This is a genomic window from Microbacterium schleiferi, assembly GCF_015565955.1.
Taxonomy (GTDB): domain Bacteria; phylum Actinomycetota; class Actinomycetes; order Actinomycetales; family Microbacteriaceae; genus Microbacterium; species Microbacterium schleiferi_A.
In genome coordinates this window covers 1,609,129-1,666,799 of record NZ_CP064760.1, presented here as the reverse complement: position 1 = coordinate 1,666,799, position 57,671 = coordinate 1,609,129, and the positions used below count along the sequence as shown (strand labels likewise).

Annotated in this window: 40 protein-coding genes, 4 tRNA genes and 5 pseudogenes (2 of these 49 only partly in view); 29 read left to right on the top strand and 20 right to left on the bottom strand. The window is 66.6% G+C overall.

Going from position 1 to position 57,671, the window contains the following annotated elements; translation table 11 throughout:
- Both brxD and IT882_RS07965 read left to right on the top strand, forming a co-directional pair.
- On the top strand, positions 1-297 hold the end of the coding sequence (gene brxD / locus IT882_RS07970) for a BREX system ATP-binding protein BrxD (RefSeq protein WP_195691468.1). It extends 1,014 nt beyond the left edge of the window; the window shows 297 of its 1,311 coding nt (coding positions 1,015-1,311); its start codon lies beyond the left edge, outside the window; its stop codon occupies positions 295-297.
- Positions 290-2,374, top strand: coding sequence for a DEAD/DEAH box helicase (locus IT882_RS07965; protein WP_195691467.1), 2,085 nt, complete (start codon positions 290-292; stop codon positions 2,372-2,374). The genes brxD and IT882_RS07965 overlap by 8 nt, the downstream gene beginning before the upstream one ends.
- Positions 2,375-2,379: 5 nt before the next feature.
- Here the strand turns inward: IT882_RS07965 and IT882_RS07960 are convergent, their stop codons facing one another.
- Positions 2,380-3,459, bottom strand: a complete 1,080-nt coding sequence (locus tag IT882_RS07960) for an SIR2 family protein (RefSeq protein WP_195691466.1) — start codon at positions 3,457-3,459, stop codon at positions 2,380-2,382.
- Between the two features lie 131 nt (positions 3,460-3,590).
- Between IT882_RS07960 and mobF the strand changes: the two genes are divergently transcribed.
- From mobF to IT882_RS07945, 3 genes are all read left to right on the top strand, one after another.
- Positions 3,591-7,136 (top strand): MobF family relaxase, encoded by a 3,546-nt coding sequence (gene mobF / locus IT882_RS07955; protein ID WP_229381990.1) that lies wholly within the window; start codon positions 3,591-3,593, stop codon positions 7,134-7,136.
- 150 nt (positions 7,137-7,286) lie between these two features.
- Complete coding sequence (locus IT882_RS07950) at positions 7,287-7,670, top strand: sulfate permease (protein ID WP_195691465.1); 384 nt, start codon at positions 7,287-7,289, stop codon at positions 7,668-7,670.
- 114 nt (positions 7,671-7,784) lie between these two features.
- Entirely contained in the window at positions 7,785-9,710 is a 1,926-nt protein-coding gene (locus tag IT882_RS07945; protein ID WP_195691464.1) for an AAA family ATPase, read from the top strand.
- Between the two features lie 424 nt (positions 9,711-10,134).
- On the opposite strand, the pseudogene glnA reads toward IT882_RS07945, so the two are convergent.
- Positions 10,135-11,558: pseudogene (gene glnA, locus IT882_RS07940) on the bottom strand (type I glutamate--ammonia ligase).
- A 141-nt stretch (positions 11,559-11,699) separates the two neighbouring features.
- Here glnA and IT882_RS07935 point away from each other — a divergent pair.
- A complete protein-coding gene (locus IT882_RS07935) occupies positions 11,700-12,095 on the top strand; it encodes an RDD family protein (RefSeq protein ID WP_195691463.1) in 396 nt (131 codons plus the stop codon).
- A 47-nt stretch (positions 12,096-12,142) separates the two neighbouring features.
- On the opposite strand, the gene IT882_RS07930 is transcribed toward IT882_RS07935, so the two are convergent.
- Positions 12,143-12,853 carry a DUF4191 domain-containing protein gene (locus IT882_RS07930; RefSeq protein WP_195691462.1) on the bottom strand — a complete coding sequence of 237 codons (711 nt, stop codon included), beginning with the start codon at positions 12,851-12,853 and terminating at the stop codon, positions 12,143-12,145.
- 761 nt (positions 12,854-13,614) lie between these two features.
- Here IT882_RS07930 and IT882_RS07925 point away from each other — a divergent pair.
- Entirely contained in the window at positions 13,615-14,352 is a 738-nt protein-coding gene (locus IT882_RS07925) for a hypothetical protein (protein ID WP_195691461.1), read from the top strand.
- 30 nt (positions 14,353-14,382) lie between these two features.
- On the opposite strand, the gene sucB is transcribed toward IT882_RS07925, so the two are convergent.
- The 3 genes from sucB to IT882_RS07910 all read right to left on the bottom strand — a co-directional run bounded on the left by sucB (position 14,383) and on the right by IT882_RS07910 (position 19,039).
- Entirely contained in the window at positions 14,383-16,119 is a 1,737-nt protein-coding gene (gene sucB, locus IT882_RS07920; protein WP_195691460.1) for a 2-oxoglutarate dehydrogenase, E2 component, dihydrolipoamide succinyltransferase, read from the bottom strand.
- 62 nt (positions 16,120-16,181) lie between these two features.
- Entirely contained in the window at positions 16,182-17,555 is a 1,374-nt protein-coding gene (gene lpdA / locus IT882_RS07915) for a dihydrolipoyl dehydrogenase (RefSeq protein ID WP_195691459.1), read from the bottom strand.
- Positions 17,552-19,039 (bottom strand): leucyl aminopeptidase, encoded by a 1,488-nt coding sequence (locus IT882_RS07910; RefSeq protein ID WP_324253939.1) that lies wholly within the window; start codon positions 19,037-19,039, stop codon positions 17,552-17,554. Before IT882_RS07910 ends, lpdA begins: the two co-directional genes overlap by 4 nt.
- 79 nt (positions 19,040-19,118) lie before the next feature.
- Here IT882_RS07910 and IT882_RS07905 point away from each other — a divergent pair, with 79 nt between their 5' ends.
- The 3 genes and pseudogenes from IT882_RS07905 (at position 19,119) to IT882_RS07895 (ending at position 22,441) form a co-directional block, all read left to right on the top strand.
- The gene (locus IT882_RS07905; protein WP_195693934.1) at positions 19,119-20,036 is read left to right on the top strand and encodes a proteasome assembly chaperone family protein; all 918 of its coding nucleotides are present in this window, start codon (positions 19,119-19,121) and stop codon (positions 20,034-20,036) included.
- A gap of 343 nt (positions 20,037-20,379) precedes the next feature.
- Positions 20,380-21,747: an RNA polymerase sigma factor gene (locus tag IT882_RS07900; protein ID WP_229382374.1), complete on the top strand. Its 1,368-nt coding sequence runs from the start codon at positions 20,380-20,382 to the stop codon at positions 21,745-21,747.
- Positions 21,744-22,441 (top strand): annotated as a pseudogene (locus IT882_RS07895) (coenzyme F420-0:L-glutamate ligase). The gene IT882_RS07900 and the pseudogene IT882_RS07895 overlap by 4 nt, the downstream one beginning before the upstream one ends.
- Before the next feature lie 7 nt (positions 22,442-22,448).
- Here the strand turns inward: IT882_RS07895 and IT882_RS07890 are convergent.
- Complete coding sequence (locus tag IT882_RS07890) at positions 22,449-23,465, bottom strand: sugar-transfer associated ATP-grasp domain-containing protein (RefSeq protein WP_195693932.1); 1,017 nt, start codon at positions 23,463-23,465, stop codon at positions 22,449-22,451.
- Between the two features lie 32 nt (positions 23,466-23,497).
- Positions 23,498-23,713 (bottom strand): DUF7455 domain-containing protein, encoded by a 216-nt coding sequence (locus IT882_RS07885; RefSeq protein ID WP_418887780.1) that lies wholly within the window; start codon positions 23,711-23,713, stop codon positions 23,498-23,500.
- A 166-nt stretch (positions 23,714-23,879) separates the two neighbouring features.
- On the opposite strand from IT882_RS07885, the pseudogene IT882_RS07880 reads away from it, so the two are divergent.
- Positions 23,880-25,951, top strand: a pseudogene (locus IT882_RS07880) (DNA gyrase/topoisomerase IV subunit B).
- A gap of 58 nt (positions 25,952-26,009) precedes the next feature.
- On the opposite strand, the gene IT882_RS07875 reads toward IT882_RS07880, so the two are convergent.
- Positions 26,010-28,469, bottom strand: coding sequence for a DNA gyrase/topoisomerase IV subunit A (locus IT882_RS07875; RefSeq protein WP_195693928.1), 2,460 nt, complete (start codon positions 28,467-28,469; stop codon positions 26,010-26,012).
- Between the two features lie 71 nt (positions 28,470-28,540).
- Between IT882_RS07875 and IT882_RS07870 the strand changes: the two genes are divergently transcribed.
- Complete coding sequence (locus IT882_RS07870) at positions 28,541-29,662, top strand: alkaline phosphatase family protein (RefSeq protein WP_195693926.1); 1,122 nt, start codon at positions 28,541-28,543, stop codon at positions 29,660-29,662.
- Between the two features lie 27 nt (positions 29,663-29,689).
- On the opposite strand, the gene sepH is transcribed toward IT882_RS07870, so the two are convergent.
- A complete protein-coding gene (sepH, locus tag IT882_RS07865; protein WP_195693924.1) occupies positions 29,690-30,736 on the bottom strand; it encodes a septation protein SepH in 1,047 nt (348 codons plus the stop codon).
- 210 nt (positions 30,737-30,946) lie between these two features.
- Here sepH and IT882_RS07860 point away from each other — a divergent pair, with 210 nt between their 5' ends.
- The gene (locus tag IT882_RS07860) at positions 30,947-31,240 is read left to right on the top strand and encodes a DUF4193 domain-containing protein (protein WP_195693922.1); all 294 of its coding nucleotides are present in this window, start codon (positions 30,947-30,949) and stop codon (positions 31,238-31,240) included.
- A gap of 28 nt (positions 31,241-31,268) precedes the next feature.
- Here IT882_RS07860 and IT882_RS07855 read toward each other — a convergent pair whose 3' ends face one another.
- Positions 31,269-31,739 (bottom strand): DUF3093 family protein, encoded by a 471-nt coding sequence (locus IT882_RS07855; protein WP_195693920.1) that lies wholly within the window; start codon positions 31,737-31,739, stop codon positions 31,269-31,271.
- A gap of 24 nt (positions 31,740-31,763) precedes the next feature.
- Between IT882_RS07855 and dut the strand changes: the two genes are divergently transcribed.
- From dut to dxs, 5 genes and pseudogenes are all read left to right on the top strand, one after another.
- On the top strand, positions 31,764-32,237 hold the full coding sequence (gene dut, locus IT882_RS07850; protein WP_195693918.1) for a dUTP diphosphatase: 474 nt from the start codon (positions 31,764-31,766) through the stop codon (positions 32,235-32,237).
- On the top strand, positions 32,234-32,863 hold the full coding sequence (locus tag IT882_RS07845) for a DUF3710 domain-containing protein (protein WP_195693916.1): 630 nt from the start codon (positions 32,234-32,236) through the stop codon (positions 32,861-32,863). The genes dut and IT882_RS07845 overlap by 4 nt, the downstream gene beginning before the upstream one ends.
- Positions 32,860-33,621 (top strand): DUF3159 domain-containing protein, encoded by a 762-nt coding sequence (locus tag IT882_RS07840; RefSeq protein ID WP_195693914.1) that lies wholly within the window; start codon positions 32,860-32,862, stop codon positions 33,619-33,621. The genes IT882_RS07845 and IT882_RS07840 overlap by 4 nt, the downstream gene beginning before the upstream one ends.
- Positions 33,622-33,753: 132 nt before the next feature.
- Positions 33,754-36,588 (top strand): aconitate hydratase, encoded by a 2,835-nt coding sequence (locus IT882_RS07835; protein ID WP_195693912.1) that lies wholly within the window; start codon positions 33,754-33,756, stop codon positions 36,586-36,588.
- Positions 36,589-36,723: 135 nt separating this feature from the next.
- Positions 36,724-38,669: pseudogene (dxs, locus tag IT882_RS07830) on the top strand (1-deoxy-D-xylulose-5-phosphate synthase).
- Positions 38,670-38,736: 67 nt separating this feature from the next.
- Here dxs and IT882_RS07825 read toward each other — a convergent pair.
- The 4 genes from IT882_RS07825 to IT882_RS07810 all read right to left on the bottom strand — a co-directional run bounded on the left by IT882_RS07825 (position 38,737) and on the right by IT882_RS07810 (position 43,956).
- Positions 38,737-40,884, bottom strand: a complete 2,148-nt coding sequence (locus IT882_RS07825) for a 3-hydroxyacyl-CoA dehydrogenase NAD-binding domain-containing protein (protein WP_195693910.1) — start codon at positions 40,882-40,884, stop codon at positions 38,737-38,739.
- A 12-nt stretch (positions 40,885-40,896) separates the two neighbouring features.
- Positions 40,897-42,102 carry a thiolase family protein gene (locus IT882_RS07820; protein WP_195693908.1) on the bottom strand — a complete coding sequence of 402 codons (1,206 nt, stop codon included), beginning with the start codon at positions 42,100-42,102 and terminating at the stop codon, positions 40,897-40,899.
- A 74-nt stretch (positions 42,103-42,176) separates the two neighbouring features.
- Positions 42,177-43,379: an HRDC domain-containing protein gene (locus IT882_RS07815; RefSeq protein ID WP_195693906.1), complete on the bottom strand. Its 1,203-nt coding sequence runs from the start codon at positions 43,377-43,379 to the stop codon at positions 42,177-42,179.
- Positions 43,372-43,956 carry a DUF3000 family protein gene (locus IT882_RS07810; RefSeq protein WP_195693904.1) on the bottom strand — a complete coding sequence of 195 codons (585 nt, stop codon included), beginning with the start codon at positions 43,954-43,956 and terminating at the stop codon, positions 43,372-43,374. Before IT882_RS07810 ends, IT882_RS07815 begins: the two co-directional genes overlap by 8 nt.
- 25 nt (positions 43,957-43,981) lie before the next feature.
- Here IT882_RS07810 and IT882_RS07805 point away from each other — a divergent pair, with 25 nt between their 5' ends.
- Positions 43,982-45,190 (top strand): alpha/beta hydrolase family protein, encoded by a 1,209-nt coding sequence (locus tag IT882_RS07805; protein ID WP_195693902.1) that lies wholly within the window; start codon positions 43,982-43,984, stop codon positions 45,188-45,190.
- On the opposite strand, the gene IT882_RS07800 is transcribed toward IT882_RS07805, so the two are convergent.
- Positions 45,162-45,869: a dihydrofolate reductase family protein gene (locus IT882_RS07800; RefSeq protein ID WP_195693900.1), complete on the bottom strand. Its 708-nt coding sequence runs from the start codon at positions 45,867-45,869 to the stop codon at positions 45,162-45,164. The genes IT882_RS07805 and IT882_RS07800 overlap by 29 nt on opposite strands.
- Positions 45,870-46,049: 180 nt before the next feature.
- On the opposite strand from IT882_RS07800, the gene zapE reads away from it, so the two are divergent.
- The 3 genes from zapE to IT882_RS07785 all read left to right on the top strand — a co-directional run bounded on the left by zapE (position 46,050) and on the right by IT882_RS07785 (position 49,142).
- The gene (zapE, locus tag IT882_RS07795; RefSeq protein ID WP_195693898.1) at positions 46,050-47,081 is read left to right on the top strand and encodes a cell division protein ZapE; all 1,032 of its coding nucleotides are present in this window, start codon (positions 46,050-46,052) and stop codon (positions 47,079-47,081) included.
- 181 nt (positions 47,082-47,262) lie between these two features.
- Positions 47,263-48,522, top strand: a complete 1,260-nt coding sequence (locus tag IT882_RS07790; protein ID WP_195693896.1) for an ammonium transporter — start codon at positions 47,263-47,265, stop codon at positions 48,520-48,522.
- A 107-nt stretch (positions 48,523-48,629) separates the two neighbouring features.
- A complete protein-coding gene (locus IT882_RS07785) occupies positions 48,630-49,142 on the top strand; it encodes a type II toxin-antitoxin system PemK/MazF family toxin (protein ID WP_229382382.1) in 513 nt (170 codons plus the stop codon).
- Positions 49,143-49,152: 10 nt separating this feature from the next.
- Here IT882_RS07785 and IT882_RS07780 read toward each other — a convergent pair.
- A tRNA-Val gene (locus tag IT882_RS07780) sits at positions 49,153-49,228 on the bottom strand.
- A 144-nt stretch (positions 49,229-49,372) separates the two neighbouring features.
- On the opposite strand from IT882_RS07780, the gene IT882_RS07775 reads away from it, so the two are divergent.
- The 4 genes from IT882_RS07775 to IT882_RS07760 all read left to right on the top strand — a co-directional run bounded on the left by IT882_RS07775 (position 49,373) and on the right by IT882_RS07760 (position 49,996).
- Positions 49,373-49,445 (top strand) — tRNA-Gly (locus IT882_RS07775).
- 49 nt (positions 49,446-49,494) lie between these two features.
- Positions 49,495-49,565, top strand: a tRNA-Cys gene (locus IT882_RS07770).
- A 28-nt stretch (positions 49,566-49,593) separates the two neighbouring features.
- Positions 49,594-49,668, top strand: a tRNA-Val gene (locus IT882_RS07765).
- A 94-nt stretch (positions 49,669-49,762) separates the two neighbouring features.
- Positions 49,763-49,996: a hypothetical protein gene (locus IT882_RS07760; RefSeq protein ID WP_195693894.1), complete on the top strand. Its 234-nt coding sequence runs from the start codon at positions 49,763-49,765 to the stop codon at positions 49,994-49,996.
- 51 nt (positions 49,997-50,047) lie between these two features.
- Here IT882_RS07760 and IT882_RS07755 read toward each other — a convergent pair whose 3' ends face one another.
- Entirely contained in the window at positions 50,048-50,821 is a 774-nt protein-coding gene (locus IT882_RS07755; protein WP_195693892.1) for a hypothetical protein, read from the bottom strand.
- Between the two features lie 148 nt (positions 50,822-50,969).
- On the opposite strand from IT882_RS07755, the gene IT882_RS07750 reads away from it, so the two are divergent.
- The 3 genes from IT882_RS07750 to IT882_RS07740 all read left to right on the top strand — a co-directional run bounded on the left by IT882_RS07750 (position 50,970) and on the right by IT882_RS07740 (position 55,615).
- The gene (locus tag IT882_RS07750) at positions 50,970-52,991 is read left to right on the top strand and encodes a DUF262 domain-containing protein (RefSeq protein WP_195693890.1); all 2,022 of its coding nucleotides are present in this window, start codon (positions 50,970-50,972) and stop codon (positions 52,989-52,991) included.
- Positions 52,992-53,057: 66 nt separating this feature from the next.
- Positions 53,058-55,064, top strand: coding sequence for a threonine--tRNA ligase (gene thrS / locus IT882_RS07745; protein ID WP_195693889.1), 2,007 nt, complete (start codon positions 53,058-53,060; stop codon positions 55,062-55,064).
- On the top strand, positions 55,061-55,615 hold the full coding sequence (locus IT882_RS07740; protein WP_195693887.1) for an HIT family protein: 555 nt from the start codon (positions 55,061-55,063) through the stop codon (positions 55,613-55,615). Before thrS ends, IT882_RS07740 begins: the two co-directional genes overlap by 4 nt.
- A 43-nt stretch (positions 55,616-55,658) precedes the next feature.
- On the opposite strand, the gene pdxY is transcribed toward IT882_RS07740, so the two are convergent.
- A complete protein-coding gene (gene pdxY / locus IT882_RS07735; protein ID WP_195693885.1) occupies positions 55,659-56,510 on the bottom strand; it encodes a pyridoxal kinase PdxY in 852 nt (283 codons plus the stop codon).
- Between the two features lie 7 nt (positions 56,511-56,517).
- Positions 56,518-57,671, bottom strand: a pseudogene (locus tag IT882_RS07730) (aminotransferase class I/II-fold pyridoxal phosphate-dependent enzyme) (it continues 183 nt past the right edge of the window).

Sequence of the window (57,671 nt, the reverse complement as noted above, 5' to 3'; positions counted from 1 at the left end):
CAGCGTGTTCGCGACATCTACGCCGCCGGGAGCCCGCAGGCAGACCGTATTGCCGCACTCGTCACCGACGGGTATCTCGGAGGACTCGCCGACACAGTCGCAGGCAGACTCGGCGGGAAGGTCGGCATCGCACCACGCCTGTATCTCCGGAAGCTCGTCGACATCCTCGACAAGATCGAGCAGTTCCCCGAGTACATGCCCGCCGAGACATCCGCCATCGTGGTCGCAGAGGCAGAACTCAACGCCGACGAGCGCGCGGCGATCGGCGGTCTCGACGCGATCCAGATAGATGTCTAGCAGCACCGAGCTTGCTGGCGCGCTCGAATATCACGTCGCGAACTCCCTCGGCTGGCAGGATCTGCGCCCGCTTCAGCGCGCCTCGATCGAACCGGTGCGCTCTGGCGCTGACTGCCTCCTCATCGCCCCGACCGCAGGAGGGAAGACCGAAGCGGCATCGTTCCCGGTGCTGTCTCGCATGATCGACGAAGGCTGGCATGGCCTGAGCGTCATCTACGTTGCTCCGCTGAAGGCACTCCTGAACAACCTGCTGCCGCGCCTTGACCAGTACACCGCCTGGCTTGGCCGTCGAGTCGCGCTCTGGCACGGCGACATCGGAGACAGTGCACGGCGTGCGATCCTGAGTGAACCGCCGGACATTCTGCTCACCACGCCGGAGTCGCTCGAAGCGGTGCTCGTGTCCCGTCGAGTCGACCACCGCCTGCTCTTCAGAGACCTGCACGTCGTCATCGCCGACGAGATCCACTCCTTCGCTGCGGGGGATCGCGGCTGGCACCTCGTCGCCGTACTCGAACGCATCCAGCGACTCGCCGAGCACCGTATCCAGCGCATCGGGCTGTCGGCGACTCTCGGCAACCCCGAGGATGTGCTCACCTGGTACCAGGGATCAAACGTTGCGGCGGGGGTGGGAGGGCGTGTCATCTCAGCAGGCGATCCGCCTGCTGCTCCCGACCTCGCGCTCGACTATGTCGGTTCGGTGGAGAATGCTGCCGTCGTCATTGCAGCCTTGCACGCGGGAGAGAAGCGGCTCGTGTTCTGCGAGTCCCGTGCGCAGGCGGAGCAACTCACCTTCGGGCTGCGCGATCAAGGCGTCACAACGTTCATCTCGCACTCGTCACTATCACTGGACGAACGGCGGCAGAGCGAGACGGCGTTCGCCGAAGCTCGCGACTGCGTCATCGTGTCGACCTCGACCCTCGAACTTGGCATCGACATCGGCGACCTCGATCGCATGATTCAACTCGACTCGCCGCGCTCGGTCGGGTCGTTCCTGCAGCGACTCGGCCGCACAGGGCGGCGGGCAGGGGCCTCCAGGAATGCTCTCTTCTTGGCGACGGAGCATGAGACGTTCCTTCGTGCCGCAGGATTGCTTCACCTCTGGGGGCAGGGCTTCGTCGAGCCTGTCACGCCGCCGCCAGCGCCCAGGCACATCGCCGCTCAACAGTTCCTCGCGCTCGCTCTTCAGGAAGGGCGATTCGCGCGGGCACGCTGGCAGGAATGGTGGGCTGGAAGCCCCGTCATGGCAGACGGGGCCGAGGTGCTGGAATACCTGGCCTCCTCTGGGTACCTCGCTGAGGACGGGGGATGGCTCTTCATCGGCCCTTCCGCCGAGCGCGATTTCGGTGGACGGAACTTCCTGGAGTTGCTGAGTACCTTCATTGCTGACTTGGAGTTGACCGTGCTCCACGGCAGAAAGGAGATTGGCGGCGTTTCACCCATCTCGCTCAACGCCGCTGTCATCCGTGGCGAGAAGCCGCTGCTGCTCGCCGGCCACGCCTGGAAGGTTGTCGCCGTCGACTGGCAACGGCACCGCGTCGACGTCGAGCCCGAGGCTGATCGGGGCAAGGTGCGGTGGTCATCCGAGCCCCTGCCGGAGTCGTTCGAGATGGTGCGCGCGCGACGAGAAGTGCTTCTCGGTGAAGATCCGCCGGCGTCGATGTCGCAGCGCGCGGTCGATGCGCTCGGCACCATTCGCGGGGTCTGGAGCGAGCGCGTCGATCCGGCGGGTCTTGTGCTTGCTCGCGGCGAAAAGGATGTCGTGCTGTGGAGCATGGCGGGCTTGCGTGCGCACGAGACCCTTGCAGCCGCGCTGCCCAATGAGTTCGAGGCGAGGTCGACGAACGAGTCGATGCGCTTCGCTCCAGCCTTTGATCTTGCGGAATTTCGGGGATCCGCGCTAGGTGAGGCCCTGCCGTTCATCGCACCGGACGCGGTGTCGGGGCTGAAATTCTCGGCGGCTCTCCCGGCCGACCTCGCCCGAGCGACTCTCGCGGAACGGTTCGTTGACAGGGCCAACGCGTCGGAGGTAGTTGGTGGGCCGATAGCTTTCGCCAACGTCCCGGACTCAGCTTCATGAGCTGGTCAATCCCCAAATACCTGGGGGAGGCCGCTCGTGACGCCTTCGCGAACTAGTGCCATGCGGCGACCGTCGCGCCCCCGAAGCAGGCCTTCCGTTCCGTCCGCTGCGACGTAGTCGGGATCGAGCGCGTAGCGGAAGCTTCCGAAGCTTGACTGCATCGGTGCGCTGTCATTCGGATAAGGATCGATGACGATGAGCTTTCGCTCGCCGCCGCCTGCGACCCACCGTCGCATCGCTAGGTCGACATGGGGGTCGCGGAACGAATAGCCCACGACGACGAGAACGTCAGCTGCGGCGAGGATGTCTTCGAATGCTGCGAATAGAGCCGGCCAGGGTCCATCCGGGCGCAACTTGTTGCCACCGCCGAACACGAGATTCGCGTCGATCCGTCCGTTCGGTGCGGCGGCTGCGGGATCGTCAACCTCATAGAGGCCGACGCGCGGAATCTGCCAGGTAGGCGTAACGACGCGGGACGCTCGCCAATTGACTGAACCGTGGAGCTTGAGCAGCGGGAGGTGGCCTGCGGGGAACGACCACCGCGATCCCGCATCCCATTGTTCGGCACCTGTGCTGAGCGGGATGCCGTGCACCCGAGCGGAAGTTTCGAGGATGGTGTCGTAGTTGAGCGTGACGATCCCGGCCACCCCCGCACGTAGAAGGGAGGAGAAGTGATCGGTGCTGGCAGACGCGGATCGCTCCCGGATAATGCCGTACGCAGCCGACGCGATCGTGCTCGTGATGAATCGAGCGTCTCGTGCAAACTCTCTTCGGCCAACTTCGGATTCGTCATACGGGCCGAGACGGCGGAACCCTTCGATCCAGTGTCGGGTTGGGTCGCTCTCCTGGTAGCCCAGGGTCTCGACTGCTTGGTACAGATACTCAATGTCATCGCCGAGTAACCTCGCCTCGGGGCTGATCGCGCGCCAGAGTTGATGCGAGGGTAGGTCGGCGGTGTAGGTCTCGTCGAGGTACTCGATGACAAGGGGTGTCAGGGCTCTCGACATGGGAACGAATGGCTGGGATGCGCCAGCGCCCAGCAGGACAACGGTTCGCCCTGTCGAGCCCTCGATCCATTCATGCACGTCGTCCTGTCTAGCAGAGGCGATCAGTACGAATTGCTCACTCGGCCGTGTACACGTCTTGCACATCCAGGCCGACCCCGCGCGGGAGCGGGGTCAGTGGCCCACCTCTCTGAGGAGAGAGGCGGTGCCGGATGTCGGTTTCGATGCGGGTCATGGGCGCGGGGGATGGCTACAAGTACCTGCTGCGCACCGTGGCGTCCGCCGACGGCGAGCGGTCGCTGTCGACGTCGCTAACCCGCTACTACGCCGAGCAGGGCACCCCGCCCGGTCGCTGGATAGGCAGCGGTCTGACGGCGATCGGGAACGGCGAGATCCACGAGGGCGCGCAGGTTTCCGAGGCGCAGCTTCAGCTCTTGCTCGGCTTGGGCCTCGACCCAGTGACGGGCGATCCGCTGGGTAAGTCATACCCGGTGTTCCCGAGCGTCGAGGATCGGATCGCAGCGCGGCTCGCCCGGCTCGACCCGACGCTGGGCGCGGCAAAGCGCGCCGAGGCGGTCATCGTGATCGAAGCGGAGGAAGCGGCCCGCACATCGCGGCGGGCGGTCGCGGGATATGACTTCACGTTCTCGCTGCCGAAGTCCGCTTCCGTGCTGTGGGGTGTTGCGGACGCGGCGACCCAAGCGCGCATCGCCGAGGCGCACCACGCTGCGGTTGCAGAGGTGGTTGCGTTCATGGAGTGGGAGCTTGCGGCCACGCGCTCGGGCGCAACCTCGCGCGACGGCGCGGTTGCACAGGCCGAGGTGATGGGGCTGATCGCAACCGCGTTCGATCATTTCGACTCGCGGGCGGGGGATCCGCAGTTGCACACGCATGTCGTGGTGAGCAACAAGGTGCGCACCCTGTTCGACGGCAAGTGGCGGTCGCTGGATGGCCGGCCACTGCACGCGGCGACCGTGGCGCTGAGCGAGCTGCACAACGCGGTCTTCGCCGACCATCTCACCCGTGCGCTCGGCGTCGGCTGGGAGAGGCGGGACCGCGGGGCCGATCGCAACCCGGTGTGGTCGGTCGTCACGGTGCCGGAGGGACTGGTCGCAGAGTTCTCGTCCCGGTCGCGGCACATCGACGTTGAGAAGGACAGCCTGATCGCCGAGTACGAGGCCACGCACGGGCACGCGCCCTCGCGGGAGACGATCATCCGGCTGCGGCAGCAGGCGACGCTGGCGACCCGGCCCGACAAGGAAGTCCGCCCGCTCGCCGACCTCACCCAGGAGTGGCGCACTCGCGCGAGCCGCGTGCTCGGCCGGGACGCGACCGAATGGGCACGGGGAGCCGTGGCAGTCGAGCCCGTGGAGCTGCTGCGGGCGGAGGACGTGCCGGTGGAGCGGATTGCTCGGCTCGGCGCGGCGGTGGTCGCAGCGGTCGCGGAGAAGCGCACGACGTGGAGCCACTGGAACCTCTACGCCGAAGCCGCGCGGCAGACGATGGGCTGGCGGTTCGCCGCCACGGAGGATCGCGAGGCGATCACTGGCATGATCGTCGATGCCGCGGAGCAGGCGTCCATCCGGCTCACCCCGCCCGAGCTGGCCTCCAGTCCCGTTGCGTTCCAGCGCACGGACGGGACGAGCGTGTTCCGCCCGCGCAACGCCGCCCGCTACAGCGGTGCCGCGGTGCTCGCTGCCGAGGACCGGCTACTTGCACGCTCCCGCGAGCAGGTTGCGCCGTTCCTGGCGGATGCAACCATCGCGCACGCGCTGCAACCCCAGCGGGGCCGCGCGCTCGGCGACGACCAGCGCGCCGCACTCGCAGCGATTGCGTCGTCAGGCCGGATGCTCGACCTGCTCGTCGGCCCCGCGGGGGCGGGCAAGACCACCGCGCTGCGCGCGTTGCGTCGCGCATGGGAGGCCGAGCACGGGCACGGCTCGGTCGTCGGCCTGGCACCGTCCGCGGTCGCGGCCGAGGTGCTGGCCGGTGACCTGGGCATCCCGACGGAGAACACCGCGAAGTGGTGGCAGACCTACCGCGACCACGGCATGGGATTCGCCGCCGGGCAGCTCGTGATCGTGGACGAGGCATCGCTCGGCGGGACGCTTGCCCTCGACCGGCTCGTGCGCGTCGCGGCCGACGCCGGGGCGAAGGTGCTGCTCGTGGGCGACCCCGCCCAGCTCCAGTCCGTCGATGCCGGGGGAGCGTTCGGGATGCTCGTCGCTGACCGTGAGGACGTGCCCGAGCTGACCGACGTGCGCCGCATCGCCGCGGCATGGGAGAAGGATGCCACGCTCGACCTGCGCAACGGTCGTGTCGAGGCCATCGACACCTACCAAGCGCACGGCCGCATCCGCGCGGGCGAAGCCGAGCGCATGGCCGACGCCGCCTACGCCGCATGGCAGCGCGACCGGGGAGCAGGGCTGGCGAGCATCCTCATCGCCGAGTCGAGCACGATGGTCACCACCCTGAACCAGCGCGCCCGCGCCGACCTCATACTGGCCAAGGTGGTCGACGCACGCGCCGAGGTACGGCTGCACGACGGCACCGAGGCATCCATTGGGGACGCGATCATCACCCGCCGCAACGACCGCGCGCTGCGCGCCGGGCGCGGATGGGTGCGCAACGGCAGCCGGTGGACGGTCACCGCCATCGGCGGCGACGGGTCGCTGCGGGTGCGGCCCGCCAGGCGGCGCTGGGGCGCGACGCTGCGACTCCCCGCGGGGTACGTCGCCGAGCATGTCGAACTCGGCTACGCCGTCACCGCGTACCGGGCGCAAGGGGTCACCGTCGACACCGGGCACACGCTCATCGAGCCCGGCGCAACGCGCGAGAACTTCTACGTAGCCATGACCCGCGGAAGGCTCGGGAACACCGCCTACGTCTCGATCAACCGTCCCGACGACGACCACATCCATCCGCCGACCCAGGACACCAAGGCGGTCGCGGCCCGCAAGGTGCTCGCTGGGGTGCTCCAGCACGTTGGAGCGGAACTCTCCGCCCGCCAGATGATCGCCGCCGAGCAGGACGCCTGGTGCTCGGTCGGCCAGCTCGCCGCCGAGTACGAGACCATTGCCGCCGCCGCACAGCAACCACGTTGGGAAGCCCTCGTGCGCGCGACCCGACTCACCGAGGCCGAAGCCGACGCCGCCATTGGATCGACCGCGTTCGGTGTGCTCGGTGCCGAGCTGCGTCGCGCCGAGGCGGACGGGTACGACACGGAGCGCCTGCTGCGCGCGCTCGTCGCTTCGCGCCCGCTCGACGACGCGGGCGACGTGGCCGCGGTGCTCCACGAACGGGTGATCCGTGCCCTCGGCCGAGCGGACGGTGCCGGGCGCGTGCGCCAGGCCGCCGTACCTATCGCCGGACTCATCACCCCGGCTCTCGGCACGATGGACGACGACATGCGCGCCGCGCTCCGCGAACGCGCCGTACTCATCGAGCAGCGCGCCGCTGCACTTGTCTCCGAAGCGGTTGGGGCGTCCGACGCATGGGCCGCGGAACTCGGCCCAGAGCCCGCCGATCCGCAGCTTGCCGCGATCTGGCGACGCGAGGCGCGCACCGTCGCGGCCTACCGAGACACCTACGGCATCACCGAGACCAGCGCGGTCGGAGTCATCGGCGACGACGTGCGGCAGCGCACAGACGCCGCGCGAGCATGCGCCGCGATCCTACGCGCACAACAGCTCGCGGCACGCGCAGCAGAACCGGCGTCCACGGTCAGCGCAGTCGCGGTATCCGCGCCGCGCCTGTAGCTGCTCTTCCGTGTGTCCGAGGTCAGGCGTACCCTGGTTGACGGGGTAGTAGCCACGATTTCTAGGTCGCTTGCGACGGTCCCCTCGGGACGCTCACCACATGATCTACCTCCTCGGCGGAGCTACGCACCCTCTCAGGAGGCGGACATCATGCTCCGACTGCTCTGGAATCTCAGCATCCGGGTTCGGCTGTTCCTGCGGACGTACATGCCGACGAACATCCTGCTCAACGCGCTGCGGACGCGGCGCGGATTGAAGTGGGGCGTGCCCGCCATGCTCATCGCCGCGCCGTACCTGCTCGGCGCGTGGCTCCTGACCGTCTGGATCGCCGACGGCGGGCCGGGCTGGCTGAACCTGCTCGTGCTGCTCTTCATCTGGAACGCACTGAAGTTCCTCGTCAACGGGCCGATCACGATGATCGTCCTGATCCGGGCGCGCGTCGCCGAGCGGCGTGACCGTCGACTCGCCGAGCGTGAGTCGACGGGTTACGCAATCAGCGAGGACGCCCCGCTGCTCATCTCGTCGCGCGCCTGACACGCTCGCGGTACCGGAACCAGCGCAGCATCTTTGCGTGCCGTTCGACGTCGCATGCGGCTGGCTGTGTCTGAGGTGCCCGCTAGTCTTCAGACACGCAGAAAGGCGGGTGCGATGAAGCTGAAGTCATTCCACGTCAGGTTGTTCCGCAACATCATCGACTCGGGGGAGATCCCGGTGGATTCGGTGACAGCCCTGGTCGGCAAGAACGAGTCGGGTAAGTCTGCGATCCTTCAGGCGCTCCATCACCTCAACCCCGCCAAGCCGTCGTTCGCGCTCGATCTGCTCGACGAGTACCCGCGGTGGCTGAAGAAGGAGCACGAGATCACCGGCGAGATCAACAGCGCCGTCCCGGTCACGGCCACATTCGAGCTTTCCCACGACGAGGTCGCTGAACTCGAAGCCGGCTTCGGCGCCGGGGTGCTGTCCGACCGCCACGTGACCGTGTCGCGTAGCTACGCCAAGCCAAAGACCCTCACCATCGAAGCCCACATCGAGCAGGCCGCATTCGTCGCCCCGTTCATCGCCGGGCTCTCCGAACGGCTGGGAAAGGCCATTGGCAGCCCGACCACCACGACCGAAGTCTCCACGGCGCTCGACAAGGTTGCCGCCGGCACCAATACAGACGGCGAGCCGACCGCCGTAGCGAAGGACGCGGCCGCGGCGAAAGAGACGCTGTCCGAAAAGCTGGGCGGAGCGGCGAATCTGACGACCGCAGTCCAGGCCTTTGTCCGCGAGCGCATTCCCCGCACTTTCTACTTCAGCTCCTACTCGTCGCTGCGGGGCCGCTACAACCTCGATGAGGTCTTCAGCGCACTGAATGATCCCGACGCCGAAGAGGAACTGGCCGCCGCGGCCGACTTCCTCCGGCTGGCGCGTGCAGTGCCAGAGACCTTGCAGGATTGGGACTTCGAGAAGTCGAACGCCGAGTTGGAGGCCGCGTCCAGTCTGCTGACCCGCCGTGTCAAGGAGCACTGGAAGCAGAACGATCACCTTAAACTTGCGGTCCGCATCGAGGATCAGGTCGAAACCGACCCACGGACGGCAGCGCCGGTCATTAAGCGGTATCTCCAGTTTCGAGTCGAGGACTCGCGGCACGACTTCAGCAGCCGCCTGGACCGCCGCTCCACTGGCTTCCAGTGGTTTGTGTCGTTCCTCGCGTCGTTCCTCGAGTTCGAGAAGGACAAGAATCTCATCCTGTTGCTGGACGAGCCGGGTCTCTCGTTGCATGCACGCGCGCAGATCGACCTTCTGAACACGATCGAGTCCCGGCTCGCCACCGACCGTCAGGTGCTCTATTCGACGCACTCGCCGTTCCTCGTCCAGACGCCGCGCCTCAATCAGGTCCGCATCGTGGAGGATCAGGGGCCCGATCTCGGCTCAGCGGTCATTCCCGATGCCGGAGTCGTCAAGGACCCGGACACGCTGTTCCCGCTCCAGGCCGCGCTTGGCTACGACATCGCGCACAACCTATTCATCGGCAACCGGAACATCCTCATCGAGGGCGTGTCCGACTTCATCTACCTCAGCACCATCTCGGATCACCTCTCGTCTCTCGGTCGCGCTTCCATTCCCGAGTCCGCTCGTCTGCTCCCCGCTGGCGGTGCAACCAACATCCCCACCTTCCTTGCGTTGCTCGGAGGGCAGCTCGATGTGGTCGTGCTCTTGGACGGCAGCTCCGACAAGCAGAAGATCGAGAACACGATCAAGCGCGGGCGGCTCGATGCGGCGAGGGTCATCAGCCTCGACAACTATGCGACCCCGCCGACGCCTGACATCGAGGATCTTTTTGAGCCCGGCGAGTACCTCGCGTTCTATAACGAGGCATACGGCGTTAGCCTCAAGCTCTCCGACCTGTCCGGCAAGGACCGGATCGTCGCGCGGATCACGCGCAAGATCGGCAAGGAGTTCAACCACGGCCACGTCGCCGCGGTGTTCCTGCGCAACCTCGACCGGTCAATCCAGGGACTCTCCGTGGCGACGCTCGAACGATTCGAGCAGGTTATCGAGGCGCTCGTGAGGGCGCTGCCTGCCGAGTAGTCAGCTCAGCGCACACTTCCTTCAGCGATGCTCCACGCGGTGCCATGCCTGCTCGGCGTGCGGCGAGCGAGCGCCTGGACAACCGAAGAGGAGAGACCGGGATGGCTGATGCTGCTCATGTTACTGCTCATCGAAGTGCGCTGAAGTCCTCGCGTCCGGGGCCGGGTGAGCTGCTCTGCTTGCCCGCGCGCGTCGTATGTGCCTTCGCGGCGTAGGCATCGAGTCACTCTATGGCGTCAATGTATAGCGAGGAACCAGTGTCGAAGCGGGCATCCGCGCTGTCCGAAAACCTGTCCGTTTTACTCCCCGTAGCCGTCCGTAAACGTCCAGAGGTACACTGAGCCCCAGACGGCAACTGCCGCCTGGGGCTCAGTGAATTGCTGGGCTCAGAGACCGGAAGTGTGGCTCTGAGGGCCTCCCGGAATCAGACCCCGAAGTACAGCTCGTACTCGAAGGGGTGAGGACGTGCGTTCATCGGCTGGATCTCGTTCTCGAACTTGTAGTCGATCCAGGTCTCGATGAGCTCAGGCGTGAACACGTTGCCGCGCAGCAGGAACTCGTGGTCGGCGCGCAGGGCGTCGAGCGAGTCCAGCAGCGAGTTCGGGACCTGCGGGATGAGCTTGGCCTCCTCGGGGGCAGCTCGTACAGGTCCTTGTCGACGGGCTCGTGCGGCTCGATGCGGTTGAGGATGCCGTCGATGCCAGCCATAAGCTGTGCCGCGAAAGCGAGGTAGGGGTTACCCGACGAGTCGGGAGCGCGGAACTCGAGGCGCTTGGCCTTCGGGTTCGACCCCGTGATCGGGATGCGGACGGCTGCCGAACGGTTACCGGCCGAGTACACCAGGTTGACCGGGGCCTCGTAGCCCTTGACCAGACGCTTGTAGGAGTTCAGCGTCGGGTTGGTGAACGCGAGCACCGCGGGGGCGTGAGCGAGCAGGCCACCGATGTACCACCGGGCCGTGTCGGAGAGCTGGGCGTAGCCGGCCTCGTCGTAGAAGAGGGGCTTGCCCTCGAGCCACAGCGACTGGTGGGTGTGCATACCCGATCCGTTGTCGCCGAAGAGCGGCTTCGGCATGAAGGTCGCAACCTTGCCCCACTGCTCGGCCACGTTCTTGACGATGTACTTGAACTTCAAGATGTCGTCGGCGGCGTGAACCATCGTGTCGAACTTGTAGTTGATCTCCTGCTGACCGCCGGTACCCACCTCGTGGTGAGCGCGCTCGAGCTCCAGTCCCGACTCGATGAGTCGGAGCGAGATGTCGTCACGGAGGTCAGCCGTCTTGTCGACGGGGGAGACGGGGAAGTATCCGCCCTTGTACGGGGTCTTGTTGCCGAGGTTGCCGCCCTCTTCTTCGCGGCCGGAGTTCCACGCGCCCTCGGAGGAGTCCACGGAGTAGAAGCTCGAGTTCTGCTTCACCTCGTAACGCACGTCGTCGAAGATGTAGAACTCTGCTTCGGGGGCGAAGAACGCCGTGTCGGCGATGCCGGTGGACGCGAGGAACTTCTCGGCCTTCTTCGCGACCTGGCGCGGGTCCTTGTGGTAAATCTCGCCGGTACGCGGGTTGTAGATGTCGAACACCATGATCAGCGTCTTGGCGTCGCGGAACGGGTCGAGGTACGCCGTGGTGACATCCGGGATGAGCTGCATGTCCGACTCGTGGATGTTCGCGAAGCCGCGGATCGAGGATCCGTCGAACAACTGGCCGACGGTGAAGAAGTCCTCGTCGACGGTGGATGCCGGAATGTTGAAGTGCTGCTGCACACCGGGGAGGTCCGTGAAACGGATGTCGAGGAACTTGACGTCCTCGTCCTTGATGAACTTCAGCACCTCGGATGAATCTTTGAACATGAAGACTCCAGAGGTAGGGCGTGGTGATACCCGTGTCGGGTTTCCCAAAACGCTAGTCCGCAGGGATTGCCCTGCCGTGTCCCTATTGTTTCGGGCATGTTACGAGGCTGCCAAACCGGCACGCCCAGATAGGCTTTTTCAGTGACCTCAACTGCCCAGGAGTACCCCGGTGAACGCCTCGGATTGCCGGAGTCTGGTCCCGGATCGATCGGGCGGCTCGGCCGCCGCGTGGGTGCGCTGTTCGTCGACTACGGCGCCGCGTACCTGATCTCGGGGTTCTTCGGGTGGGACCCGCTTGCCATTCTCGGCATCTTCGCCCTCATCCAAATCGCGTTCCTGCCGACGCTGCAGGGCAGTCCCGGGCACCGGATCTTCGGTTTGACGCTGCAGCGCGTCGACGGTGGCTGGGTGGGACTGTGGCGGCCCGTGCTGCGCACGCTCTTGCTGATCGTCGTGATTCCTGCCGTCATTTGGGATCCCGACCAACGGGGGCTGCACGACAAGGCCGCGGGGACGGTTCTGCTTCGCAGCCGCTGAGACGGAGCGCCGCCCCACGCAGACGATGAACTGCGGGAGGCCGAGAGCTAACGCGGGCGGGGAGCGCGCACCTTCGTCGGGTCGATGCCCTTCGGGATGGGAAGGGACGTCAGCGACTGCGACACCGAGTCGACACGCTTGATGACGGCGGCCATTGTGGCTCGGTCGATCTTCTTCGGGATCTTCTTGATCGTGGCTGACAGCTGGGAGATCGGCACATCCTCGTCACCGTGCCCGACATAGAGCACCGTGAGCGGGACGCCGGATGCGACGCGCTGCACCTTCTGACGTTCGTCGTTGACCAGCCGGGTCAGACGTCCGCGTGAGCCCTCGCCGATGATCACGACGCCGCCGCGGCCGATCACCCGGTAGACGGCTTCCTGCGTCTTGGGGTTGACCCCGACGGGGTTCTCGTTGGCCTGCCACGAGCGTCCGAGAGAGGTGGAGATGACGTGGCCGGTCGCCCCGGGCACACCGTCGATGCGCTTGTACATCGCGCGTGTCGACAACCGGGTCGTGACGGTGAGTCCTATCAGAATGCCGAAGAGGAGCCCCGTAACGCCCCACAGGATGACACTCCAGACAGCGACCGGCGGGATGAGGAATCCGAGACCGACGCCCAGCGCGGTGCCCGCGAGCACGATACCCACGAGCAGCCACGGGAGGCCGCGGTAGGTCTGCTGAGTGAACGTGTAGAGGGTACGAAGCTGGGAGAAGAAGCCGGGCCGCTTCTCCGGCGAGGACGCGCGTGCTGCCATCCCTCCAGCGTACCTGGGCGCGGCGCGCTGTATGCGTCCCCGCATCCGCTGGCGGGCTGCCGAGTCTCCTCCCCAACAGAATCGTGGGCGCGCGCATCCCCGGATCGGTGGGGCATGGCGTTCGGAGTGCAAGCGCGTGTCCAGGCTGAGGGCATGAGCGATGCCATGGCCGGGTGGACGGATGATCCGTTCATGATCGCCTTCACACCCCTGCGCCGCGTGACGGCGCGAGAGTCGCCGTATGCCGGCACGCTCGTTCGCAGTCCGGCGGGCGTTCACCTGCTGATCGATCCGGAGCAGGTGCCCTCTGGCGAGCTGTTCTGGACGCCGCAGGACGATACCCATGTACTCCGAGCGATCGACGTCGTTCACATGGGGAATGCCCGGGCTGATGCCGCGACCGGAGCGCTGGTAGAGGCGTGCCGCGAGCCGCTCGAAACGTACCTCGATATCCGGGACGGCCTGCGGGCGCCGGTCACCGCCTCCGAGTGCGCCACCATCATGATCAGCCTCCTGCGCGGGGCGAACGAACTCCGCGCCGCAGCACGCAAGGATGTCGGAGGCGTGTGGTGGCTATCGGCGACAGCCAGGCCCGTCTTCGCTCTCCTGGCGGATGCGGAACCGGCGCGGGAGAGCGCGTGCCGCATTCTGGACCGCCTCCCGCTGGAAGATCCCCGAGCGGGCGCCGTGCGCGATGCCATCAGTGCCGTGCTGCGGGCCGACGATCTGCGGGCGGGGGCATCGACGCGTGCGAACGCGCCGTGTTCGAGTGGGCCGAGCCCGGACCGCTGCGTCCGTCATCAGAGGCGCCGCCCCTCGTGCGGCCCCCTGCGGCTCCCGCGCCCGCCGACATGCTGCGCCGTGCGGAACCCGTCGTCTCGGTGCCGGACGAGCCCGGGGTTTTCGATCGACTCGTCCGCGGCGGGGATGGAGGATGGCAGGAGACGCTCGCCGACGTGGCAGCCTCAGCGCGCGGGGCGTGGCGTTCGGTGCGGCGCTCGTCCGGAGCGGATCGCCCCGTTCGACGCGGCCGGCTTGTGCTCGCCGCTGTCGGCGTCGGCGCTGCGTTGGCTATCGCTGTCACTCTCTTCGCTCCCGATGCAGAGAGTCGGCCCGTGGACAGCGAGCCCACTGCCACTGCGACACCGGCACTGCCTGCGGGCGCCACGCCGATGACGTCACCAGGCACCCTCGCCGGCGACGATGTGCTGGACCTGCCGCGCGCGGCAGGTGTGATCATGGACGCCGTATCGACCTGTGCCGGTGACGCTGCCTGCGTGCAGACAATCGCCGAGCGACCGGACCTGGCGCCCGCAGCGGGAGCTGCAACGGCGCCCGCCGCGGTGCGGACTCTGCACCTCGTGGACGACTACGGCGACGTGGCAGTCATTCGTGCCGAGGCAGACGGCTACCCACAGCAGCTCGTCGTGATCGCCCGTCATGACGACAAATGGCTGTTGCGGGAGGTTCTCGACCTCACGCAACAGCCATCGTCGTAGTTCTGGGTGCTTCTCCGGGACTGAAGCCGCTCAGATGCCCAGGTCGCCGCCGAAGTCCGCCTCTTCCAGACGGGACTTCACGGCCCCCAGGAAGCGAGCGGCATCCGCACCGTCGATGATCCGGTGGTCGTACGACAGCGCCAGGTAGACGTAGGAGCGAACGGAGATCGCATCCTTCCCATCGACCTGCACCACGCCAGGCCGCTTGACGACCGTGCCGGTGCCGAGGATGGCCGACTGCGGCAGGAAGACGACCGGCGTGTCGAACAGGGCGCCACGCGAGCCGGTGTTCGTGAGGGTGAAGGTGCCGCCGGCGAGCTCGTCGGGCTTGAGCTTGTTGTCCCGCGTGCGTGCCGCGAGGTCAGCGATCTCGTGAGCGATCTGCGCGAGGTTCTTGCTCGCCGCATCCCGCAGCACAGGGGTCAGCAGCCCGCGCTCGGTGTCGACGGCGATCGACAGGTTCTCGGTGGCCGGGTAGACGATCGAGCCGTCGTCGACGGTCGCGTTGATCACGGGGTAGGTCTGCAGAGCCTCGGCAGCCGCCAGCGCGAAGAACGGGAGGAACGACAGCTTGTCGCCCGTCTTCTTCTGGAAGTCGCCCTTCACCGCGTCGCGGAAGGCCGCGACCTTGGTGATGTCGACCTCCACCACGGTGGTCAGCTGCGCGGTGGACTGCATCGACGCGACGGCCCGCTCGGAGAGAACCTTGCGCAGACGCGACATCGGCTTCGTCGTGCCGCGCAGGTCGGAGACCTCCCGAGCTGCGCGCGCGGGCGCTTCGCTCGTCGGTGCCGGCTCGGTGGCCGACTCGGCAGCGGCCACGACGTCCTCCTTGCGGATGCGTCCCCCCACGCCGGTTCCCGTGACGGTCGAGAGATCGACGCCCTTCTCCTGTGCGAGCTTTCGAACAAGAGGGGTCACGTAGGTCTTGCCGTCGCCGTCCGCGTCGGACGCGGACTCTGTCGCCGCCGCTTCGGTCACCTCGGATGAGGTCGCGGGCGTCTGCGCCGTCTGGCTCGGCTCGGGCTGTGCCGCGGGCTTCTCGGGCTCTGCTGCGGGCTTCTCGGGCTCGGGCGCGCTCTGCTGCGGTGCGGGCTCCGGTTCTGCCTTCTCGGGCTCGGGAGCTGCCTCGGGAGCCGGCTGCGGCGCAGCCCCGTCGCCGATCCGGGCAAGGGTCGCGCCGACTGAGACGGTCTCGTCCTCCTGGACGAGGATCTCCTGCACTGTGCCGGCGACAGGGGAGGGGATCTCGGTGTCGACCTTGTCGGTGGAAATCTCCAGCAGCGGTTCGTCGACCTCGACGGTGTCACCCACGGCCTTGAGCCAGCGGGTCACCGTGCCCTCCGTCACGCTCTCGCCGAGCTCGGGCAGGACGACATCCTTACCCTCGCCCGAGGGCGCGGCCGCGGGCGCCTGCGCGGGCGCTTCGGCTGCGGGCTCTTCGGCGGGCTCCGGCTCCGGAGCCTGCTCCTGCGGGGCTTGCTCGGCGGGAGCCTCCTGGGCGGGGGCATCCGAGGACGGTGCGGACGAGCCGTCACCGATCTTGGCGAGGATGGCGCCGACCTCAACGGTCTCGTCCTCGTCAACGAGGATCTCCTCGATCACGCCCGACACGGGGGAAGGAATCTCGGTGTCGACCTTGTCGGTCGAGATCTCGAGAAGACCTTCATCGGCCTGAACCGTGTCGCCGACCTTCTTGAGCCAGCGGGTCACCGTCCCCTCAGTCACACTCTCGCCGAGTGCGGGGAGGACCACGGAAGTGCTCATGTGTTTGTCTCCTTCAGCATGCCGATGTCGTTTCCAGCTTAGTGATTCTGAAGCGGCGGTCGTCAGACCGCGTGCAGGGGTTTGCCCGAGAGCAGCAGGAGCGCTTCACCGAGCGCCTCACTCTGTGTCGGATGAGCGTGGATCAGGGGCGCGACATCCTCGGGATGTGCGTCCCATCCCACGAGCAGCTGCCCCTCGGTGATGAGCTCCCCGACGCGGTCCCCGACGAGGTGGACGCCGAGTACGGGACCGTCGCGACGGCGCACGACCCGTGCGAACCCCGATGTCCCGAGGATCTCGCTCTTGGCGTTTGCCGCCAGCGGGATCTCAGCCGTCTGGACGGCATACTCACCGAATCGCTCGATCGCTGCCGCCGTCGTGAGCCCGACGGAGGCGACTTCGGGACTGGAGTAGGCCACCCGCGGCACGGTGGCGTCATCGAGTGGGGCCACGGAGAGGCCGCTGATCCGTTCTGCCACCGCGATGCCGTGGGCGAACCCGCGATGGGCCAGCTGTGGTCCTCGGACGATGTCACCGACTGCCCACACGTGTGGCGCGCTCGTGCGCAGGTCAGCGTCCGTGGCGACGAAGCCGTCATGCAGCTCCACGCCGGCGTCCTCACATCCGAGCCCGTCGGTGGCCGGCACCCGACCTGCCGCAACCAGAACATAGTCGGCGCTGATCGTCGAGCCATCCGACAGGCTCACCGCGACGCCGTCTGCGCCGGCCTCGACACCGGTGCAGGAGATCCCGAACGTCGCCGTGATTCCGCGCTTGCGGAACGCACGAAGAAGAGCCGCGCTGCTGGCCTCGTCTTCGGCGGGAAGGAGACGCGCCAGTGGTTCGACGATCGTGACCTCCGCGCCGAACGATCGCCAGATGCTGGCGAACTCGACACCGATCACGCCGCCACCGAGAATGACGACCGACGACGGCACCTCGTCGAGTTCCAGCGCGGTGTCGCTGCTCAGGACACGTCCGCCGAGGGGCACGCTGGGAAGCTCGCGGGTCCGTCCGCCGGTGGCGAGGACGATGTCGGACGCCGATAGAATGCGATCGCCGACGCGGACCCGGCGATCGGGCTCGAGGTAGCCATCGCCGGTAACCGTCACGACCCCGCGTGAGGCGAGAAGACCCGTGAGGCCCGCGTGCTTCTTGGTGACGATTCGGCGCCGGTAGTCGTGAACGGCGGCCATGTCGATCGCCTCAAGACTCGCCGTGACCCCGTGCTTCGCGGCACTGCGGACGACATCCGCGACTTCACCGGAATGCAGCAGCGCCTTCGTCGGGACGCACCCGCGGTGCAGGCACGTCCCGCCGACCTGGTCGCGTTCGACGAGAGCAACAGTCCGGCCGAGTTCCCGGGCACGCAGCGCTGCCGCGTAGCCGCCGGAGCCGCCACCGAGGATCACGATGTCGAAGGCATCGTTGCTCATCGATCGGCCTCACTGAGCACGAACTCGATGAGGCTCCGGGTCGTCGCAGCGGTGGGCCCCTTGTCGGTGAACCCGAACGGTGCCCCCTTGTTCATGCCCACGCCGGCGATATCGAGGTGAACCCACGGGATGCGTGCGCTGGCGCCGTCCTCGTCGCCCCGCGTTCCGACGAAGTGGCGGAGGAACAGACCGGCAAAGAGTGATCCGCCGGCCGGGTCGCCGACCTTCGCGTTACGCAGATCGGCGATGGGCGAATCCAAGTCGTCGATCATGTGGTCGGGCAGTGGCATCTGCCACGCGAGCTCGCCGACGCGATCGGCGGCGGCAAGATATCGGGACACGGCGTCATCCTCACCCATCACGCCCGCGTGGCGGGTTCCGAGTGCCGTCGTGATGGCGCCCGTGAGGGTTGCGACGTCGACGATGAGGTCGGGGTGCTCGCGACTGGCGGCGACGAGCCCGTCGGCGAGAACCAATCGACCCTCGGCATCCGTGTTCAGGACTTCGACAGTCGTGCCATCAGCGATGCGGAGCACATCGCCGGGGCGCGTCGCTGTGCCCGACGGCATGTTCTCGGCAAGACAGAGCCACGCCGACACTCGCACCGGCGCGCCGAGCTCGGCCACCGCCCGCAGCACAGCCAAAACCGTGGCGGCACCGCACATGTCGTACTTCATGTCGACCATCCCGGCAGCGGGCTTCAAGGAAAGCCCACCGGAGTCGAAGGTGATGCCCTTGCCGACGAGCGCCACGTGGCGGGTTGCGCCGTCGGGAGCGTACTCGGCCCGCACGAGCCGCGGGGGCCGCGCCGAACCTCGCCCGACCCCGAGAATGCCGCCGAAGCCGTCCGTGGCCAGGTCGTTCTCGTCCCAGACACGCACCGTCGACGGTAGGTCCCGCAGCAGCTCGCTTGCGGTCTGCGCCATGTCGTCCGGGCCGAGTGGGTCAGCCGGTGCCGTCACGAGATCTTTCACGAGCGCGACGGCCTCGATGGTGGCACGAACGCGTGCCTGCTCATCGGCGGAAACGGGTGCGGCGGCGTGGACGATGACGCGCGTGGCCCGCGGCTTGGGGCGTTCCTTCTTGAAGGTCGCGAAGCTGTAGCCGCCGAGCCCGGCACCCTCAGCGGCGGCGAGGGCAGCGTCGCCGGTGGCGTGGAAGGGCGTCGCGATCGCGACGGATCCGAATCCGGTCAGTGTGCGGCATCCGACTCCGACGGCGTGGCGAACGGATGCCGCGTCGCGGCCGGCTCCGCTGCCCACCACCGCGACGGGCGTGGCGAAAAGCTGCGGAGCAGCGACGCGCGCATAGGTCCCTGGAGCTCCGGTGAAGCCGATCGACTCGAGAGTCTCGCGCAGGCCGGGGAGGGACGTCCAGTCGTCGTCGGTGGTTGTGGAGACGAGGGGATGACGATCACCACCGCCTCTGCGTCGTGCTCGGTAACCGGGGTTTCGCTGAATTCGACGACAGGACAGGCCATGCACTCATCCTAGGTCGGGGCTTGTTCGCTCTGAGCGGCACGCGACAGGGCGGTGGCGTCGACCACGCACCTAGCATGGAGGCATGACCCTGTCGGTACCCGTCTATCACCGCGTCGCGAGCGCCCCGCCGGTGCCCGCGGGATTGCCGCTCGTCATCGCGCTCACCGGATTCACAGACGCCGGTTCCGCGGTGAGCAGAGTTGTCTCGTATGTCCGGGAGGACCTCGAGCCGACGCCGATCGCCGTCTTCGAGAACGACATTCTGCTCGATTACCGCGCGCGTCGTCCGGTGATCTCGTTCGAACACGATCACCTCACCGACTATCGCCCGCCGCGACTCGAGCTCTCCCTCGTGCACGACGCACTGGGTCAGCCGTTTCTCACGCTCACCGGCTACGAACCGGACTTCGCGTGGGACACCTTTACGGCTGCGGTGCTCGAGCTCGCTGCCGATCTCGAGGCATCGAGTGTGACGTGGGTGCACGCCATCCCGATGCCGGTGCCGCACACGCGCCCCCTGGGCACGACCGTGAGCGGCACGCGGACGGAGCTGACGACTGCTCACTCGGTGTGGCAGCCCGAGACGCAGGTTCCGGCAACGGTCGGCCACCTGCTGGAGTACCGGTTCGCCGAGACCGCTGCGGATGTCGCGGGCTTCGTGCTTCTCGTGCCGCACTATCTCGCCGACACGCAGTACCCGGCCGCGGCGCTTGCCGCCCTCGACAGCGTCACGGTCGCGACGGGTCTTGTCTTCGCGGGCGATGAGCTTCGGGAAGAGAACCGCGAGTACCTCGAGAAAGTCCAGGAACAAGTCGGCGGTAGCGACGAACTGCAGCGCATGATCGAAACTCTCGAGGAGCGCTACGACGCTTACATGGCTGGCGCCACAAACGCGACGCCGATCATTCACACGGGCGACCTTCCGACCGCCGACGAGATCGCTGCCGAGCTGGAGCGCTACCTCGCCACCCGCCCCGCCGGGGACGACGACAAGGGCTGAGCGCCGCGGCGGCTGTGCACGCAGTTTTCTCGGCCCGTTCGTGGGCTTCGGTCGCGTTGACCTGCGCGTCGATACCTGTGTCGGCGCGCGTCTGAAGGGCGCGGTCCGCGAGCCGACCGCGGCTGCCTCGCGGAATACACGACGGCTCTCGCTCGTTCTCATGAGTACGACGTTCGCGTCGGCCGGGGGAGTGGGCCAGGAATCGCGGACGGAGTATGAGACAATGGTGGTTCGACCCATTGTCAACCGCAGCCGTCACACGCCGCGGGACTTGACAAGGGTCTTACTAGCGTCCGAAACCAACAGCGCGGCAACAAGATCGCCGTGCGCTGAGAGGCGAAACGTGACCGCAAGCACGACATCCACCCGCACGCGCGCCAAGAAGGCAGCCGCGGACGACGTGGCCCCCGAGATCGAGCGTGACGACGACGTCGCGACGACTCCGGCCAGCAAGCGTCCCGCCGCCAAGAAGCGTAGCGGTGCAGCGGCGGGTAAGGCTAGCCCGAAGAAGGCGGCCAAGAAGGGCTCGGACGACGAGTCGGCCGACATCGATGATGACGTCGAGCTCGACGAGGCCGACGACGACAGCACGGATGACGAGTCGGCTGGTTCGGCATCCTCGGATGACTCGTCCGACGCGCCGGCTGCCAAGGACTCATCCGACGGTGACGACGACGCGGACGATGACGACAAGCCCGACAAGCCCGTCTTCAGCGAGCCGCTTCCCAGTGGCGCCATCGTCATCACGTCCAACGACGAGGACGACGTCCCGATCTACTCCACGCAGATCACGGGGGCGACAGCTGACCCGGTCAAGGACTACCTGAAGCAGATCGGTAAGGTCCCGCTGCTGAACGCGGCCGAAGAGGTCGAGCTCGCGATGCGGATCGAGGCGGGTCTGTTCGCCGAAGAGAAGCTCGCGAACATGACGCCCGCGGAGAAGACAAGCCAGCTCGGGCTGGATCTGCAGTGGATCGCGCGCGATGGTCAGCGTGCCAAGAGTCACCTGCTCGGCGCGAACCTACGCCTGGTCGTTTCGCTGGCAAAGCGCTATACGGGTCGCGGGATGCAGTTCCTCGATCTGATTCAGGAGGGGAACCTCGGCCTCATCCGTGCCGTCGAGAAGTTCGACTACACGAAGGGCTTCAAGTTCTCGACCTATGCGACGTGGTGGATCCGTCAGGCGATCACCCGCGCGATGGCCGACCAGGCGCGCACCATCCGTATCCCGGTGCACATGGTCGAGGTCATCAACAAGCTCGCCCGCGTGCAGCGACAGATGCTGCAGGACCTCGGTCGCGAGCCCACGCCCGAAGAACTCAGCCGCGAACTGGACATGACCCCCGAGAAGGTCATCGAGGTGCAGAAGTACGGTCGCGAGCCCATCTCGCTGCACACGCCGCTCGGTGAAGACGGTGACAGCGAGTTCGGTGATCTCATCGAAGACACCGAGGCTGTCGTTCCGGCCGATGCTGTCGGCTTCACGATGCTGCAGCGTCAGCTCGAGTCGCTGCTCGACTCCCTGTCGGAGCGTGAAGCGGGCGTCATTCGCATGCGGTTCGGCCTCGGCGACGGTCAGCCCAAGACGCTCGACCAGATCGGCGACACGTTCGGCGTGACCCGCGAGCGGATCCGCCAGATCGAGTCCAAGACGATGGCCAAGCTCCGCCACCCGTCGCGGTCGCAGTCGCTGCGGGACTATCTGGAATGACCGGCGTCGCCAACGAGGGAAAAGCGCTCGACGTCGACATCGACGGCGCGCGCTATCGTCGGATCCCGATCCGCACGCGGGTCGTGATGCCCGGCGATGACCTGGATGACGTCATCCGTGAGTACGCCCTCGAGCACACGGTCGCCGGCGACACCCTCTTCGTCACCGAGAAGATCGTTGCGATCACGCAAGGGCGCTCCTACGCCGTCGCCGACATCACACCGAGAAGGCTCGCCCGGTTCCTGTCGCGCTACGTCACCCGCACCCCCTACGGGATCGGTCTCGGCATGCCCGAGACGATGGAGATGGCGCTTCGCGAATGCGGAACGCCGCGCATCCTTTTCGCTGCAGCAGTCTCGGCAGTGACGAAGGCATTCGGCCGCTCGGGGACTTCTACCGGATCGCCGGTGACCGTGCGCGAGCGATCGACGGACCGACCAGTGGCACGATCCCGCCCTACAACAGCGCTGTCGTGCTTGGCCCCGAGCGTCCACGCGAGGTAGCTGCCCACCTGAAGACGTTGCTGCCGACGGGCGTGGAAGTGGCCGTCGTCGACATCAACGACCTCGGCGGCAACATCCTGGGATCGACGCTGTCGAAGGCCGACGAGAAGACCCTGCTCGCCGTGCTGCGCGATAACCCGCTGGGCCAGGGACACCAGTCCACGCCGCTGGGGATCGTTCGCGCGGTCTAGGAGGGTGTCAGAAGCCGATCGCGGCGCGGTACCGGGGTTTGTGCCCGGTACGGATGCCGGTCACGCTCGGTTTGTTCTCATAGACGCCGGCAGCCCAGTTCCCCTCCACGAGGACGGGACCGGTGGGAGTCACGACGACATCCCACCCGACATAGCGCACCGTTGGAACGACACGCGCGACCTCGTCAATGAAGGCCTTCACCTCATCGAGCATCGGCAGCGTGAAATCGGAGATGCGCTCGCCCGTGTCGGGGTGGACCTCGTGCACGTTGCCGTGGGAGTCGTACCCCGGGCCGACAGCGCGCCCGTCGTCGTCGAGCATCGAATAGAAACCGCCGAAGCTCATCTGATCGCTGACGGCTCCGCGCCCGAACTTCTGCGCGACAGCGAGGATGTGGGTTCGGTCACCGTCGAAGAACGTTGTCACACGCGTCGTGTTGACGGTTCCGGGGCAGTACGCAGCCAGATCCGGATGCTGGACGATGACCTCCTCGGCGAGAAGTTCGCCGCGGTCAAGAAGTCCGCCGTGGAATGCACTCCAGTCGGTCACGGCGTCCGCCCGGTATCGGTGCACGCCCGAGCCCGCCTGCCCGATCGGCTCTTTCACAATGATCGTGCCGTGCCGCTCGACGAAGCTCCGGAGCTCATCTGCGTTCTCGGGAGTTATCGTCATCCACTCGCGACGCAGGAATTTCTCGAACGTCCGGTTGAAAGCGAGCTTGTCGTGAAACAGGCCGCGATGGCGGGGGTCGTCGTAGCGCTGTGACAGCTCGTTCGACACCGGATGCGTCATATAGGTCGCGCGCTCGTCGCGATTCAGGATGGCGAAATCGTAGTCGACGTAGTCCTGGAAGCCGACCTGACGTACGCCGGCGGACCAGAGCATGTCGGCGAGCACGACGGGAGTCCAGCGGCTATGTTCCCGGGACGTCTCGCGAGCCCGCTGCCACAGCGACCCAACATCGATCCGTCGTGCGCGCGCGGCGCGGTAGTGCATCCGCGTCCGCGGATCAAGCGAAGCCATTCAGGTGGTGCTGAGGTCAGTCGATGCCGCGTTCACTCAGCGGTGAGGCGGTGGGTCTCGTCGTGCCAGCTCGTGGCGACCTCGCGCAGCTTCTCTTCGTAGCGGCGGCCGTGGTGAGCGCAGAACAACAGCTCACTCCCGTTGACCTCAGCGGCAATATAAGCCTGAGCGCCGCACGAGTCGCAGCGGTCGGCGGCGGAAAGACGGCTCTCGATGACGTCGATCTCTGCGGGGGAAAGGGTAGCCATGGTCATGCCTCCTCGGTACGTCACTCCTGGCGGTGTCATGACATACAACCACGGGGATGTTTCAGGTATGCCGCTCTGAGGTGACATTTCGCTGAGCGCGTACGGCCATGTGCAATGCCGCGTGGCTCCGGGGCGATCATGAGGGCGCCGCGTAGTCTGAACGATTGTGACCTCCGAGTACTCCGCCCATCATCTCCAGGTGCTGGAGGGCCTCGAAGCCGTCCGCAAGCGTCCCGGGATGTACATCGGGTCCACGGATTCGCGCGGTCTGATGCACTGCCTCTGGGAGATCATCGACAACTCCGTCGATGAGGCTCTGGGGGCCACGGATCGACCATCGAGATCGTGCTGTACGCCGACGGCAGCGTCGAGGTGCGTGACCGGGCTCGCGGCATCCCGGTCGACATCGAACCGCGCACCGGGCTGTCGGGCGTCGAGGTCGTGTTCACGAAGCTGCACGCCGGCGGAAAGTTCGGCTCGGGCTCATACAGTTCGTCCGGCGGTCTTCACGGTGTCGGCGCATCCGTCGTCAACGCCCTCTCCGAGAGACTGGATGTCGAGGTCGACCGCGGCGGCAAGACCTGGGCCATGTCCTTCCACCGGGGCGAGCCGGGGGAGTTCGCGGGGCCCACGCCCGATGCCACATTCACCCCGTTCGAGAAGAGCTCGAGCCTGCGCGTCGCGGGGAAAGTAGCCAAGGGCGTCACCGGGACGCGGATCCGCTACTGGGCCGACCGTCAGATTTTCACGCGCGACGCCGCGTTCTCGCTCGATGAGCTGCAGCAGCGCGCCCGGCAGACCGCGTTTCTGGTGCCGGGCCTCACGATCACGATCTCCGATGAGCGCGATCCCGCGACACCGGTCACGACCGAGTACCGCTTCGACGGCGGGATCTCCGAGTTCGCGGAGTTCCTCGCGCCGGACGCCGCCGTCACCGACACCTGGCGGCTTCAGGGAACCGGGACCTTCACGGAGACTGTGCCGGTCTTGCAGGCATCCGGCACCATGGTTCCGACCGAGCTCGAGAGATCATGCGAGGTCGATGTCGCGGTGCGCTGGGGGACCGGCTACGAGACCACCCTGCGATCGTTCGTGAACATCATCGCGACGCCCAAGGGTGGCACCCACCAGCAGGGCTTCGAAGCGGGCCTCATGAAGGTCATCCGTGCCCAGGTCGAGCAGAACGCCCGCCGTCTGAAGGTGGGCAACGACAAGCTCGACAAGGATGACATCATGGCCGGTCTGACCGTGGTGCTCACGGTGCGGCTTCCCGAACCTCAGTTCGAGGGCCAGACCAAAGAAGTGCTCGGGACCCCGGCGGTGCGCCAGATCGTTTCGACTGTCGTTGCGCGCGAACTGTCGGCCCGGTTCGCTTCGACCAAGCGCGACGACAAGGCGCAGACATCCCAGCTGCTCGAAAAGGTCGTCGCCGAGATGAAGGCTCGCATCTCGGCACGCGCCCACAAGGAGACACAGCGACGCAAGAACGCGCTGGAATCCTCATCGCTTCCGGCAAAACTCGTGGACTGCCGCTCGAACGACGTCGCCGATTCGGAGCTGTTCATCGTCGAGGGCGATTCGGCCCTGGGTACCGCCAAGCTCGCGCGCAACAGCGAGTACCAGGCGCTGCTGCCGATCCGCGGGAAGATTCTGAACGTCCAGAAGGCCTCGATCAGCGACATGCTCTCCAACGCGGAGTGCGCATCGATCATCCAGGTCATCGGCTCCGGTTCGGGCCGCTCCTTCGACATCAGCACGGCTCGCTACGGCAAGGTCATCCTCATGAGCGACGCCGACGTCGACGGCGCCCACATCCGCACCCTTCTTCTCACCCTCTTCTTCCGCTATATGCGCCCGCTGATCGAGGAGGGGCGCGTCTTCGCCGCCGTCCCGCCGCTGCACCGCGTGGTCGTGAAGCACCCGGGGTCCAAGCCCAACGAGACGATCTACACGTACAGCGAGGCGGAGCTCCACGCACTGCTGAACCGCCTCACGAAGGCGGGGCGCACCTGGCAGGAGCCCATCCAGCGCTACAAGGGCCTCGGCGAGATGGATGCCGAACAGCTGGCAACCACCACGATGGATCGAGCGGGACGTACGCTGCGGCGCGTCCGGGTGCAGGATGCCGAATCAGCGGCCTCCGTCTTCGAACTGCTCATGGGCAACGACGTTGCCCCGCGCCGCGAGTTCTTGATCGAGTCGTCAGACCGGCTTGCTCGCGAGCGCATCGACGCCTAGCGCAGTCCGCGGCGCCCCGATCGGGTCGGAGGAGCCCGACGCGGGCCCCCCGACTCAGCTAGCGGACCACGGTGCCGATCGCCGCAACGCCGGCCTCGAGTGCCACGCCGGAGGCGTCGCGCTTCGCGCCCGCGGGTGGCAGAGCGCGCGACGCGCCGTCCTGCGCGACAGCTCGCGGTTCCGTGCCGGCCCACGCGAGTACCAGCCGATCCTCGCCCTTCAACAGGCGATGCGCGCGGACGCCACCCGTGGCGCGGCCCTTCGGCGGGAACTCGTCGAGCGACGAGACCTTGCCAGAACTCACATCCGTTCCCGCGAGCGCGCCGGCACTCCCCGCAGCCGTCACGACAACCGCCTCGGCCGCGTCTGCCCCGGGGATGACCGCGAACCCGATGACAGATGCGCCTGATCCGAGCCGGATGCCGGCCATGCCGCCAGCCGCGCGGCCCTGAGCTCGCACGGCGCTTGCCTCGAAACGCAGCAGCTGCGCATCATCGGTGATGAAGAGGAGCTCAGCGTCATCCGGAGCCAGCGCGCCGCCGACAACCGCATCGCCCGGCTTCACAGCGATGACCTCGATCTCGTCACGGGCTGCGATCTCGCTGGGCAAGACGCGCTTGACGACGCCCTGAGCCGTTCCCAGCGCGAGGGGCGTCGTCCCCTCCAGGGAGACAATCGCGACGACATGCTCGCCGCTGGTGAGGCCGAGATACTGGTCTGCTCGCGTTCCTGCTGCCAGCTGAACCGAGTTGCCGGGCACCGAGGGGAGATCGACCGGGGTGAACCGGACGAGCCTGCCCTGGGTCGTCAGGGCGCCGAGATGGCCGCGCGTGGTGGCGTCGGCGGTGCTGCGGATCGCGTCGTGCTTGGAGCGGCGGGTCGGGGTGACGATCCCCGCGTTCGGTGCCTCGGGGTCGATATCAGCGCGAACCATGCGCCCGGTTACCGACAGGAACACGCGGCACGGTGTGTCGGCGATCTGCAGGTCGACGGGCTTCTTGGAGGAGGATCGCGGCGCAACCGGTCCGCCGTTGAGCAGCAGCGTCCGTCGGGGTGTTCCGAAGGCTTCGGCGGCGGCATCCAGTTCGGTAGCGACCTGCGCACGGATCAGCTTGTCGCTCGCGAGCAGAGCCTCCAGCTCGGCGATCTCGGCCTTCAGAGCGTCACGCTCCTGCTCCAACTCGAGGCGCGAGAAGCGGGTGAGTCGACGCAGCCGAAGCTCGAGGATGTACTCGGCCTGCGGCTGCGAGAGATCGAACACGTCCATGAGGCGGGTGCGTGCCTGTTCGCCGTCATCCGAGGTGCGGATCACCTGGATGACTTCGTCGATGTCGACGATGGCGATCAGCAGACCCTCAACCAGATGCAGTCGCTCGCGCCGCTTGCCGAGGCGGTGGCGGCTTCGTCGCGTCACCACCTCGATGCGGTGGTCGACGTAGACCTCGAGCATCTCTTTGAGGCCGAGGGTCTGCGGCTGCCCCTCCACCAACGCGACGTTGTTGATGCCGAACGAGTCTTCGAGCGGGGTCAGACGGTACAACTGCTCCAGCACGGCATTGGGGTCGAAGCCGGTCTTGATGCCGATGACCAGCTGCAAGCCGCGGTGGCGGTCGGTGAGGTCGGTGACGTCGGCGATGCCCTGCAGCTTCTTGGAGGTGACGGCGTCCTTGATCTTCTCGATGACCCGTTCCGGTCCGACAAGATACGGGAGCTCGGTGACGACCAAGCCGGTGCGACGCGGTCCCAGCGACTCGACCGACACTTTTGCGCGGGTGCGGACAGAGCCGCGTCCCTTCGCGTAGGCATCCTTGACTCCGTCCAGGCCGACGATGATCCCGCCCGATGGGAAGTCGGGGCCGGGGACGAACTCCATCAGTTCCTCGACGGTCGCCTCGGGATGGTCGAGCAGGTGGACGGCCGCCGCCACGACCTCGATGAGGTTGTGCGGGGCCATGTTCGTGGCCATGCCGACCGCGATCCCCGACGCGCCGTTGACGAGGAGGTTCGGGAAGGCTGCCGGCAGCACTGCCGGCTGTTGGAACTGCCCGTCGTAGTTCGGGATGAAGTCCACGACGTCTTCGTCGAGGTTCTCAGTCAGCGCCAGCGCCGCGGCTGCCAGTCGAGCCTCGGTGTATCGCGGTGCAGCCGGTCCGTCATCCAGCGACCCGAAGTTGCCGTGTCCATCGACGAGGGGCACGCGCAGCGAGAAGGGTTGTGCCAGACGCACCAGCGCGTCGTAGATCGCCGCATCGCCGTGGGGGTGGAGCTTTCCCATGACTTCGCCGACGACACGCGAGCTCTTCACGTGTCCGCGGTCGGGACGAAGCCCCATGTCTGCCATCTGGAAGAGGATCCGGCGCTGCACCGGCTTCAGTCCGTCGCGAGCGTCGGGGAGAGCTCGCGAGTAGATCACCGAGTAGGCGTACTCGAGGAACGAGCCCTGCATCTCGGTTGCGACGTCAACGTCCTCGATCCGCTCGGCGACCTCAGCGGGCTGGGGGGGACGGGATGACGGCATGACAAAACCTCGAGTGCTCGGACGGACGCACCTCGGCCCCCGCGAAAGGGGCGCGTGGGAGACTGGCGTGGATGCCGATCACACTACCCGCGCACTCGCCGAGAACCCGGAGCCTCACCGAGGTCGTGCCGGAGATGTTCCGCTCACTGCAGGGGGAGGGCACGTGGTTGCGCCCGGCCCGCAGCGTTGTGCTCGTGATGCTCGACGGCGTGGGTGCCGCTCAGGTCCGAGCCCGCTCGGGGCATGCGCGATTTCTGGCGAGTCTCGCCGGCGCACGCGACATCGCGCGAACCACGTTTCCGTCGACGACCGCCAGCGCGCTCACCAGCCTGCTGACAGCGACCGATCCCGGGGAGCACGGGATGCTCGGCTATCGCATCCGCGTCCCCGACACCGGTCGGGTCGCCAACCTGCTGCACGGCTGGGAGGACGGCGAACTGCCGGAGGACTGGCAGAGGTCGAGCCCACTCACGCGCGCACAATCACAGCGGGCGCCGGTGTTCGTGCTCTCGAAGCCGGACTTCGCAACCACCGGCTTCACGCGTGCGACAACGGACGGCGCCGAGTTCATCGGCGTCTCTGACCTGGACGAGCGGATCGCCCGCGCCGGCGCCGTCGCGGCGCAGCACCCCGGAAGCTTCACCTATCTCTACGTTCCGGAACTCGATGGCATTGGTCACCGATCCGGCTGGGAATCGGGGGCGTGGACAGATCAACTCGAACGCGTGGATGCTGCCCTTCGCGACCTCGCCCGCGCCGCCCCGCAGGCTGGCGTGGTGATCACCGCCGATCACGGGATGATCGATGTGCCCGCCGGTCGCCACGTGCTCCTGGACGACGGTGACCCACGGCTCGAGGGTGTTGCCGACATCGCCGGCGAACCGCGGATGCTGCACCTGTACACCCAGCCGCAGGCGGCTGACGCGGTGGCAGGCGTATGGCGAGCGGCCGATGCCGATCGGGCGTGGGTCATGACCCGTGACGAAGCCGTTACCGCTGGCGTGTTCGGGAGCGTGAGCCCCGCTGTTGCGGCGCGGATCGGTGACGTCCTCGTGGCCGCGCGAGCTCGCGTCGCGTACTACGACAACCGTGTCGACGACCGGTCACCGCAGCGCATGGTCGGGCAACACGGTTCGCTCACCCTGGAAGAGTCGGTGGTACCGCTGCTTCGCGCCGGTGCGTACGCGGACTGAGCAGCCGCCGGTTTCCCGGGTTCCGAGTTATTCGTCGGAGCGGGCGCCGAAGACGATCTCGTCCCACGTCGGAAGTGAAGACCGGCCACGCCGACGGGATGCCGACAGCTGAGTTGCCTCGAGGTCGGCCGGTTCCTCGTCGGCCGGCGCTGGGGGAGGAGCAGTGGTCTCGTCGTAGCCGGGCTCCAGCGCATCGAACAACGCCACGGGTGCGCGTTCTGCCTCCTCGGCTGACGCGTCCGGAGCGGATTCGCGCTGACCGCGGCGCCGACGCAGCGCTTCGAGAAGATCTGCCGTTTCGGGAGATGTGGTCACCACGGGATCGGCGGCGCGCTTGGTCGCTGCCTCACGAACTGCTGCGCTTGCGCGCTCCGGAGTGCGGTCAGCGGGTCGCTCTGCCTCCCGTGCCGGTTCGTCATCCCGACGCGGGCCGAACGCCCCCGAATCGAAACGCGAGTCGTCCTTGGACGGCGAGGGGTCAAGCGCGCGAAGCCGGGGGATGAGACCGTCGGGCAGCGCCCCCTGCCGTGAGAGCTGCGTCGCGTCGGCGTTCAGTGGTGAGAGTGTCGTGCGCCGAGGGTCGAATCCCCACCGGGCGTCGCGGTCGACGTCCCCGGTGCGGAACTCGAGCTTGATCACCCAGCCGGTCGCATCCTTCCAACTGGTCCATCGCTCGGCGACGGCGCTGGCCTCGATGAGCTTCGCGCGCACGGCAGCCCCGAAGGTGGACTCCCCGTCGGGTTCGAGTTCGGCAGAAACGAGGACGGGGACTGCCAAGGCCTGGTTGAGCACGTGCTCCCGCTCGGCGAGCACAGGTCCCTCGAACCGGCGAACGTCTTCGACGCGAGCGCCCAGAAGCTCCGCGACTTCTTCCGCGCTGAGTCCAGCGCGAATCTGCGTCTGGATGTCGCGGGGACTCGGCCGAGCTGCCGAGATGTCGGACTCGCGCGCGCGCCTGGCCCGACGTACCTCAAAGGCCAGCGCGTCGTCGAGGGCGAGCGTGAATCTGTCACCCGACTCCGTCGCGAGGATGAGCTGATCGTCTTCCGTTGCGATGACTTTGAGCTGTTCCATCCCACGCTCCTCCCGTGCCTCTTCGGCGTGTCGGCCCCATGGTGGCACACCGGACGGGCGCCCCAGGGAATATCCATCGCGCGCCGTCCGTTTCGTCCACGTCGGCACACGGAGCGAGCATTTGCTAAATCCTGATCCGTCGTGCAAACTATCGCCGCCCACCGCGGCCCCGCAGCACCGCACCACAGCATCACGCAACGGAAGTAGAGAATGGCCACCGACTACGACGCACCCCGCAAGAGCGACGACGACAGCGAGTCCATCGAGGCGCTCAAGGAGCGGGTCCCCGACAAGATGTCGGGTTCTGTCGACGTCGACGACTCTGACAACCCTTCTGGCTTCGAGCTGCCCGGCGCGGACCTCTCTGACCTCGAACTCGACGTCGTGGTGCTTCCTCCCCAGCAGGACGAGTTCACGTGCGCGAGCTGCTTCCTCGTGAAGCACCGCTCGCAGGTCGACCACGAAGAGGCGGCCGGCATCATCTGCAAGGAATGCGCCGCCTGAACGCTCGCCGCGCCGGAGCAGCGTCGGTCTAGCGACCTGCTTGGGCGCGGCTGATCGCGGCAGCCAGCCGGTCTGGCGTTCGGCTTGAAATGACCCACGCTCGCGCGGGGTCATCAGGGTCGATGACGGGAACGACCACGACACCGTCGATCCCACCGCGGATCACGTGCCACGCCGTCGCGTCGAGCCCCGGGCCTCGTGCGAAGCGCGCGTCCTCGCCCGTCAGAGCCACGGGCTCGCCCAGGTAGCCCGTAGCGATCCAGGCGCGACCCGCCATGACGCGACCGTCAGAGACGCGCACGACGGGGCTTACCCACACCAGGAGCGCGATCGCGATCACACCGATCGCAGCTCCGACGGTCAGCGCGACCGTTGTGTCGATCGGGGCGAGGACGAGGGCGGCCATCGGTGCGACCACCGCCGCCGACACGATCACCCAGAGCGACGGCCCTAGCCGTTCGCGGTAGTCAGCCGCGGAGTGGACTCTCGTCGTCGCCATTGTGTTCTGCACTACCCTCGTTGCGTGACCCCATCCGTGGACATCCCCATTATCGCCGCCCACCCGCCGACGTACAGCCACCCCGGTGACGCGGGTGCTGATCTGGTCGCCGCCGAGGCGGTGCGCCTCGAACCGGGGGAGCGGGCGCTGGTCGGTACGGGCGTTCGCATCGCGCTGCCGGAGGGATATGCCGCCTTCGTCGTTCCCCGCAGCGGTCTGGCCGCCAAGCACGGAATCACGGTTGTGAACGCGCCCGGCACCGTGGATGCGGGGTACCGAGGCGAAATCAAGGTCTGCCTTCTCAACACCGATGCGCGCGAAGCGTACGAGATTGCCGTTGGCGATCGCATCGCTCAACTGATCATCATGCCCGTGACCATCGCCCAGTTCCTGCCCGTCGAGGAGCTGCCCGACAGTGTTCGCGGTGAGGGTGGTTTCGGATCGACCGGCTACGTCGGCGGTAGCGTTGAGGGCATGGGACGGAGCGCAGCGCGATGACGGAGCAGATCGACGGCAGTTCACCGGATGGGACAGCTGACGGGATCGACAAGGACGCCAAGTCCGCGCCGGCGGACCGAGAACAGTCGGGCCCGTTCGATGAGGCAGAAGCCCGGGCGGTACGTCCCTACATCGACCTCGGTGCCATCAAGATCCTGCCCCGCGAGGGCTTGAACCTGCGCCTCGAAGTCGAGGAGCAGACCAAGCGCATCGTCGCCGTGGGCCTGGACTACGCCGGCTCCACGCTGCAGGTCCAGGCATTCGCAGCCCCGAGGTCTACCGGGCTGTGGAACGAGACACGCGACCAGATCCGCGCGCAGATCCGCCAGCAGGGCGGTCGCGTCGAGGAGCGCCAGGGCCCACTCGGACCCGAACTCCTGGCGGAAGTGCCCGTCGTGGCCGGTACCGATCCGTCGGCGGGCAAGCGCATTGCTCGCTTCATCGGCGTCGACGGACCGCGGTGGTTCCTGCGTGGCGTTGTCGGCGGTGCCGCGGCAACCGACGTCGATGCTGCAGCGCAGGTCGAGGATCTCTTCCGCTCGATCGTCGTCGTGCGCGGCACGACGCCGATGCCGCCGCGCGATTTGATTCCGCTCCGGATGCCGGCAACCCCGGGCAGCCCGTGAGCACTCCCCACACCGGCGGCGAGAACGCATCGCAGCCCGAGGAATCCGACGCCAGCGCGGCCTCGGCGGGAACCGAGCAGCCGCGGGTCTCGGATGCCGTGAGCGCGGCTCTCGGTGAAGCGGCGCGGCGCGCGGGCCTGGATCCCGCACAGGATGTCACGACCGGGCGAGCGGTCTGGGCTGCCATCGGCGGGTGGCGCGGCATCCTCGAATCGGTTCTGCCGAGTCTCGCGTTCCTGGTGCTCTACACGCTCACGACCGAGCTCCTGCTTTCGCTGGGCGCGTCGGTGGGGCTTGCGCTGGTGTTCACCGTGGTTCGCCTCCTTTCGCGCTCGTCGGTAAACGCCGCGCTGGGTGGACTGATTGCGGCAGCCGTCGCCGCCGCGCTCGCGCTGTGGACCGGCCGAGCCGAAGACAACTTCGTTCTCGGCTTCGTGACCAACGCCATCTATGGTTCGGCGTTTCTCGTGTCGGCGCTGGTGGGCTGGTCTCTCATCGGACTTGCCGTGGGATTCCTCATGGGTGAGGGGACCGCGTGGCGGCGGGACCCGCGCAAGCGTCGGGTGTTCTTCTGGCTCTCGATAGCCTGGGCCGGGCTGTTCGCAGCTCGACTCATCGTTCAGCTGCCGTTCTACTTCGCCGGCGATGTCACCGGGCTGGGAACGACCAAGCTCCTGATGGGCATTCCGCTGTTCGCACCCCTCATCGCTGTCACGTGGCTCGTGGTTCGGGCGCTGTATCCGCGCCGCACCGAGTGATAAGATTTATCTTGACGTCAAGATATTTTTCCGCTTCCGGTCGGGTAAGGCTCACCTTGCTGGCAGGGTCTGAAGCGGACGAACAAGATGGGGAGCGAATGGCTTCCCGCCTCCGCCGACGAAGGAGCACACATGTCCACCGTTGACAGCTTCGGTGCCAAGAGCACACTGACAGTCGGGGAGACCGACTACGAGATCTTCCGGATCGACTCGGTCGCCGGATACGAGAAGCTCCCCTTCAGCTTGAAGGTTCTTCTGGAAAACCTCCTTCGCACCGAAGACGGTGCGAACGTCACGAAGGAGCAGATCCAGGCGCTGGGTTCGTGGAACCCGGATGCCGATCCCGACACCGAGATCCAGTTCACGCCCGCACGCGTCGTGATGCAGGACTTCACCGGTGTTCCCTGCATCGTCGACCTTGCGACGATGCGCGAGGCCGTCAGCGCCCTCGGTGGTGATCCCGCCAAGATCAACCCGCTCTCGCCGGCAGAGATGGTGATCGACCACTCGGTTATCGCCGACCTCTTCGGCACGCCGAACGCGCTCGAGCGCAACGTCGAGATCGAGTACGAGCGCAACGGTGAGCGCTACCAGTTCCTGCGGTGGGGTCAGACGGCCTTCGACGACTTCAAGGTCGTTCCGCCCGGCACCGGCATCGTTCACCAGGTCAACATCGAACACCTCGCGAAGGTCGTCTACGACCGCGAGGTCGACGGCGTCCTGCGCGCCTATCCCGACACCTGTGTCGGCACCGACTCCCACACCACGATGGTGAACGGTCTGGGTGTCCTCGGGTGGGGCGTCGGCGGCATCGAGGCCGAGGCAGCAATGCTCGGTCAGCCCGTTTCCATGCTCATCCCGCGGGTCGTGGGCTTCAAGCTCACCGGCTCCATCCCGGCAGGCGTGACGGCGACCGACGTCGTTCTGACGATCACCGACATGCTTCGCAAGCATGGTGTCGTCGGCAAGTTCGTCGAGTTCTACGGCGAAGGCGTGGCATCCGTGCCCCTGGCCAACCGCGCGACCATCGGCAACATGAGCCCCGAGTTCGGCTCGACCGCCGCCATGTTCCCGATCGACGACGTCACGCTCGACTATCTGCGCCTGACCGGGCGCGACGAGCAGACTGTCGCGCTGGTCGAGGCGTACGCGAAGCTGCAGGCGATGTGGCACGACCCGGCGCGTGAGCTCGCGTTCAGCGAGTACATGGAGCTCGATCTCGGCACCGTCGTGCCCTCGATCGCCGGGCCCAAGCGCCCGCAGGATCGCATCCTCCTTTCGGAAGCCAAGTCGCAGTTCGAAAAGGACATCCTCAACTACGCCACGGCCAGCTCATCCGAGTCGATCGTCGACCTCGAGTCGCAGGGGTCTTTCCCCGCATCCGACCCGGGCGGGGAACCCGGCGACGAAGACGGGCACGTCCACGACGTCCTCATCTCCTCGGGAGGCCCGGCGGCGGCATCCAAGCCCGTGAAGGTGACGACTCCCGAGGGCCAGAGTTACCTGCTCGACAACGGCGCCGTGACCCTCGCCGCGATCACCTCGTGCACCAACACCTCCAACCCGTCGGTGATGCTCGCCGCGGGCCTGCTGGCCAAGAAGGCTGTCGACAAGGGCCTTGAGCGCAAGCCGTGGGTCAAGACGACGCTCGGCCCCGGCTCCAAGGTCGTCACCGACTACTACGAGTCCTCCGGCCTCGACAAGGCGCTCGAAGGCCTCGGCTTCTACACCGTCGGCTACGGCTGCACCATCTGCATCGGCAACTCCGGTCCGCTCATCGACGAAGTGTCGGCAGCGATCAACGATCACGACCTCGCCGTGACCGCGGTGCTCTCGGGCAACCGGAACTTCGAGGGTCGGATCAGCCCGGACGTGAAGATGAACTACCTGGCGTCGCCGCCGCTCGTGGTCGCTTATGCTCTCGCGGGCTCGATGAACTTCGACTTCGAAACCGACCCGCTCGGTAAGGACCAGGACGGGAACGACGTGTTCCTGAAGGACATCTGGCCCTCGACCGAAGAGGTTCAGGCGGTGATCGACTCGTCGATCTCGCGTGAGCAGTTCATCAAGCAGTACGCGACAGTGTTCGACGGCGACGAGCGCTGGCGCAGTCTCCCGACCCCGGATGCCGCGCAGTTCGAGTGGGACGCGAACTCCACCTACGTTCGCAAGGCCCCCTACTTCGACGGCATGACGATGGACCTCACCCCGGTGAGCGACATCCGCGGTGCTCGGGTCATGGCTACCCTCGGCGACTCGGTCACGACCGACCACATCAGCCCCGCGGGAAACATCAAGGCCGGAACCCCTGCCGCCCAGTACCTCGCCGAGCACGGCGTCGCGCAGAAGGACTTCAACTCCTACGGCTCGCGCCGCGGTAACCACGAGGTCATGATTCGCGGCACCTTCGCGAACATCCGCCTCAAGAACGAACTCGTCGCCGCCGTCAACGACGGCCAGGTCGTGGAGGGGGGCTACACCCGCGACTTCACGCAGGAGGGCGGCCCGCAGTCCTACATCTACGACGCGAGCATGAACTACCAGGATCAGGGCATCCCGCTCGTCGTGTTCGGCGGCAAGGAGTACGGATCGGGTTCCTCGCGTGACTGGGCAGCCAAGGGAACGAACCTGCTCGGCGTCAAGGCTGTCATCACCGAGAGCTTCGAGCGCATCCACCGCTCCAACCTCATCGGCATGGGCGTCGTGCCGCTGCAGTTCCCCACCGGGGAGAGCTGGAAGTCCCTCGGTCTGGATGGCACCGAGGTCATCAGCATCACGGGACTCGAGCAGCTCAACGAGGGCGTGACGCCCAAGACGGTGCGCGTGACCGCGGAGCCCAGCGAGTTCTCGCCCGCCGGGAAGCAGACCGTCGAGTTCGACGCGATCGTGCGCATCGACACCCCCGGTGAGGCCGACTATTACCGCAACGGCGGCATCCTGCAGTACGTCCTGCGCTCGCTCGTCTGAGCGTCGCGGCCGCGCTGCTCGAGATGACAGCTGGGCGGGATCGAAACACGGCAGTGCCAGATCCCGCCCAGCGGCTCCTCGATAGACTTGCCAGATGTCATCCCAGACGGGGCGGCATCCGACGGGAGGAGTGAGATGGCTCTTTTGCCCACGATCCGCTCACCACGGGATCTGGACGCTCTCACGACGGACCAGCTCTGCGAACTCGCGGAAGAGGTGCGCTCGTTCCTGATCGAGAACGTCGCGCGCACCGGTGGTCATCTGGGGCCGAACCTCGGTGTTGTCGAGCTGACCATCGCTCTTCACCGCGTCTTCTCCTCGCCTGACGACCCGATCATCTTCGACACCGGCCATCAGTCGTACGTCCACAAGCTCCTCACGGGCCGGCAGGACTTCTCGCAGTTGCGCAGCCGCGAGGGTCTCGCCGGGTATCCGCAGCGCTCCGAGAGTGAACACGACGTCGTCGAGTCTTCGCACGCGTCGAGCTCTCTCAGCTGGGCAGACGGGATCTCCCGCGCCTTTGCCAGAACGGGGCGCCGCGACCGGCACGTGGTCGCCGTTGTCGGCGATGGATCCCTCACCGGAGGGATGACGTGGGAGGCCCTCAACAACATTTCCGACGACAACGATCGAAACCTGGTCATCGTCGTCAATGACAACGGGCGCTCCTATGCACCAACCATCGGCGGCATGGCGCGATACCTGAATCGCGTGCGCACGGCATCCAGCTACGAGACACTTCGGAAGCGCTCCGACCGGATCTCGAGTCGGCTCGGTCCCGCGGCCCGCGCCTTCTACCGCGGTGTCCGCGGGGAACCCGGGGTTTCCTCTCCCGCTTCACGAATAACGAGGCGCTGTACTCGAACCTCGATATCAAATACCTCGGCCCGATCGACGGCCATGACCTCCCGATGCTGATCGAGACGCTCGAGCTGGCGAAGGAACACGGAGCGCCGGTGATCGTGCACGCGATCACCGAGAAGGGCCGGGGCTACGAGCCAGCCCTTCGGGATGTGGCTGACCAGTTCCACGCCGTTGGCCGCATAGACCCGGTCTCGGGGGAGCCCGTAGGTGGCTCCGGCGCGTCAGCGTGGACGGATGTCTTTGCGCAGGAGCTCGTCGAGGTCGGTACCGAACGCGAGGACGTCATCGCGATCACCGCCGCGATGCTGCGCCCGACGGGCCTGCAACCGTTCGCGGAGCGCTTCCCGCAGCGGGTCTACGACGTGGGTATTGCGGAGCAGCACGCTGTCGCATCTGCTGCGGGTCTCGCTTTCGGGGGCCTGCACCCCGTTGTGGCGATCTATGCGACGTTCATGAACCGAGCGTTCGACCAGGTCATGATGGATGTCGCGCTGCACCGCGCGGGCGTCACCTTCGTGCTCGATCGTGCTGGAGTCACCGGGCCGGATGGTCCCAGTCACCACGGCGTGTGGGATCTCGCGATGCTGCAGCTCGTGCCGAACATCCGTATCGCCGCGCCGCGCGATGCAGAGCGTTTGCGCGAAGAGTTCCGCGAGGCCGTGACCGTTTCTGATGCGCCAACGGTGGTGCGGTTCCCGAAGGGGTCAGTGCTCCCCGATCTTCCCGCCGTGGAACGGCTCGAAGACGGGGTCGACGTGCTGGCGCGCGGAGGCGCGGAAGATGTCCTGTTGATCGGGATCGGGCCGATGGCGCATATCGCCATGGATGTCGCCGCCCGCCTGCGGGACCAGGGGATAGGTGCCACGGTCATCGACCCGCGCTGGGTGATCCCTGTCCAGCCCTCTGTCATCGATCTTGCCGCCGCGCACCGACTCGTCATTACGATCGAGGACGGCATCCGTGTCGGCGGGATCGGAACGCGAGTTCGTCAGGTCCTGCGGGAAGCTGGCGTCGATACCGCCGTCGATGAGCTCGGGCTTCCCGACGAGTTCATCGCGCACGCGAGCCGTGAACAGATCCTCGAGGATGCCGGCCTCGTCGCCAGCAAGATCGCTCAGGATGTCGTCGCTCAAGTTCTCGGCACCCGGATCCCGATCGCGCGTCGCGCCGAGAACGGTGCCGATTTGATCGCGGAGTTCGCAGAGCGCCGCGACTGAGACACCACCCCAGCAACGATGTGGGGCCCGGACGAATCCGGGCCCCACATCGTTGCTTTCGACCGAGTCAGGTCGCGGCGATTCCTCGGATCGGGGGTTCGTGGAATGTGCCACCGAACACGCGCTGCGATGCACCCTCGCGGTCGAGGTAGGGCGACGCGCCGCCGTCGATGAAGGGCCAGCCGGCGCCGAGGATGAGACACAGATCGATGTCTTCCACCTCGGGGACCACGCCGTCATCGAGCATGACGTGGATCTCCTGTGCCAACCCGTCCTGAACGCGGCGGAGGATCTCGTCTTCCCCCGCGGGAGCGGTTCCGATCGCCGGCTTGAGGACCTTCTCGGCAGCCTTGGTCCAGCCGGTGACCTTGCCGTTCTTGTCCTTCTCGACGACCTGCGGTAGTTCGGCGAGTTCGTGGAAGTTCGCGTTCGCGTAGAAACGCTCCGGGAACGCGGTAGCCATGGTGTCCTGAACGTGCGCGGCGACCTTCCAGCCGACAAGGTCGATGAGCTGGAACGGCGTCATCGGCAGGCCCAGGGGGCCGAAGGCCTTCTCAACCGTGAGCAGGGGCGTTCCCTCGTACACGGCGCGAGCTGCCTCTCCCATGACCTTCGCGAGCAGCCGGTTGACGACAAAGCCGGGCGCGTCAGCCGTGAGGACGGCGTTCTTGCCGAGCCCCTTGGCAACGACGAACGCGGTGGACAGAGCAGCCTCGTTGGTCGTGGGAGTCTTCACGATCTCGATCAGCGGCATGACCGCGACCGGGTTGAAGAAGTGGAAGCCGACGAGCCGCTCGGGGTGCTCGAGCTTCTCTCCGATCTCCTCGACCGACAGCGATGAGGTGTTGGTGGCGAGGATCGCGTCCGCGGGGACGATCTTCTCGATTTCACCGAAGACCTGCTGCTTGACACCGACCTCTTCGAAGACGGCCTCGATCACGAAGTCGCAGTCGGCGTACTCGCTCTTGTCGGTGGTGCCGTGGATGAGGGCACGGAGCCGATTCGCTCCGTCCCCGTCGAGACGGCCCTTCTGCTCGAGCTTTCCGATCTCCTCGTGGATGTAGGCGAGTCCCTTGTCGACACGTGCCTGATCGAGATCGGTGATCAGCACCGGCACCTGGAGCTTGCGCACGAACAACAGCGCGAACTGGCTGGCCATGAGCCCGGCACCGATGATGCCGACCTTCTGGACCTTCTTGGCAAGCGCCTTGTCGGGCGCGCCGACGGGCCGTTTCGCGCGCTTCTGCACCAGGTCGAACGCGTACATGGATGCCGCGAACTGATCACCCGTGATGAGGTCGGTCAGCGCGTCATCCTCACGGGCAAAGCCCTCCGCCTTCGTTCCGCCCTTGGCCTTGTCGAGCAGGTCCAGAGCGGCGTAGGGGGAGCGGGGCACCGTGCCGATACGGCTCTCGAGCATCCCGCGGGCCATCTTGATCGCAATCGGCCACTTGGTCAGGCGCTCGATCTTGCCCGGTTCGTTCTTGCGCTCGACCTTGACGGCGCCCGTGAGAACACCGTCTGCCCAGCGCAGCGAGTCCTCGAGGTAGTTGGCCGCCGGGAAGATGGCATCCATGATGCCGAGGTCGAACGCCTGCTGCGGCTTGAGTACCCGGTTCTGCTTGAGCGGGTTCGAGATGACGACCTCAAGCGCATTCTCGATACCGATGAGGTTCGGGAGCAAGTAAGCCCCGCCCCAGCCCGGGATGATGCCCAGGAAGACCTCCGGGAGGGCGATCGCGGCGGCCGAGGCATCCACCGTGCGGTACGTGGAGTTCAGCGCGATCTCAAGGCCGCCACCGAGTGCAAGCCCGTTCACGAAGGCGAATGAGGGCACGCCGAGACTCGAAAGCTTGCCGAGCACCTGATGCCCCCGCTGGGCGATGAGCTTGGCGATCTCTGCGGAGGGAACCCGCGAAACATCGCTGAGGTCGGCACCAGCCGCGAGAATGTACTGCTTGCCGGTAATGGCGACAGCCTGGATCTCACCGGCAGCGGCGCGGGCGCTCAGAGCGTCGAGGGTTTCGCCGAGTTCTTTGAGTGTCGCCGGCCCGAGGGTGTTCGGGCGGGTGTGGTCCCGCCCGTTGTCCAGCGTGATGAGGGCCAGCACGGCGCCGGAAGCAAGGCGCACGTCGGTCACCATCGAGCGCGTGATGACCTCGCCATCGGCGAGGGCATCCAGCGGCGAGAAGTCGATCTCGTCGTAGTTGGTCATGGCGGCGAACTCCTACTTCTTCTTCTTGCCGGTGTAGTGCGGGTTCTCCCAGACGACCGATCCGCCCTGCCCAAGTCCCACGCACATGGCGGTCAGGCCGTACCGAACGTCGGGACGCTCGGCGAACTGCGCAGCAAGTTGGATCATGAGACGCACGCCGGATGCCGCCAGGGGGTGGCCAAGGGCGATCGCACCGCCCCACTGGTTCACGCGAGGGTCGTCATCCGCGACGCCGAAGTGGTCGAGGAGTGAGATCACCTGCACCGCGAAGGCCTCGTTGAGTTCGAACAGTCCGATGTCATCGATCGTCAAGCCTGCCTTCTGCAGAGCCTTTTCGGTCGAGGGAATCGGACCGATTCCCATGATCTCGGGCTCGACCCCCGCGAACGCGAACGACACCAGTCGCATCTTCGGCGCAAGCCCCAGTTGCTTGACGGCGTCACCACTGGCCAGCAGCCCCATCGTGGCGCCGTCGGTGAGCGGTGACGACGTGCCCGCGGTGACACGACCATGCGGACGGAACGGGGTCTTCAGCGATGCCAGCCCCTCCATCGTCGTCTCGGGGCGGCGCCCCTCGTCTTCGGTCGCAAGCCCCCAGGCGCCGTCAGCGTTCTTGATGGCGACGGTTACCAGATCGGGCTGGATCTTCCCGGCGTCGTAGGCCGCCTGCGCTTTCTGCTGACTCAGCATGCCGAAGCGGTCTGCGCGTTCCTTTGTCAGCTGCGGGAAGCGATCGTGCAAGCGCTCGGCGGTGACGCCCATGTTGAGCGCACCAGGGTCGACCATCTTCTCCGCGACGAAGCGGGGGTTGGGGTCAGCGTTGGATCCGATCGGGTGGCGCCCCATGTGCTCGACGCCGCCGGCGATCGCGAGGTCGTACATGCCGAAGCCGATCGACCCAGCCATCGTGGTGACGCTCGTCATCGCTCCCGCACACATGCGGTCGATGGCAAAGCCCGGAACGGTCATCGGCAACCCGGCCAGGATTGCTGCCGACCTCCCGAGCGTCAGACCCTGATCGCCCGTCTGCGAGGTCGCGGCGATCGCAACGTCGTCGATGCGGTCCTTCGGAACCTCAGGATTGCGCTCCATCAGCCCGATGATCGCCTTGACCGCCAGGTCATCAGCGCGGGTGTTCCAGTACATGCCCTTCTCGCCCGCGCGCCCGAAGGGGGTACGCATACCGTCGACGAAGAAGACGTCCGACATCTCGGCCACTCTGCCTCCAAAGAATTGGGAATGACGCCAGCCTAGGAAGGGGTCCAAATCGGCTGGAATCGGTTGGGTCGAACCTACGAAGCGGTCTCCGAGGCCTCTGCCGGCGGTTGAGCGGATTCCACAAAGGCTTCGGCGATCACCTGTGCAGTCTGCTCAATCTGCCAGGGCCGCGCGCCGAGCGCCGCCAGCGACTGGCCGATCGTGTCGGCGTCGATGACGGAGGGGGGCGCCCACGCGACGCGTCGAAGCAGTTCAGGGGTGAGGAGGTTCTCGACCGGCATCTGCAGCGACTGCGCCCGCTCATCGACGGCCGGCTTCGCTGCCTTCAGTCGAGCGTCGGCGGCGGGCGCGCGATCGGCCCATGCTCTGACCGGCGGCATGGTGTCTGTGCCGCGCAGCCGCTCGGGCGGGAGCTCCGGATCGGCTCTGCCTGCTTCGAACGCGGCCCACCAGCGGTCGAGTTCAGAACGGCTCGCACGCCCGGTGAACTCCTTGATCGCTGCCAACTGCTGCTTGGTCTTCGGGTCCGCCAGGATCGCCGCGACAAGGGCGCGGTCGGGGACAAGCCGGCCCGGTGCGACATCCTGCGTGATCGCAAGGTCTTCGCGAGCGAGCCAGAGCGCCCGTGCGATAGCCAGGCCGCGCCGTCCTCGCACCGTGTGCAGACCGCTGAGTCGGCGCCACGGGTCCTCTCGCGGGGCCTTCGGTTCCCGGGTGAGGACTGCGGTGAACTCCTGTGCCGCGAACTCTGTCTTGCCGGAATCCGCGAGCTGCCGAACGAGGATGTCGCGCACGTCGATCAGATACTCGACATCGTGTGCGGCGTACTCGAGCCACGACTGCGGAAGCGGACGGGTCGACCAGTCGGATGCCGAGTGGGCCTTTGCGAGAGTGATGCCCAGTGTCTCTTCCACGACGGCGCCGAGGCCGACGCGATCGCGGCCCAGCAGTCGCGACGCCAGCTCGGTATCGAAGAGCGTCGGCGGTTCCAGGCCGATCTCACGCAGCGACGGCAGATCCTGGCTCGCCGCGTGGAAGATCCACTCGGTGTCGCCGATCGCCTGTTGGAGAGCCGAGAAGTCCCCACCGATGGCCGGAGGGTCGATCAGGATGACGCCAGCACCCCGACGGAAGAGCTGCACGAGATACGCGCGCTGTGAATAACGAAACCCGGAGGCGCGCTCGACATCGACGGCGACCGGGCCCTCTCCGTCGGCGAGTCGGGCGGCGGCGGCGGTCAGCGCCTCGGCATCGGTGATGACGGTGTACTCAGCCACGGCTCACCCTGCGAGATGTCACTGTCGCGATCTGCTCGGAACCCGGCGGAAGCCCGGCAAGCATGCACACCAGCTCCGCCCAGGCCTCAACATGTGCACCGAGGTTCGCGGTCGGTGTCCACGACGCCCGCAATTCGATCTGAGCGCCGTCGCCTTCCTCGGCGAGAGTGCCGAATCCCTTCGAGAGGGTCTTTGTCGCGGTGCCCGAGGGGGAGTGATAGGTCGCGGAATGTGCCTGCAAAGCATCGGTGAGCCACGACCAGGTGACCTCGGCCAGCAGGGCGTCCATGCCGATCTCGGGCTCAAGCGGCGCCTGCGCAAAGCAGACGATCCGCCAGGAGCCGTTCCACTGGGCGGGCTCGTCCGGGTCATGCAACAGGATGAAGCGACCAGTTCCGTAGGCTGAGTCCTCGCCTGATGCTTCGGGTCTCACATCCGCTGCCAACGCCAGCGCGTGAGGAGCGAGCCCCGAGGGGGCTGAAATCTCGCGGACCGTGAGGTCGTCGCGAAAGGTGGTCTCGCGAATCGCCGCGGCCACGTCGTCGAACGCCACCCCCGACAGAAGGTCTCCGGTCACCCCGACAGACTAGAGTGAGGACCCCATGGTCGAGTCCAGGCGCGCCGCCTCCACCCCGTACGCCGTCGTCGTCAGAACGGCTCTCGCGGTGATATCGATGGCCCTGGGTGCGGTCCTCGCGCTCTGGGGCGGGATCGCCGTCCGCATGGCACGCAAGGTGGTGACGCCAGCTGCGCGGATCCCCGATTGCCGCATCCTGGAACTGGACACGTCGGCGCAGACCATCACTCTCACGCGAACCCCCGACACCGAACTCCCCGGCCGCTACGGCCTGTTCACGTCGGGCACGGAGCGATATCTGAAGGTCGGCTCCGTCCTGACCGAGACGCCCGAGACCGTCAAGCGCAAGCTGCTGACTCACGTCGGTCCGCAGTCCCGGATCGCCCGCGACGCCGCCTTCAGCGGCTGGTACTACGAGCGGCCCGAAGAACTGCACCTCGCCTTCAGCCCTGAGCTCGTCGGCTCGGCGCTCGGGCCGTGCCCCGCGTGGTTGTTTCCTGCCGGCGACGGCGATACGTGGGTGATCCAGGTACACGGCCGCGGTGCGACCCGGGCCGAGTGTCTGCGGGCAGTCCCCGTCTTCCACGGGCTAGGCATCACCTCGCTCGTGGTCTCGTACCGCAACGACGGCGAGGCCCCACGCAGTCGATCCGGCACCTACATGCTCGGAGCGACGGAGTGGCGGGATGTCGATGCCGCGGTCGGGTTCGCACGGCGTCGCGGAGCGAAGAAGGTCATCGTGATGGGCTGGTCCATGGGCGGAGCGATTTCACTGCAGCTCGCCCTGAACTCTGCCCACCGCGACCTCATTGTCGGCCTCATCCTGGACTCGCCTGCCATCGACTGGCGCAACATTCTCGACTACCAGGCTCGGGAACTGAAGCTGCCCGCGCCGATCACACGACTGGCAATCACCGTGCTCGGTGCCGATTGGGCGACGGCGCTCACGGGTTCGGGCGCGGCGATTCCCTTCCGCAGACTGGACGTTCTCGCCCGCGCCGCGGAGTTGCGGCATCCGATCCTCGTCCTGCACAGCGACGATGATGGGTTCGTTCCCTCGGATGCCTCCCACGACCTCGTGGTTGCGCGTCCCGACCTGGTCGAACTCGACGTGTTCAGCGTGGCCCGTCACACCAAGCTGTGGAACTACGACCAAGAGCGCTGGACCGGACGCATCACGCGCTGGCTGACCCAGCACGGACTTGTCACAGAGAACGCAGCCGCAGATAGGTGAATCCCGCTTCATCGACGAGGTGACCCACGACCTCGGTCTCGATATCTGTGGTGATCCCGAGGAACGGGTGGTCGGCCGGCGTCAGCCTCGGGGCGACCGTGATGCAGTATTCGTCGATGATCTTCGCCGCCGCGAATTGTCGCGCCAACGACGGCCCGCCCTCGCACACCAGGCGGCGCAGACCGCGAGCCTGGAGTGCATCGACGATCTGTGCCGGCGTCGGTTCGTCTCCGGCCAGGCCGACGACTTCAGCGGGAAGATGCGCGACGGATGCCTCGACCTGGCCCGTTCGAGACTCGGGACACAGGACCACGAGCGGTCGCTGGTGATCTGGCGGGACGCGCAGCCCCTCCAGGGAGCCGGAGTGCGTCACGACCGCGAGCGTCGCAGACCGGGGGAGGAGGTACCCCTCTGCGCGCACTGTCTGCGCGCCAACGATGACCGCGTCAGCTGCCGCTCGTATGGCGCTGAGGATCAACCGATCCGCACCGCCGGTGAGGGTCTCGCTCGTGCCATCGGCCCCGACGGCGGACCCCGTGAGCGAGGTGATCATGTTCAAGCGCACGCAGTCCGGCGCGACGGTCGCGTAACGCTGGCCGATCCACTCTCGCGCGGCATCCCGGTCAGCGTCGATGTCGACGGTGCCCAGCGTTCGCGGCGACAGGTCGGTGACGATCACTGCTCAGTCCTCTCTCAGTGCGGCGCAGCGGCATCCGCTCGGTGTTCCGCGGTCGCGCCCAGCTCGCGACTGGCACCGGAGGCCGCGCTCGCCCGCGTACAGTAGGAGGGTCGTCCCGCCCCCCTGACTCTAGGCGGCACGCGGCCAGCCCGCATCCGTCTCCTCCCGCGGAAGCCACCCATGCCAGCATCCGGCCCCACCGGCGTCGTGCACCTCGCGACGCGCTCCCCCGAACTCTCCGGCGACCAGATGGTCGCGGCCCTCACACCGCCGCCGCAGTTCGCTCACGCGTCGTTCGAGTCGTATCGCGCTGATCCTGCCTTCCCCTCTCAGCAGGAAGCGAAGGAACTGCTCATCGCCTTTGCCGGCGGGCGGACCGAAGCGGCGCGCGGAGGTCTTTTCCGACGCCGCCCCAAGCAGCCCGAGCTGAAACCCGGCGTGTATCTGGACGGCGGGTTCGGTGTCGGTAAGACGCACCTGCTCGCAGCGATCTATCACGCCATGCCGGTGCGACGGAAGTACTTCGGGTCCTTCATCGAGTACACGGCTCTCGTCGGAGCCCTGGGCTACCAGAACGTCGTGCGGCTGTTCACCGGTGCCGATCTACTCTGCATCGATGAGTTCGAGCTCGATGACCCGGGCGACACGATGGTGATGACCCGGTTGCTGGGCGAACTGGTGGCTTCGGGTACCCGCTTGGCCGCGACATCCAACACGCCGCCCAACGCACTCGGCGAAGGGCGGTTCGCCGCCCAGGACTTCCTGCGTGAGATCCACGCTATGGCCGAGAGCTTCCAGACCATTCGGATCGATGGCACCGACTTCCGTCACCGCAACGTCGACGGTCATGCGGTGGCGTTGGATGCGGCCGAGTACGCGGCGGCAATCGAGTCGGCATCCGGTGATGGGCTTGTGAGCGATGACGCATTCGATGACGTGGTCGCTCAGCTGGCGCGCGTGCATCCGTCCCGCTACATACGTCTCATCGACGGTGTGTCCCTCGTGGGTCTGCGTGACGTGGCAGTCTTCACCGATCAGTCTGCGGCGCTGCGGTTCGTTGCCCTGGTCGACCGCATCTATGACGCGCAGATCCCGATCCGCGCGACCGGCACCACCTTGGACCGGGTATTTCCCGAGGAGATGTTGGCCGGCGGCTATCGAAAGAAGTACCTGCGAGCGATCTCACGCCTCGTCGCGTCGACGCTTGCGTGAATTTCGTGGCGACCTCGGGGTGGCCCGAAACCTGATGTTTACCTGAGAGCGGGTCGTGTAACAGACGCGAAACACGGGGCACCCTCTGGGCGAAACCGGTCGCCGCGAGACTGGCTCCGCAAGTGCCCGACTACCCGCGTCGGTGCAACTTTCGACACACGACACGAATTGAGGACTCTCAATGGATGCTGGAACTCTCGCCTGGGGTATTACCTCGTCGGCGCTAGTCCTGTTCATGACGCCCGGCGTCGCCTTCTTCTACGGTGGTCTCGTCAAGGCGAAGAGCGTCATCAGCATGATGATGATGAGCTTCGGCGCGATGGCTCTGATCGCCGTGCTCTGGATCCTGTACGGATTCAACATGGCTGCCGTCGCCAACCCCTGGGACTTCAGCGGTAACCCCTTCGCCAACTTCGCGCTCTCGTCGCCTGAGCTCTCGAGCTCCGACTTCGTGCTCGCACTGTTCGGCTCCACCTTCGCGATCATCACGGTGGCCCTGATCTCGGGCGCCATCGCCGACCGCGCGCGGTTCGGATCGTGGATGATCTTCGCCGGTGTGTGGGCGACGGTCGTCTACTTCCCCGTGGCCGCATGGGTCTGGGGCGGCGGCTGGATCATGAACCTCGGTACCACGCTGTTCGGCGAGGAGTCCGGGATCTTCGTGATGGACTACGCGGGTGGTACTGCCGTTCACATCAACGCAGGTGCTGCGGCCCTCGCGCTCGCACTTGTTCTCGGCAAGCGCATCGGATTCCAGAAGGGCATCCAGAAGCCGCACAACGTGCCCCTGGTCATGCTCGGCGCGTCGATCCTGTGGTTCGGCTGGTTCGGCTTCAACGCGGGTGCCGAGGCCAACTGGCTCAACGGTGACGGCTCGTACGGTGCCATGGGCCCCGACAGCCTCGCTGGCATCATCGTCATCAACACCCTCGGTGCGACCGCTGCAGCCATCATCGGCTGGCTGATCGTCGAGAAGTTCAAGGACGGCAAGGCCACCTCGGTGGGCGCCGCTTCGGGTGCTGTCGCCGGTCTGGTCGCGATCACCCCGGCCTGTGCGTTCCTCACCCCCGGCTGGGCGCTCCTGCTCGGTCTTGTCACCGGTGTGATCTGCGCCTTCGCTATCGAGCTCAAGTGGAAGCTCGGCTACGACGACTCGCTCGACGTGGTCGGCATCCACCTGGTCGGTGGTGTCGTCGGAACCCTGTACCTCGGCTTCTTCGCAACCGAGACCGGCCTGTTCCTCGGCGGTGGCATCGAGCAGCTCACGGTTCAGGCGATTGCCGCCTTCGGTGTGCTGATCTACTCCTTCGTGATCGCCTGGATCCTGGGCTTCGCGATCGAGAAGACGATCGGCTTCCGCATCAAGAACGAGGACGAGCTCGCTGGCGTCGACACCAGCGTGCACGGCGAAGAGGGCTACTCGCTCGCCGAGCAGGTCTGATCGTTCGGAGTTCATCTCCCTTGTCCTCAGGGGCGTCGCGACTGGTTCGCGGCGCCCCTGAGGCGTTTCTCGGCACCGTCGGCGGCTAAGGTGACCACGTGAACCGGCTGTCGACGTTCGTCCGCAGAGTCGCCACCGCGCTGGCTCCGCCGCGGCGCAAGAGATCGCACGTGGATGCTGCGCCGAGCAGCACGCGCGACGGCACACGCACCCGGCTCATCGCACCACCCCGTGCCGATGACCTGAAGATCAGCTACGCACCCGAGCCCGACGGGCAGGCTGACGCTGGCGAAATCGTGTGGACATGGGTGCCCTACGCGGAAGGCGATGGCCGGGGCAAAGACCGCCCGGTGCTCGTGATCGGGCAGCAGGACGCTGATCACGTGTATGCCGTACGGTTGACCAGCCAATCGCATGACGGAGACCGCGACTACATCGCGATCGGCTCCGGGCCGTGGGATGCGAAGGGGAGGCCATCCTGGGTCGATGTCGAACAGCTCTACAGCGTGCACCACCGGGGGATGCGTCGTGAAGCTGCAGCGCTCGATCTCGATCGCTTCGTGGTCGTCGCCAACGCTCTGCGTCGCCGCTATGGCTGGGATGCAGCGCCGCGGGAGTGAGGGGGAGATGTGGTGGGCGATACCAGACTCGAACTGATGACCTCTTCCGTGTGAAGGAAGCGCGCTACCAACTGCGCCAATCGCCCAAGACCCGTGCGGGCCGAGTCTCGATCTTACCGGATTCGGGGCCTGGCACACGACCTCGCTGCACGACACGCGCGGAGCCGTTTCGGTTTTGCGCGGCGACGATTCTCGACTAAAGTCGATCAAGCGCCACACGGTGGTGCAATGCGGATGTAGCGCAGTTGGTAGCGCATCACCTTGCCAAGGTGAGGGTCGCGAGTTCGAGTCTCGTCATCCGCTCGAGTGCGGGGTCTCTTCGGAGACACGACACGTGGGTCGAACCACACACGGTGGCGTGGCCGAGCGGCTAGGCACCGGCCTGCAAAGCCGTTTACACGGGTTCGAATCCCGTCGCCACCTCGCATGACACAACTGAAAAGCCTTTTAGGCGCGATTGGCGCAGCGGTAGCGCGCTTCCCTGACACGGAAGAGGTCACTGGTTCGATCCCAGTATCGCGCACCACCCGAAACCCCCGGAGTTCCGGGGGTTTTGCATTTCTTCGACCAGTGACGCCAGCGAGGTAGCAGCCGGATCTCCGGCTCGAGATACTGGCGTCATGAGCGAGAACTCGTCCGACCACTGGATCCACCGTTGCCTGCATGCCACGAAGGAGTGGTTGCTGGACAACCCTCGTTCGGCGCTGAGCACCGAGGCGTTCGATGCCGTCGTCGGTGCAGGCGGAGCCCCCATCCGGAATCCGCAGACGGGTGACCACTACCTCGCGGATGCAGACCAGGAGTACCTCATCGAACTTCGGCGAGCTGGCGCGGTCGACGATCCGCGGCGATGACGAAGGCCCCCACCCTTCGTCGGATGGGGGCCTTCGCGTCTGTGCCGAGAATCAGGCCTCGCTCATGGCGAGCTTCTCCTTCTGTCCCTTCGCGGCGTAGTACGCGGCGCGGGCGGCATCCCGACGCGCCTGCTCGGCCTGGCCGGCTTCGCGGATCTCTTCGGAGACCGGGTAATACTCGGTCGTCGGCTTGCCGTTGTACTTCTCGATGTAGGCATCCAGTTCGGGGCCCGAGGTCCACGAGGTGATCAGGCAGTAGCGCGGTTCGTCGCCCTGGTGGTGGACGGCGTGCCAGAGGCGCTGCGTGTCGACGATGAGCTGCGCGCCAGCCGGCAGGGCGATGCGGTACTCGATGCTCGGATCGGTGCGGTTCTCGCGCAGGACGAAGTAGCTGTCCTTGTCGTCGGTGAGGTTGAAGAACCCACGCACGACCCATCCGGTGCCGTCAGGGTTCAGACGGTTGTTGTCGTCCTGGTGCAGGTTGTACAGGCAATCGGCGTACGAGTTCGGCTGCAGTTCGATGATGCGGCACCGTCCGACGTTCGCACCCGGCTCCTTCGCCCGCGCGGTGAGGGTCGGTGCAAGCTCGGTCTGCGCGTCGATCCAGACGCCGTCCTTGTCGGTGCGGGGCGGCTGGTGGTTCCAGAAGCCGTTGCATTCGATCTCGCCCTTGGCCGAGGCCAACGGTGCAAACCGCGTGTCGCCCGAGGACTTCCAGTCCACATACTCGATGTCGAGCCATTCCTTCGGATCCACAGGCTCGTTGTAGCTGTCCAGAACGACGAAGCCGGTCTCGTCGAGAGCGGCGCTCTTGATGTAACCCATAGGGTTGTGCCTTTCGGTCGGTGGGCCAGCGCGTTTTTACAGGCCCAACTTAGGCAACCCTACCTCCGGCATGTCGCGGCGACCTGGGCGTTTCCGCCGTGATTATTAGACTCGTCGGGGTCGTCCACGAAGCCGGAGGAGACACTCGATGATCACCGCGACGAACATCCGCGCTCACGCTGTCAACACTGTCGCGTGGCTCGCGTCGGCGCAGGCGACCATCGTTGTGCCGGTGTATCAGCGGCAGTACCGCTGGGATATCGGTGGGTGCGAGCAGTTGCTCAGCGACATCCGTGCGGTGGCCGATCGCGACGATGATCAGATGCACTTCATCGGATCGATCCTCAGCGCGGCCGACGCGTCTCGGGCAGGCGGGGAGGACGGGGGAGCGGAGGAGTGGGTACTGATCGACGGGCAGCAACGCATCACAACGCTGATGCTGCTCATCGGTGCACTGTTTCACACCGTCCGTGACGAAGACCCGGTTCTCGCCGCCGAGCTCGAGCGCGTGTTGCTTCACCCGGGGACCGGCGAAACGAAGCTGCGTCCGCATCGGGAGTGGGCAGCTCCTTTCCGAGACGTGATCATCGGAACCACGGATACTACCCCGGCTCCGTCGCGGTTCGCTGACAACTACGCGTTCTTCCGTAGCCAGATTCCTGCAGATGATGTCGCCCGGATCTGGCGCGGACTTCAGCGTCTCGAGCACGTCGCGATCTCGCTCGGTGCCGGCGCCAACGCCCAACAGATCTTCGAGAGCCTCAACTCCACGGGCGAACCGTTGCGCGATCATGAGCTGATCCACAACTACGTGCTCATGGGGCTGTCACACGCCGAGCAGCTGATCATCGAAGACGAGTACTGGGCCGCGATCGAGCAGAGCACCGGCGAGCACATCGCCTCGTTCTGGGCCCACTATCTGGTGATGGTCGGCGGGCGCGAGGTCGCGACGACCGCGTCGGGGCGTGGCATTTACGACGTCTTCCGCGCCCGCTTCCCACGGCTCGAGCCCGCGATGCTTCGGAGCATGGCGCAGCAGTGGCGCTCATTCGCTGAGCTCTATGCGACCCTGCTTGACCCCGCGAGAGAGCCGGATGCCGACATCCGGGCGCGCCTGCATCACCTAAACACGTTCGGGCGCGGGATGTATCCGCTCGTGATGACACTCCGTGCGCGCTATGGCGAAGGAGAGATCGGGCGCGACCAACTGCTGGAGGTACTCGACGACCTCCAGTCGCTGCTGCTGCGTCGCGACGTGGTCGGCACCTCATCGGAGCGCCTGGTCGCGCGCCTTGTCCGGGCATCATCGGACGGCATCGACGCGCTGGCGACGGCGATCTCGCGCCTCACGCCGTCCGATGATCGGGTACGCGTTGCGCTGAAGCACAGCCCGCTGCCGCACCCGGAGTACGTCCTGTCGCGGCTGGCCCAGGCTGATGCGAGCGATGATGAGCTCATTGTCGACCACATCTTCCCTCCCGCGCCCTCGGACGAGTGGACCGGCGGCGATGGGCGGCGGTGGAAGGACTACACGGAAGACGAACAGAACAGCCACCGAGCCCTTGCCGCGACCCTCGGCAACCTCACGCTTCTCGAAGAGCACCTCGCTGCTCAGGTCTTCGACGCAGACTTCCCCGACAAGCGTGCCGTGTACTCGCGGAGCGCGCTCAGCGTCAGTCGACAGCTGGCGACCGTCGATTCCTGGGGAACGGCGGCGATCAGCGCCCGTTCGGCAGAGCTCGCTCGGCAGGTCATGGCGCTGTGGCGACGCCGAGGGCCGCTCGTGATCGACGACGACGGCCTGACGCCCATCCTCGATGCCATGTCCCGTCGCGGTTGGCCGCGCGGGTGGGAGCGCGAGTTCTCGTATGTGGAGTACGTCGGCGAGCACTGGGAAGTGCCCGACATCAAGTACCTGTTCAACCGGATCTTCCACCGGCTCTGGGCGGATCAGCGTGACGCGGTGATCGCGTACTGCTCGAAGCGCGGCGGACCTGTCTATGACGACCGCGCCTGGAACGGTGACTGGGACAGCCTGGACAATGACCACCACCTGTACATGGGGTGGGACTCGCGCTACATGATGGCAGCGGTGCAAGGAGTTCTTGACGAGGCCGGGCTCGCGCCCGAGGTCTTCGTCAAGTACTCCTACATCGGGCAGATCATGTGAACCACCTGGTCAGATGCCCCCGTCAGGCTCGGTAGCCTGGAAGCTGACATCGCCCAGGAGTTCGCTGTGACACAACCGCTCGTCCCGTCCGACGTGGTCTACCCCGCCGACGGCTTCGCCCTCTTCTCCGATCGCTCCGTGGTGGCCCTGCGGGTCAACGGCACGCTGCGGGATCTCGCGACGGTTGTCACGGCCGATGACACCGTCGAACCGGTGACGATCGACAGCCCCGATGGTCTCGACATCCTTCGGCACTCGACAGCTCACGTGCTGGCGCAGGCCGTGCAGCGCATCCGTCCGCAGGCCAACCTCGGGATCGGTCCGCCGATCGCCGACGGCTTCTACTACGACTTCGGCGTCGACGAGCCCTTCACTCCCGAGGATCTCAAGGCCATCAAGAAGGAGATGGAGCGCATCGTCCGCGAGGGCCAGCGCTTCATGCGCCGCGTCGTCACCGAGGATGAGGCGCGCGTAGAGCTGGCTCACGAGCCGTTCAAGCTCGAGCTCATCGGCCTCAAGGGCGGCGCGGATGCGGCAGAAGGGGCATCCGTCGAAGTCGGCGGTGCTGAACTGACGATCTACGACAACGTGACCCGCGACGGCGAGACGGCCTGGAAGGACCTCTGCCGCGGCCCGCACGTGCCCGGCACCCGCATGATCGGCAACGGCTGGGATCTCACCCGGGTCGCCGGCGCCTACTGGCGGGGGAGTGAGAAGAACCCGCAGCTCCAGCGCATCTACGGCACCGCGTGGCCGACCAAGGACGAGCTACGCGCGTATCAGCACCGCCTCGAAGAGGCCGCACGCCGCGATCACCGCAAGCTCGGCGCCGAACTCGATCTGTTCTCGTTCCCCGATGAGATCGGGCCGGGGCTCGCGGTCTTCCACCCCAAGGGCGGCATCATCCGCTACGAGATCGAGCAGTACATGCGTCAGCGCCTGCTCGCCGCCGACTACGAGATGGTCAATTCGCCGCACATCACCAAGAGCGATCTCTTCATGACCAGCGGCCACCTGCAGTGGTACGCCGATGGCATGTATCCGCCGATGGAGCTCGACGAGATCGTGGATGCTGAGGGACACGTAACCCGGCAGGGGCAGGAGTACTACCTCAAGCCCATGAACTGCCCGTTCCACAACCTCATCTTCCGTTCGCGCGGCCGCAGCTATCGCGAGCTGCCGCTGCGCCTGGCGGAGTTCGGGACCGTGTACCGGTACGAAAAGAGCGGCACCCTCGCGGGTCTGACCCGGGTGCGAGGGATGACGCAGGATGACGCGCACATCTACGTCACCGCCGACCAGGTGCGTGACGAGCTGACCCGCAACCTCGACTTCGTGCTCTCGGTCCTGCGCGACTACGGTCTGCAGGACTTCTACCTCGAGCTGTCGACGAAGGAAGAGGGCAACCCCAAGTTCATCGGCGACGATGCGCTCTGGGCAGAGGCGACCGAAACACTGCGCGAGGTCGCTGAGGCATCCGGGCTCGAGCTCGTCCCCGACCCGGGCGGGGCGGCGTTCTACGGCCCGAAGATCTCGGTGCAGGCACGTGATGCGATCGGTCGCACGTGGCAGATGTCGACGATCCAGCTCGATTTCAACCAGCCTGAGCGGTTCGAGCTCGAGTACACGGGTCCCGACGGCGCGAAGCACCGCCCGGTCATGATCCATCGTGCGCTGTTCGGCTCGATCGAGCGTTTCTTCGCGATCCTCCTCGAGCACTACGCGGGGGCCTTCCCGGTGTGGCTTTCGCCGACGCAGGTCGTCGCGATCCCCGTCGCGGGGGAGTACGGCGACTACCTCGACGAGATCGTCGCGCGCCTGCGGACTCGCGGGGTGCGCGCCGAGGTCGATCACTCCGACGATCGCATGCAGAAGAAGATCCGCACCCACACCACCCAGAAGGTGCCGATCCAGCTCATTGCGGGGGAGCAAGACCGCTCCGCAGGCACGGTCTCGTTCCGCTTCCGCGACGGCACCCAGACCAACGGCATCCCGGTCGACGAGGCGATCGACCGCATCCTCACGGCGATCGCCGAGCGCACCCTCGTGGATACGGCCGAGGATCTCGCATGACAGATGCCGCGGAATCCGAGGCCGGCGCCGTCCCGTCGTCTGATTTCGCGGGGGTTCCCGACGCCTTTCAGCGGCTGTGGACACCCCACCGGATGGCCTACATCCAGGCGGGTGCCGACGCGATGCGCGCCGATTGCCCGTTCTGTGCGGCGCCCGACAAGACCGACGCCGACGGTCTCATCGTTCATCGCGGCCAGAGCTGTTACGTCCTCCTGAATCTGTTCCCCTACAACTCGGGCCACATGCTCGTGTGCCCGTACCGTCACGTGGCGACCTACGACCTCGCGACGGCGGAGGAGACGCAGGAGATGGCGGAGCTCACGCAGACCGCGATGCGCGTCCTCCGGAGTGTGTCGCGGTGCGACGGGTTCAATATCGGGATGAACCAAGGCGCCGTCGCGGGTGCGGGTGTCGACGAGCACCTTCACCAGCACGTCGTCCCGCGGTGGGCATCCGATGCCAACTTCTTCCCGATCATCGCCCGCACCAAGGCGCTGCCGCAGCTTCTGGGGGATGTGCGCGAAGCGATAGCCGAGGCGTGGCCAGCCTGATCCGCGCCCCGCGATCGGTGAGCGAATCCGCTCAGGCAGGCCTCTAGCGAACCTGCTCGACGCTGAACTGCATGCGCGGGTGGGCATATGCCTCCTGCGACTCCACCAGCTGAAGTTCGCGCTGCCCCGAGTCGAACGTGTTCTGCAGCAGATCGAACACGCTGGATGCCGTGCGAGCGAGGGCGGTGGCAGCCTGACCAGACTCCCGCAGATGTGCGGTGAACAGGGCAGCGGTGACGTCACCGGACCCGTTGGCCTTCATCGGGATCCGCGGTGTCTGCACGATCCAGGCCCCGTCGGCGGTGACGGCAAGCATCTCGATCGTTCCCTCCGGCGCGTCAGGGCGCTCCACGCTGGTGACGAGCACGGTGCTCGGCCCCATGGCGCGGGCTCGGTCGGCCGACGCGAGCGTGGACTCGAGGTCCGTCGGCTCGGTGCCTGTCAAGAACCCAAGTTCGAACTGGTTGGGCGTGATGATGTCTGCCTGCGGGACGACCCGCTCGCGCAGCAGTACCGGAATGGCCGGTGCGACAAAGCACCCGGAGGCCGCGTTTCCCATGACGGGATCGCACGCGTACACGGCGGACGGATTCGCGGCCTTTACCCGCGCGACGGCGTCAAGGATGACGTCGCCGATGCCCTCGCTTCCCTGGTAGCCCGAGAGCACGACGTCGATGCTCGGAAAGACACCGCGCTCCTCGATGCCGAGGATGACGTCGGCGACATCGGCGGGCGCAATGAGCGGCCCGCGCCACGCGCCGTACCCCGTGTGGTTGGAGAAGTTCACCGTGTACACGGGGAGGACTTCCACGCCGATGCGCTGGAGCGGGAAGACCGCTGCAGAGTTGCCGACGTGGCCATAGGCCACCGCTGACTGGATCGAGAGAACCTTCACTGTTCGATCATCCCATCGCCGCGAACTCGGGAGTCGCGGAACCCACAGCGGCGGCGATGTCCCGCGCAAGGTGCTCGGCGTCAGCATCACTGAGATCGTGAACTGTCAGCCGCAGATGGTGCGCGGCATCCTCGTCCTCGAGCACGAACTCGTCACCCGGTCGGGCAAGCCACCCTCGGCGCATGAGCTGCGCGGCAACCTCCCGCGCAGGACCGCCGACGCGCACCCAGAGATTCAGGCCGTCGCCGGCCCGCGTCGGGAGGCCGAGCTCGGTGAGCCGGCGGCTGAACGCCTCGTTACGGTTCGCATAGTGGTGGCCGGCTTCCCGGACGGCGGCCATGGCCGCGGCATCCGTCACCAGGGCAAGCGTGAGCCGCTGCAGAAGGTGACTGACCCACGTGGTTCCCGGGGTCAGGCGCATCGAGAGGCGCTCGGCGGTATGAGGGTCGGAGGCCGTGAGGGCGAGGCACATGTCGGGCCCGAGGAACTTCGACACCGACCGGACCAGTGCCCACCGGCGCCGTGCGGGACTGATGAGGGAGTGCAGGGGAGTGCGCGAGAGCATCGCGAAGTGGTCGTCTTCGATCACCAGGACGTACGGATGCTCATCCAGAACCGCCCGAAGCTCCGCAGCCCGTTGCGCTGACAGGCTCGCTCCCGTCGGATTCTGCGCCCGCGGAGTGCAGACGAGGGCACGGATGCCGTCAGCGAGCGCGGCCCGCAGCCCGTCGACTGTCATCCCCTCGTCATCCACCGGGATCGCTACAGGACGGTACCCGCCGAGCCTGACCGTGTGGATGCTGGCCAGAAAACACGGGTCCTCGAGCCCGACCGCATCATCGCGCGTCAGGGCCTGAGCGAGCAGTCGTTCGACTGCGTCGGCGGCGCCGCTGGTGACAGTGATGCGCAGCGGGAGGTCTGCGGTGAGGTCCTCGGCGATCCAGGCGCGCGCCCAGGCTTCCAGGTCCCGGTCGACCACCGGTTCGCCGTAGAGCACCGGGCGCCCCGCCACGCTGGCAAGCGCCGTAGACAGATCGGGGATGCGGTCGGGATCGGGATTGCCTGTGCCGACGTCTCGCAGGATGCTGTCGAGTGCGTAGCCCTCCTGGGCGACCGGCGTGCGGTCAGCGATGCGTGTCCCGCCGCGCCCGCGGGCCACCG

Excerpts from the sequence above, each read along its gene's own strand:
- IT882_RS07965 (WP_195691467.1), top strand. The coding sequence starts at position 290 with ATGTCTAGCAGCACCGAGCTTGCTGGCGCGCTCGAATATCACGTCGCG.
- mobF (WP_229381990.1), top strand. The coding sequence starts at position 3,591 with ATGTCGGTTTCGATGCGGGTCATGGGCGCGGGGGATGGCTACAAGTAC.
- IT882_RS07950 (WP_195691465.1), top strand. The coding sequence starts at position 7,287 with ATGCTCCGACTGCTCTGGAATCTCAGCATCCGGGTTCGGCTGTTCCTG.
- IT882_RS07945 (WP_195691464.1), top strand. The coding sequence starts at position 7,785 with ATGAAGCTGAAGTCATTCCACGTCAGGTTGTTCCGCAACATCATCGAC.
- IT882_RS07930 (WP_195691462.1), bottom strand. The coding sequence starts at position 12,853 with ATGGCAGCACGCGCGTCCTCGCCGGAGAAGCGGCCCGGCTTCTTCTCC.
- sucB (WP_195691460.1), bottom strand. The coding sequence starts at position 16,119 with ATGAGCACTTCCGTGGTCCTCCCCGCACTCGGCGAGAGTGTGACTGAG.
- lpdA (WP_195691459.1), bottom strand. The coding sequence starts at position 17,555 with ATGAGCAACGATGCCTTCGACATCGTGATCCTCGGTGGCGGCTCCGGC.
- IT882_RS07905 (WP_195693934.1), top strand. The coding sequence starts at position 19,119 with ATGACCCTGTCGGTACCCGTCTATCACCGCGTCGCGAGCGCCCCGCCG.
- IT882_RS07890 (WP_195693932.1), bottom strand. The coding sequence starts at position 23,465 with ATGGCTTCGCTTGATCCGCGGACGCGGATGCACTACCGCGCCGCGCGC.
- IT882_RS07885 (WP_418887780.1), bottom strand. The coding sequence starts at position 23,713 with ATGGCTACCCTTTCCCCCGCAGAGATCGACGTCATCGAGAGCCGTCTT.
- IT882_RS07875 (WP_195693928.1), bottom strand. The coding sequence starts at position 28,469 with ATGCCGTCATCCCGTCCCCCCCAGCCCGCTGAGGTCGCCGAGCGGATC.
- IT882_RS07870 (WP_195693926.1), top strand. The coding sequence starts at position 28,541 with ATGCCGATCACACTACCCGCGCACTCGCCGAGAACCCGGAGCCTCACC.
- sepH (WP_195693924.1), bottom strand. The coding sequence starts at position 30,736 with ATGGAACAGCTCAAAGTCATCGCAACGGAAGACGATCAGCTCATCCTC.
- IT882_RS07860 (WP_195693922.1), top strand. The coding sequence starts at position 30,947 with ATGGCCACCGACTACGACGCACCCCGCAAGAGCGACGACGACAGCGAG.
- IT882_RS07855 (WP_195693920.1), bottom strand. The coding sequence starts at position 31,739 with ATGGCGACGACGAGAGTCCACTCCGCGGCTGACTACCGCGAACGGCTA.
- IT882_RS07845 (WP_195693916.1), top strand. The coding sequence starts at position 32,234 with ATGACGGAGCAGATCGACGGCAGTTCACCGGATGGGACAGCTGACGGG.
- IT882_RS07835 (WP_195693912.1), top strand. The coding sequence starts at position 33,754 with ATGTCCACCGTTGACAGCTTCGGTGCCAAGAGCACACTGACAGTCGGG.
- IT882_RS07825 (WP_195693910.1), bottom strand. The coding sequence starts at position 40,884 with ATGACCAACTACGACGAGATCGACTTCTCGCCGCTGGATGCCCTCGCC.
- IT882_RS07805 (WP_195693902.1), top strand. The coding sequence starts at position 43,982 with ATGGTCGAGTCCAGGCGCGCCGCCTCCACCCCGTACGCCGTCGTCGTC.
- zapE (WP_195693898.1), top strand. The coding sequence starts at position 46,050 with ATGCCAGCATCCGGCCCCACCGGCGTCGTGCACCTCGCGACGCGCTCC.
- IT882_RS07790 (WP_195693896.1), top strand. The coding sequence starts at position 47,263 with ATGGATGCTGGAACTCTCGCCTGGGGTATTACCTCGTCGGCGCTAGTC.
- IT882_RS07760 (WP_195693894.1), top strand. The coding sequence starts at position 49,763 with ATGAGCGAGAACTCGTCCGACCACTGGATCCACCGTTGCCTGCATGCC.
- IT882_RS07755 (WP_195693892.1), bottom strand. The coding sequence starts at position 50,821 with ATGGGTTACATCAAGAGCGCCGCTCTCGACGAGACCGGCTTCGTCGTT.
- IT882_RS07750 (WP_195693890.1), top strand. The coding sequence starts at position 50,970 with ATGATCACCGCGACGAACATCCGCGCTCACGCTGTCAACACTGTCGCG.
- IT882_RS07740 (WP_195693887.1), top strand. The coding sequence starts at position 55,061 with ATGACAGATGCCGCGGAATCCGAGGCCGGCGCCGTCCCGTCGTCTGAT.